A 57,036-nucleotide genomic window follows, 5' to 3' on the forward strand; every position below is an offset into this window, starting at 1 on the left:
GTCTGACGATGCCATCTTTGATCGGAACGTTGTATGCAGCCATTCGCATACCAGATTCAAGCCCGTCGACTGAGGAGGGATCCGGACGGTGCAGCAACGCCAAAGGAGGAAGAGTCTCCTGCGTCAATCTGTTGCCAAAGAGCAAGGTAACCCCTGCTTCAGCGCTGTTATCTGCATTAGCTGGTGCAACCTGAAGCGCGACCACTAACAGCATGGCGCTCTCTTTAAAGTGAATATTGAGCCAATTATCAATAACCCCGGGACCAGCCCCGCCGAGATATTCAATAGGGAATGGCATTTCGCTTTCTGCCCATGCTTTTTCCCATAATCGAAGCACCTCGCTGCGTGGAACAATTGATGAAATATCAAAAAAAACGGACAAAGATGTTTTGTCAGAACACAATGTCAAACGTAAAGACAGGTTTTCAATCAACTGCTCAAACAAACGCGTTATCAGAGATGAAGGTGTATCATTCGGATGAGCGGCTATCCTGCTCATCCTCATCCCGTCACTTCCCAACCAGTTTGATTGGGCGGTTATGAGACGAGTATTATTGAGAATTTCATTAGCCACATCACTCTGGCGTTCTGCCAGATGCCCGGTTGTAAACGCCACATCCAAAATCTGAAGTGCGCGCCTGGCTCGACGCGTTTCACTGAGGATCCAAGCTTCCCGACATTTATCGAATCCATTGGCTTTCATATCCTTCAGCATCCAGATTGTAAGCCGACCTCCGACGACAGCACTCCAGAGAGCAGCAGGCACGCCAAGCGCAATTAACCAGAAAGATTGGCTCTCGATATGTCGACCGAAGATCCTCATCAAGATAACACTTCCCGACACCATTATTGCTAAAGCAATAAACCAACGTAACGGACTTGGTGAGACAGGCCGCATGTAGCATTCAGGAATATTTTTAAGTGAGTACACAATCACATTCTCAATATTTACGCCCTCTGAATAGAGTGCTTGTGCTGATACTGTTTTTATAAGTGAATCTGCTCTTTAGCTTTACCATATGCCTTTCACTGTCCGCAGTCCATTTCTTATGCATGATCCCATAACCAAATCGTGATATATTTATCGACTCAACCCACTACTCCAAAAGTATTTTCTCCAATATAATGACAAGTTAGTAACCGCTTGATGTTTATCGTATGTTTTTTATAAAAGCCCTTACCTGAATGCATTGTGCCAAAAGTAAATCCAGAAACAGTTACACTATAATTTCCTGATCTCTTTCGGAATAGCCAACATGATGATTCGATGGTAATCTTTGTTTACAGCATCTTCTCCACCGAAACTACATGAATGGCGTGCTCAGGGCTTCATCGCCTTCAAACGCCAGTACGTCGAGTTCTGCATCACATCCCTTAACCGACAACTGGTGATGGTTGTGGCTGAATCTGATCGTAGGATTAGAGTTCATTGTATTCTTTCACATCGACAGAGAAGTTATGTCCAGAAAAAGCAGATATGTATTAAGTTAGTTACTGTTTGATCTTTATCGTATATTTCTTATAAAAGTCTTGGCCAGAAGACATTATACCAAGAGTAAACCCAGAAACAGTTACGCGATATTCACCTGACTTTTTCGGGATCCCAGATATGATAATGCGATGGTAATCTTTATTTACTCCACCCTCTCCACCAAAACTATATTTTGTTTCTTCTGGATTCCATCCTAACCCTGAGTCGTTCGGGGTTATACTCACCGATACGCTGGATTCATTAACAGCCCCACCTTTTATTTCAATGGCTTCTTGGTACTTGTAATTAACCGTTGCAACTTTAAGATCACTTTTTTCGGGTAGGATTGTTGGGTGAGTACTGGAGCAACCAGATACAATAAAAATCAGAACACAGATAAAATATCTCATTTAGCTCAGTGGTTTAAACACCACGCCTCCAAAAATGTGCTTACGGACATATTCCAAATCTTTATTTAACTTAACTTGGTTTTTTACCATGCCCCATGAGAATAATTTCAAGTTAACAATTTCATTAACTTGCCGCCATGCTTACGATATAACATCATTTCCATGATATAAATCACTGAAAGATCGTCATCCGTTTCACCTGTTTCATGTGCTTTAGTCTTATAGAGGTTGTTGAATGACAGAGAGCAAGACATGTCTTTCACTGTGACTATCCGTACGATACACAGTTAAATCATAAAAAAGGTCTAACACCGGAACATTTGACTCTATCTTTGTATAAATATTATATTTAGGCATTATTTACCTCCGATGTAAAATGCCAAAAAGCATCTCCCCTCCCCCTGATCGGAAGGAAAAAATTTCGCATACAGATCATTTGTTTTTCGCAGTGATTTTTATAATGTAATTTTTGTCAATTTTACTTCCTGGAACCATTGTCCCCATAGAGTATCCATTAATATGAACCGATATTTCACCTGTTTTTTTTGGTTTCCCACTGATTATTATATAATGATAATCCTCCTCCTCCCTTTCCTTTCCCCCTCTTTTTAAAGTGGTCACCTTAGGATTCCATCCTAACCCTGCATCCGGAGGTGATATCTCCACGCCTATATTCTCCTTGAATAAAATGACGTTGGTTATTTCGACTTCAAAAAAATAGTTCTGACCAACATATCCTGCAGGAAGCTCATTTCCTTCCGGATAAAACCTCGGTACAGAACTTCCACAGGCAGAAACAAAAAAAATGATGAATACAATGATTTTTTTCATGCTTATTTTATTGGTTTAAAAACCAATCCTCCGAAAACATGCTTAGCAAAGTAATTTAGATTACTATTACCTTTTGTTTGCCAATCCACTCTTCCCCAAGAGAAAAGCTTCAACTCAATTAACTCATCATTATCCTTGGTAGTGATGTCTCCGCCATTAACCTTACAAACAGGTTTATCCCAAACAATCCAGTGATTCTTCGAAGATGAATCGCCATTACCCCAGCCTTTTAACATCCCCGCAGAGACTAGAGTTACGACTCTGTATCCTTCTTTAACATATGAATTGAGTTTTATTATATCTGCTATATTGGCATGAGAGAGGCTAGTATTATCGAAGACTTTCTTATAGCCTGCTCTTTCAAACCACTTAGTGAGCCCTCCCCACATAGTAATGCCAGAAACCTGGTCGTCAACTTCATCATAGCTCATCAATGAATTTTCAGAATCTCTCAGGCTGGCTAATGTTATCCAATCCAAACCTGACACCATTTCTCTACCGTAGCCATCATAAAACGCCCCCTTCGGATGTCTACATCCATATCCAGGAGAGATCTCCAGCGTGCCAATCTTTGTTTTCCCGTTTAGCCAGAGTTCATTAGCAGCTTGTTTATAAATGTCTGGTCTGTCTATCTGTAGACAGTAAAAGAATGAAGCCGGCCCGCACAAACTGGTATCCCCTTGATTTGGATAGCTACTATGATTCATCCTTGAATTAAGCTGACTCTCTATTTTCTTTTTATCAAATGGGTCATTAGGGGCGCCAATAGGATACTCTTCTGCTATAAAAGCCCTTTCTTGACACGTAATTTGTACATTATGAATATTTTCATCGCCATTATCATTAACAGGTTTAGTCTGCCCTTTGGTTTCAAAATAACAAATATTCTCCCTTTTTCTCTTTGAAAAAGCATTTCCTGATACCATTTCACCTAATGTGTACATGCGTTTTGACGGTGCTGAGAGCACAGGAATCAACTTTCCGCCATGCTTACGATATAACATCATTTCCATGATATAAATCACTGAAAGATCGTCATCCGTCTCACCTGTTTCATGTGCTTTCGTCTTGTAATCTGGGTCCAGAGGCTGTTGAGTGACAGAGAGCAAGAGATGTCTTTCACTGTTGCTGTCCGTACGATACACCGTTAAATCATACAAAAGATCGAACACCGGAACGTTTGATTCTATTTTTGTATAAATATTATATTTAGGCATTGATTACCTCCGGTGATAAATTCAGAAAAATGTCCTTAGCCTGGGCAGAAGTAAACAATTTAGTATATCCTTCGTTGTCAGTAACGCCTTCCACTACCGAACCGTCAGCCAGAAACGCCTTGTACTGCGTGTTTAACATGGGCACACCATTATCATCTGCACACAAATAACGAACATTATGGCTACCATCATCAATAGCATGAGGCAGGGGTGACATTTCAGGTTTATTCTGTGTCCGTGTCTGCCTGTCATAATGACCGGCTCTTGTTCTAAAGTCCCCCGCGGTGCCAACTTCGACGGCATTGCCATCCAGAGTGATGTAACTTCCGCCACCGTTCAGCGTCAGCGTCTTCTTAGCAATAATTTTGATTTCATCTTCCGTGCTAACAATACTGAGCTCCTTACGGGCAATCAGAGCCATTAGGTCGTTCTGCGCCTGTACCTGCACCGGCCCCTGGTTCGCGATAAGCTTAATCCCCAGCTTACGAACAAACACGCTCAGGGCATTACCTACCCCGATGAACAGATTTTTCACCACGCTGACGTCTGCATTTTTACCCGCTGTGGCTATCAGGTTCTGGCCGGCGGACACCTGCAGATGTTGTCCGCTGGTCAACGCCATTCCCTCCGGTGCGCTGAGCAGCAGTACTGATTTTTTGAGATCTGTCAGCTGCTGTTCCAGCAGTTTGATTTGCGCCTGGAGATCGGCCGGGTTCGCGGTCGCCTTCTGCGCATCATCGGAGATGGACGTCATCTGCTCCCGGGCATCACCCAGATTGCTGACCGCCGGCTGCATCGCCAGCACCTGCCCCTGTGCCTTTGCCTGGCCGTCCGCGCTGATGAAAATACCTTTTTGCGCGCGTATCGCCCCCCAGCTGTCGGTTCTGAGCTCAAAACCCTCGCCGCGCTTCTGCTTTTCGCCGTCAACCAGATAGCCGAGGTTCAGCTGGCTCTTGCCGCCGTATTCCGTGGAGATCTTGATGTGCTCTTTTCCGCGCTCATCGTCGAGGCGGATTTTGTTGTTCGCCGGGGTGCGCAGCACGTTGCGCTTATAATTGCGGATGGTGACGTGGTCGCCGTGCGCCGAGTCATGCAGCACCCCGGCGATATATGGCCTGTCCGGGTTGCCGTCCTCAAAGCCAATCGCCACTTCGGTGCCCGCCAGCAGCGGCAGATGCAGGCCGTAGGTATCGCCGGCATAGGGGCGAGACTGCCGCACCCACAGGCTCTCGAATCCGGTTTCCCAGTTATCCCGGTCAAACAGCATGTTGACGCGATAGCGGCCGTCTTTATCGATATGGCCGTAGGTGTCATTTTCGGTGGTGCTGGTCACCCGCGCCGGCAGCGTGCCCGCCATCACCGGGCGGGCACCGGGTTCGGGGCGGAAGCTGAAATCATCGCTGTCAGGGATGCCGCTGACATACACTTCAAAATCCCGGTCACGGCGGGCCTGGCTGTGCATCGCCGTGATGACCACCCCATGAGCAAACACGTCCGCCACTTCATCACCGCCGGTGACTTTCAGCAGTTGGCCCGGATAAAGCGTCGGGCAGCTGGTGATGGCCTGCGTCTGCGTCTGGCCGTTCAGGTAGCGCTCATGGCGAATGCGGGCGTAAAACGCGCCTGACTCCGGGGCCGGGTTGCGCTCAAATGCGTTGCCCGGCACCCGATAGTTATCGGCATAGTGATAGGCCTCACCGTAGGTGGTAGCATCCCCGCAGGACACATCGACCAGCGCATCCATATCTTCCCTGGCCTGGCGGTAGTTATAGTCACGGGTGCTGACCTGCTGCTGCACCACACAGTGATGGCTCGCCATCCCCCAGACCGAATCCACGCCTTTTGAATGCTGGCCCGATAGCGGCACCGACGGTAGGATCAGGCCTTTCTCATAGCCCTGCCGGGCATCATAGAACTCCACCACGTCGATGTTCAGGCGCGTATCGGTAGTAAAACGGAACCAGATCCCCACCTCGCCCAACAGGCGGGAGATAAAGTGCAAATCGTTCTCGCCGTATTGCATCACCTGCTCACGGCGCGGATACTCTCGGGTCAGCGAGAACAGAAAGTCTTGGCCGCGCATGTGGTGACGTTCACGCAGAATTTTTTCCACGATTTGCGGGACTGACATGTCCTGGTAAATGGCGTTCTGACGGGAACGTTCAAGCAGCGCCAGACGCGGCTGCAGGGTCAGGGCATAGTGAGTTTCATCCTTCGAGGTGCCGAGGCGCTCGAAGCCACTCACCACCCCCTGAAGGGTGCGCACCGCCTGCTGCATCTTCACGCCGAAGCCCTGCTCAACCGGGGCCTGCAGCGTCAGGGAAGCCGCTTTCATCAGCATCCTCTCTTTGCTGATGGCAAGGTCAGCGCTGGTGAATTCAATACGGTAGCTGAACGGCTCGCTCAGGGCTTCATCGCCTGCAAAGGCCAGCACGTCGAGCGTTGGCTCACAGCCTTTTACCGCCAACAGATGGTGGTTGTGGCTGAATTTTATCGTAGGATTAGTGTTCATTGTATTCCTTCACATCGGCAGAGAAGTTATGTCCAGAAAAAGCAGATATGCATTTACTACTACTCCATTGGTTTAAAAACCAACCCTACAAAAACATGTTTACAGACATATTCCAAATTCTTATTTAGCTTAATCTGCTTTTTGATTGCACCATATGAAAATGGATTTATTTTAGCGCCAACCTATTTCAAAATATTAATTTCATATTTCCTTTCAAAATCTTGACCTGCACTAGCAACCACTCCCCCCCTAAGACTGATTGTTATAATACCTTGCGTTTTAGGATTACCTTGTATGGTAAAGTTATTATATATATATTTTGTATAATATTTTTTTCATCAAAGACTAACTTCAGACCAGAGTTTGATGGATGAATTTCATAACTCAAATCAACGATCGGCCCTGTGCCTCCAGAGATGGTAATTGGGGCATAATATCCCTGACCAATATACCCATCAGGTAATTCGTTAGGTTCAAATATAACATGGCTACTACAACCAGCCAAAAATAAAGAAAAAATAAAAAATGCGAGACATTTATCCATTCTATTCATGGTATTTTTGTAAATACCACCCACCAAAAAGTTAACATCGACATGAAATTACCCACAGAAAAATAAGACATATCTTAGCCCGCAGAGTTCAATCTTGAAATACGAACATCTTTATTCATCAATACAAATCTAATTAACGTCTATTTTATATTTCTTCATAAAAACCTGTGATTTTGAATACATCGAGGCATATGTTTTAAACACAATTTCAATATATATCACACCTTTTATTTTAGGCACCCTGTGATTACGGCCTCATTGTAATTATTGCATTTTTCTGAAGAGAGATTCACACACCCTCTAAAATTTGGCTCTATATTCAGACCAGAATTATCAGGGGTTGTTTTTGCTTTAAAATTATTTGAACTCAAAGCAACAATCTCTCCACTTTTCTGGAAAGTCAGAACCACATTTTGCTGATAAAATGCACCTACCTTAGCATTTTGTAACTCTCCATCCTCAGGGTAAAAGTTTATTTCACTCGAAGAACAGGATGTTAAAAATACAGATAAGATGATCAGGTTTTTTTTCATGGGCTACTTTAGTGCGCCTATTTTAGTTTTACCGTACAACCAGAGTTCATTAACTGCTTGTTTATAGATGTCAGGCCTATCCATCAATAGGCAATAAAAAATGATGGGAGTGTTTGTATTTTTGCTTGCCACTCACATCTTCCCCAAGAGAAAAACCAGATATGACAATTTAAATGGTAACCCAACGATTCCATAAACTATGACATATATATTCAGCCAAAACTACTTAACCTCCAGTGAATAAATTTTATTAAATCCACCGCTTTTGGTATACATAGAGCCATACGTAAAACCAGAAATTGAAATCTTTATCAATCCTAATTTTGTTGGCACACCAGAGATGGAAAGAAAATTGTATATAGGCAACCCATCCCTTCTTTTTTTATTAGAAACCACCTGCAACCCTATATCAGCAGGATAAATATCTACTTTAGTATTCTCTGCTGTTAGAAACTCTGGATCATCCTCCAAATTAGCTCCTATAATAATATCTTGATTATATACCTTCCCTATCATTGCATCAGGTAACATTTTTCCTGATGGAGAAAAATCAATCTGAGGCGAGGAACATGAAACAGTCAATAAAACAGATAAAAGAAGCATTAATCTACGGTGCATATATTACCCCATGGGTTTAAAAACCAACCCTCCAAATGTATGTTTTAGGAAAACATCCAGATTAACATTATTCTTTAACTGATTTCTAACATTCCCCCAGGAAAACAAGGTTAAATCAACCTTATCTAAAACGGAGGTGTTTGCAGATACTAATCCCCCAACGTTACATCTAACTTGACTATCCCAGACTATCCAATGATTCTTCGATGAGCTATCCCCAGGAAAATCAGATAACATACCAGCAGAGATTAAACTTACAACTTTGTGCCCGTTACTAACATAGTTATTTAGGCTTATAATATCGTTCACATTTGCATGCAAGAGGCTTATATTATCGAATACTTTCTCATAACCTGCCTTTTCGAACCATTCCGTCAACTTCCCCCACATTGTAATACCAGCAACCTGATCACCCACTTCATCGTAGCTCATGATAGCGTTTTCAGAATCCCTCAGGCTAGCCAATGTGATCCAATCCAGACCTGACACAGCTTCTCTACCGTAGTCATCATAAAAACTACCTTTGGGATGTCTACACCCATTTCCAGGTGAAATATCCAGTGTGCCTATTTTAGTTTTACCGTGCAACCAAAGCTCATTAACTGCTTGTTTATAAACATCAGGCCTGTCCATCAGAAGACAATAAAAAAATGCTGCGGGCCCACACAGACTTGTATCCCCTTGGTTAGGATAACTACTGTAGTTTATTCTTGATGCAAGTTGGCTTTCTATTTTTTTCTTATCGAAAGGATCGTCTATACTACCGACAGGATACTCTTTTGCTATAAAAGCTCTTTCGCGACAGGTTATCTGTACATTATGAATGTTGTCATCACCCTTATCATTAACCGGCTTTGTTTGCGCTTTCGTCTCAAAATAACAAACACTCTCTCGTTTATTTTTGGAGTATGCTTTTCCTGAGGCAATCTCACCCAGTGTATACATTTTCTTCGCAGATGATGAAAGCACTGAAATCAACCTACCACCGTGTTTTCGGTACAAATTAATTTCTATAATGTAGATCACTGACAAGTCATCATCAGTCTCATTTGTATCATGAGGCTGAGTATAATAATTAGGATCTATTGGTTGTTGCGTTACTGACAGCAGGACATGTTTTGTACCATTACCGTCTGTTTTATACACATTGAGGTCATAAAAAAGGTGAGATGTCGGAACATTCGATTCAATTTTTGTATAAATATTATACTTAGTCATTGATAACTCCCTGCATCATATTTTGATACCGAAGCCCTGCTCAACCGGGGCCTGCAGCGTCAGGGAAGCCGCTTTCATCAGCATCCTCTCTTTGCTGATGGCAGGGTCAGCGCTGGTGAATTCAATACGGTAGCTGAACGGCTCGCTCAGGGCTTCATGGCCTGCAAAGGCCAGCACGTCGAGCGTTGGCTCACAGCCCTTTACCGCCAGCAGATGGTGGTTGTGGCTGAATCTGATCGGGAGATTACTGCTCATACGTGCGCTCCTTGATACGGTCAAACACCAACCCGATCCCCTCGTCTTCACTCCAGCTAAGGCGCAACGACTGCGGTTTCTGTTTGGCGGCCATGTGGATCAGCAATTGCTGACTCAGCACCGGCAGGATTTGCTGATTAAGCAGACTGTCGACATTGCGAGCGCCGGTGTCCGGCAACAGGCAGGCAGCGGTGAGAGCGTCATATAGACTCTCGTCGATATGCGTAATGAGACCGTAGTGGCGGTTCAGACGCCGGCTGACCTGACCGAGTTTCATCCCGACGATTGTGCGCATTGCCGTCTCCGACAGTGGCCGGTAAATCACGGTCTGGAAGCGGGCCAGCAGCGCCGGCTGGAAGTGGTCACGCAATATCGGGCGCAGCAGTTCGTGCAGATCGCCTTCGGTGGCGTCCGGCTGTGTCTCCAGCCGTTGCATCAGATGGGCGCTGCCGAGGTTGGACGTCATCAGAATGACCGTATTTCTGAAGTCTATTTCGCGGCCTTCGCCGTCGCGCATAAAGCCCCGGTCGAACACCTGATAGAACAGGTTCATCACATCGCGGTGCGCTTTTTCCACTTCATCGAGCAGCACTACGCTGTACGGGCGCTTACGTACCGCTTCGGTGAGAATACCGCCCTGGCCGTAACCGACGTAGCCCGGCGGCGAGCCTTTCAACTGGGAAACGGTGTGCGGCTCCTGATACTCGGACAGGTTGATGGTAATCAGCGATTTTTCGCCGCCGTACAGCACATCCGCCAGCGCCAGCGCGGTTTCGGTTTTGCCGACCCCGCTCGGGCCGACCAGCAGAAACACCCCCTGCGGGCCGTTCTCTGACGTCAGCCCGGTTTTGGCTGCGCGCAGACGCTGGGCGATGGCCTCCAGAGAAACCTCCTGGCCGACGACACGGCGGCCGATTTCGTTTTCCAGCGTCAACAGTTCGGTCTGCTCGTCTTTCATCAGGGAAGACAGCGGCACGCCGGTCCAGTCGGCGATCACATTGGCGACCGTTCGGGTGTCCACATCCACCTGAACCAGCACGTCGCCCTGCTGCGCCTGCTCCAGCTGCTGTTGCAGGCCGGCAATTTCAGCCTGCCGGTTGATATCCTGTCGGCAGGCCATCAGCTGCTGCGCCAGCGCCTTTTCGTGGCTGTAACGGCCTTCCTGCTCCTGGATGCGCGCATTCAGCTCAGCCCGCTGCCGATCAATGACGCTCAGACGGTCACCATGGCGATGGCTGCCGGCGGCAACATCTTCCAGCAGCGCCTGCTCTTCCAGTTCGAGTGCGGTCAGTTGCGCTGTCAGGCGAACGATGGCCTCCGGCACGGTATCCAGACTCATGCGCACGCGGGCGCTCGCGGTATCCAGCAGGTCAACCGCCTTGTCCGGCAACTGGCGGCCGGTCAGATAGCGACGCGAGAGCGTGACGGCGGCACGGACCGCATCGTCGGTGATGTGCACGTTGTGGTGTTCGGCGTAGCGGGATTTCAGGCCCCGCAGCATCAGGCAGGCGGTATCATCGTCGGGTTCGTCCACTTTCACCATCTGGAAGCGACGCTCCAGCGCGGCATCGCGTTCGAAGTACTGTTTGTATTCAGACCAGGTTGTCGCGGCAATGGTGCGCAGCTCTCCACGCGCCAGCGCCGGTTTCAGCAGGTTAGCCGCATCGGCGCCGCCCGCCTGGTTACCGGCGCCAATCAGGGTGTGCGCTTCATCGATAAACAAGAGGATTGGCACTGGCGATTGCTGCACGGCGTCAATGACGTTTTTCAGCCGCTGTTCAAATTCCCCCTTCACACCCGCACCCGCCTGCAGCAGGCCGAGGTCAAGGATCCGCAGGCTGACCGGTTTGAGGGATTCAGGCACGTTGCCTTCGGCAATACGCAGCGCCAGCCCTTCGACCAGGGCGGTTTTACCGACGCCCGGTTCACCGACCAGGAGCGGGTTGTTCTTGCGGCGGCGGGAAAGGATGTCCACCATCTGGCGAATTTCGGTATCACGGCCAAAGACCGGGTCGATTTTACCTTCCCTCGCTTTGGCGGTGGCATCAAGGGTGAATTTATCCAGTGCATTTTGCAACGCCGGGTTCAGTTCGCCCCCTTCGACCTCTGCACCAGCCGGGCACCCGACAAACGCCACCTCGCCGCCGTGGCTCTGCGCCAACCCCGCTTCCTGCTGCACCTCCAGACGCTCGTCTGACTGTGCCTCCAGTAACGGACGCAGGCGCTCCAGCTGACTCATCCCGAGCGTGAGCAGTGGCCACAGGCCATCGCAGCGCACCAGATGGTGTTTCTCAACCAATGCCATCAGCAGGTGCTGGCTTCGGATCTGTTGTTCACCCGCCAGCGAGGCGATCAGCCATGCCTCCTGCATGAGTGCCTGAATATTGTCAGAAAGCTGCGGACGGCTGCGCACCGAGCGAGGCTGCTTGTCGAGCCAGCCCAGCAGATCCTGCCACAGCGCATCCATGTCCCATTCGTAACGACGTGCAAGTACCGTCAGGTCCCCTTCACCCTGCTCCAGCAGCTTCAGCAGCCAGTGCTCCGGCAGAATTTCCGCGTGAGCACGGGTCTGGCACAGGGAGGCGGCGCCTTCCATCGCACGGGCACAGTAAGGGTTCAGACGTCGCAGCAGGATAGCTGGATTTTCCATGAGTCTCTCTCTTTGTCGGTTCCTGGACACGCTACCGCCCCTCGCTGTTTCCCGTTAAGGGGACCAAAGCGCATACGGTCGGGCTGGCAGAGGGGGTTCTTTGCTGAGCGCCCGCAGCGGCAGGCGCTCAGCAAAAAAGAAAAGCGGACAGAGAAGCTCTGCCCGCTGGCGACTTAGGCAGTGGCGCGTTCATTCCAGGAGTCGGAATGAATGATGTTGCCGTCTTTGTAAGTCCAGGTGATTTTTTCGTAACGCAGCTCGATCTGCTCAAGGTGGTTATGCTTCTCGTAAGCAGGATCCTTGATGTCGTGCATCACAGGGTTCACTTTCACCACTTTCACGTTTTCCAGTTTGGTGTTGAAGTACTCCACCTCCTGGCCTGCGTCGTTGATTTTGTACCACTTGAACTCCGCAGACTTGAGGGTCTGACCGGTGGTCACCGCCTTGTACAAATACGGGCTGGAGGCATCGATTTCCTTGGTGAACAGGAATGGGGTGTGGATACGGGTGCCGGTCAGTTTGCCGGTATTGTTATCGGTCGGGATGTACAGGTTATGCTCCTGCGCCACTACTTCGATGCTGCCTTCACGGTCCTGAACGTCTACCGACCCTTTAATGCCCGCGCCGCCGTCGTCCTTCAGCCAAAGATAAACAGGAATTGCCATGGGGTTACTCTCCATTGTGTTGTGATGCGCCATCATCCTGAGAGGGCGCCGGGTGTTTGCCGGGTATCTGACAGGCATTGACCTGCGGTACCAGACTGATTTCGACACGGCGGTTAAGCGCACGGCCCTCCGGGGTGTCGTTGGTTGCGACAGGACGGCTTTCGCCATAGCCCTGCACCGCAAAACAGCTTTCCGGCACGTCGCCGGTGTCACGCATCCAGTCACGCACCGCTTCGGCACGTTTCAGTGACAGAGTCTGGTTCAGTGGCAGATTGCCGGTGTTGTCGGTATGGCCGGACACGACAATCAGCCAACCCGGTTTCGCTTTGATGCCGACCAGCGAATGCACCAGCATTTTGGTGGATCCTACTTTCAGCACGAATTTGCCGGAGTCGAACAGCGACATGCTGTCAAGCCGCACAATTCTCGGCGCCGGCTTGAGTTTTAGCTGCGGCTCAGGCGGCGCTGGCGGGGGCGTATACGAGCGGATAGCATCCAGCACCGGCATGCGCAGACGCTCGCCCTGGTATAAACCGAAACTCATTCGGAGCGGTACGCCATTGCGTGTATGCTCATCCAGCTGTGCCGCATCGCCACGCAAGACGGCAACGGCGTCGGCTTTTGGTCCGAAATCATGCATCGGGATACGGTCATAGCGGGCAATATCGAAGCTCACACGCTGCAGCAGCTGGCGATTGTTCCAGCCACTGCTGAGCAGCGCAGCAATGGCCGCCAGGGTGAAGATGCCGAGCGCGCAGCGCCAGGCACGCCCCCGAGAGGTCAATCCCTGCCCTTCAGGCAACAGCGGCAGAATGAAATCCGGAAGCGGTGAAATAACCGTACTGTCCGTACCCACTGGCTGCCAACCTGCCACCTGCTGCATGGCGGTAAGGCGAGAAAGCCACACCGTCCAGGCCGATGTCGCCAGGCTGCCGGCCAGGATCGGCCCCATTCCCCACAACACTGCGGCGGGTGCAATGGCCGGAACCTCGGGGTTCTCATCCGTAAAGACAGCGTTGACGTGCTGATGGAACCAGCTCATCAGGCAATTCATCAGTAGCTGTTGCTGCATCGCAGGCGTTCCGCCGGTGGTCACCCATGCAGCGATTGAGCCAGGCGCAGAAGACGCGCGCCAGACCCTCACCGCTTCTCCCGGAAGAGCGGCCTGCCACAACATGTCATTCGTCATCGCGCTGCCGATTTGACCATTCAGAACCAGCGGCACAGAATGTCCGGTTTCCTTACGCAGTTGGCTGATTTGCCAACGCAGGGCCAACAGACGGCTGGTAAGCCGCTCACTGTCAGCATGTTTCTGCGGACAGACGCTGACCATTACTGACAGCTGAGCCCCCCACTCAGGCCGCTGCCACAGCACCTGACGAGCCGCCTGCTCCAGGTCATGAGCATGCTCCACGCGGATCCAGCACCCCTGCGTGACGGTGAGCACCGGTGACGGGTGCGGCCAGGCCAGCGGCAGATCGCCACAGACCAACACCACGGGTTGACGGTAAGCGGCCTCCGGGAGGGCAGCCAGACACAGGTTGGCATCATGTTCCTCACGACGACTGGCGACGAACCAGAACGCCATGATGAGCCCCAACATCGCCAACAGGGCGAGAACAGAAACCAACCGGGATACCGGCAAAAGAGCCAGGCATACCGCGGCACTCAGCAGGGCGGCCCATAACGCCAGACCACGCCGTTGTGCAGGACTCATTTCACCACTCCCGGCAGCAGCGTCCGCAACGTCAGATCGAGCCAGTGGTCCAGCCCCCACCAGAGCGCGACAACCGCCATTACGCTCAGACCAATGCGCACAGGCCAGGCATCCAGCCAGCCGCCCAGGCGCCGGCCGGTACGGTTTTCTGCCAGTACAGGATGGGTCTGCGGATAGCCGAACGGAGCCACCTGTTCGCTCAGGGCAGCCACGAGTTTCTGGCGTTCCGGGGAGTTCAGGGAGTGGAAATTTCCCAGGAAGCCGAGCATCATCACCCGCTGAAAACAGGTCAGCACAGCCAAGTCCGGAGCCGGATCCCGCAGTACATCGCGCATCCGCTCGCACAGCGTATCGCCGGCATCCATAGTGCCGAGGAAGTGCCCTTGCAGCGGAATGTCATACCACTGCACGCAGGCGTCATCCTCCACACCGCGGCCTTTAACCGCCTCATCAATCAGGGCACACTGCGCAGTCATGATGTGCAGACAACTGGCCTCATCGAGTTCGCTCGCTTTCAGTTCACGCTGTACGCGCTCCACATCGGCGATACAGCGCTCCCACAGGATCCGCCCTTCACCCTCCTGGAACTGCGGGCCGTGGCGCAAGCTGATCGCCTGCAGCCAGGTGTCCTGCAGCAACGCATCGATATCAATAGACGCGGCGGCGCCGCGTTTACGCTCACTCATGTTCTCAATACCGCAAAGAGTTCAAGTTCAGGCTCGCCGAGCATCCCAGGAACGTAAAACATACAGGTGCCGCTCTGGAGCATGTCGGCCGCCAGCGGATGGGAGAGATCGAGGCTGAAATACTGATTTTCCAGACGCAGCGGAATGGCCGCCGGTACATGACGCAACGGCGTCAGCGGCACCCCGACCCGCGAAGAGTTGACAATGCCCCGGACATGGTCCGGACTGCCCACTTTGCACTGGCGCGGGAACTGCTCCTGCAGCTGCGCCACCGGCATAGGTGAACGCACGGAGAGGTAGTAATCGGCCCCCTCGCGCAAACGGGGGTCATGCAGGCGGGCCTGCCAGAAGTGCAGCCGTGAATCATAGTCCAGCTCCAGCGCCACCACCCGCGACGGCAGGCTGGCTTCGAGCAGGTCACCGAGCAAATCAAACAGCGGCGGAAGCACCGTATTGAGTTGCTCATGCTGCCAGGCGGGAATCGCACTCACCTGATGCTCCAGTGAGAACGTCAGCAGGCTGCCGGCCAGCCGGGCCAGCTCCGGATAAAGGCGCTCTGGCGGGCTTTGCGGGTGGCGCTGAAACTGCCCAAGCACGGGTTCGGCACTGTTCAGGGCATTGAGCAACCAGAACAAGGACACGTCGGCCACGGCGAAATCGGCCATGCGCTCGTTGCTTTCGCGGCGCATCGCCATCAGGCGCCCCAAACGGGCGCGCAACTGGATCATCAGTTGCTCAAGCTGGGTGACCAGCCAGCGGCTTCCTTGAATGCTCAGGAGAGGCGGGAGAAACGTCTCATCAAGCGCCCAGCCCCCCTGCGAATCCTGCTGCAGGCGGGCAACCGGACAGCTCAGGTAATCGCTGTTGTTTTGATGGGCAAACCGCAGCGTCAGCTCTGGTTGCATCACCGCAATCTGGCGGGTATCGTCCCCAAAAGCGTTGCGGATATCGCGCCAACGCTGGCGATAACGCACCGGCCGCTCCGCCTCCTCATCAGGTTTCAGGCAGTTGCCGCCATTCGCCCGCAGCAGCGGAAGTGCGAGAACGATCGCTACATCATGCGATTCGTTCTCAAGCGACAGCGCCGGCGGCAGCGCATCAACATTGTCGGTATCAATCAGCGTGCCGTCCTGAAACCGGACCTGCAGACTACGGGCCTGAAGGCGCCCAAGCTTCAACATATCAGGCTCGAAAGCGGCATCAATGACCCCCCAGGGATGAGAGAGCCCCATCTGGGCGATACATTCCGCAGACCAGGCCGCATACGCGACCTGTTGCTGGAAGTGCTGAGGCGAGACCATAATGCCCCTGCCCCATAACGGTTGTTCCGTTTTCATCGGCATCCTGCCCTGGGTTATGCTTTCGCCTTCGGCATCTGGGAAACCAACGACAGGTTGACGTCCATGCCTTCCACCTGGAAATGCGGCACCGCATACAGCTTCACGCGGAAGAAACCCGGGTTGTCTTCGATATCCTCTACCACCACTTTCGCGTCCCGCAGCGGGTGGGAGGCCTGCAACTCGTCGCCCGGATCGGTCATTTCTGTCACCAGACCGCTCACCCAGGTGTTAAGCTCCAGCTCCAGCAGACGGCGGTCTTTGGTGGTGCCGATGTTTTCACGCTGGATAAGCTTCAGATAGTGCGCGATGCGTGACAGCAGGAAGATATACGGCAGGCGAGCGTTGATACGGCTGTTAGCTGTCGCATCGGCGGTATCGTACAGGGCCGGCTTCTGCGCGGAGTTGGCGCTGAAAAAGCACGCATAGTCGCGGTTTTTGTAATAGCTAAGTGGAATGAATCCCAGGTTAGCGAACTCAAATTCGCGCGTCTCCGGGATCATCACTTCAGACGGGATCTTCACCTGGCTACCGGTACCGAGGTCATACAGATGGATAGGCAAGTCTTTGACTGCCCCACCCGCCTGCGGGCCACGGATTTGTACGCACCAGCCGTTGTTGATAAAGCTGCGCACCATGTTGGCGGCAAAGGAAAACGACGCATTGGTCCACAGGTATTTGCCGTGATCCGGACCCTTAACCTCTTCCACATAGTTGAAGCTGCGTACCGGTACGGTATCCGGGCCATAGGGCAAGCGCCCCAGGACACGTGGCATCACCAGGCCGATATAGCGGGCATCATCGGTCTCGCGGAAGGCTTTCCACTTGATGTACTCGGCGCGGTCAAAGTAATTGCCGATATCTTTAATCGCAGCGACGTCTTCCATCGAGTCCTTGAGGAAGAATGCCGGCCCTGCCGAGCCGATAAACGGCATATGGGCGGCGGCAGACACTTTCGATATATTGCGCAACAACGCCACATCCTGCGCAGATGCATCAAACTCGTATGCGGAAATCAGCGCGGCAATCGGCTCTCCTCCCGGAGAATCGTATTCTGCGGTATAGGTGTGTTGGTATAATCCGCTCTGAATGATCTCCGGTGCGTCTTCAAAGTCCTGACGCAAGTCCTCTTTTGACAGGTCAAGCAGTTCGATTTTGACGTTCTGACGAAAATCGGTTTTATCAACCAAAGACTTCAGGCCACGCCAGAGACTTTCCACCGCCTGAAAGTCCTCATGGTGCATCACCGCATCCAGCTGGCGACTAATCTGGTGATCCAGCTCCGCGATATGATGGTCAATCAGGTTTTTGTCGAGTTTCTCAACTTTTGAGCCTGCTTTGGTCAGACATTCCAAAAATACCTGCATACCGGCCGTCAAACGCTCATCCGCCGTCGCATCCGACATCGCTTGCGCATCCTGCCAGATATCCAGCGCACTCAGCTCAGACACTGGGCTCAGGTTGATTTTTTCAAACAGGGAGGTATACACGCCTCCGGCTTGCGACCGTTCCAACACGATGCTTTCGCCACCCACGGCATTCTCATTTTTTACAGACATCAGCATTTCCTTCATTAATCCGTTAAATATCGCGACCGTTATGGCTGCTTCGGCGCCAGCGCAGACAGCTCATTGCGCAGTTCAGCGCTGAGCATCGGGTCGAGCAGGATTTTTTCCAGCTCTTTGCGGAAGGCCTGGTTGTCCAGCAGGTTGGCTTTGAGGTCACGCAGGAGATTGCGCATAGCCAGCATGGCTTTAAGCTGCGGAATTTGCCGGGCAACCTGCTCCGGCGTGAAGTCACTCATTTCACGGAAGGCCAGGCTGACGCTTTCTTCACTGCCGTCACCGGCCAGGGTGTTTTCAACCGTGAGATTCACGTTGGGAGAAAATTCGGCCAATACGCTGTCAAAATTGTTTTTATTAATATTGATCTTTTCACGCTCAGACACGGTACGCTGCTCATTACCGTTGCCGTAATCCCCCACGACCAGCAGCTTAAGGGGGAGTTCGACCTTTTTCTGAGCACCGCCGGTGTGCAGATCGAGTTTAATGTTGACGCGAGCCTTGGGGATCTCGGACTGATAAGAATTAGACATGGCTGTCCCTGCGCTATAAATTAATAGATACAGTCAATGCCAGTGAGAAATAAATAAGAAAGGCTAATACTGCCAGAACAATACCCCGAATCACGTCATCCGACGCGAATTAAAATCTCAGGGTGAAAAAGCAAGCGCATTCCATTCACTAGCGGGCTGACACGGTATTTTTGGGCGCTTATCTGAAATAAAAAACTCGGGTAAACACCTACAAATGGGGAGTGTAAAAACATTAGCTAAGCGAGTAAAAACAAAAATATGTAACAAAATTTTACATTAAGTGGATTTAACAAAAAAAGATCATAATTATGATTTATAAGAACTTTCCTGCATCACCCTCTTCAAGCCTTATGGGGCAAGGCCGTGCGAAAATTGATCGGCTCAACGTAAGGTTTGAGGGCGCGAAAAATAACGTCAGTTGTGTGAGATGTCTGATTTTTTATTTTTATCAAAAATGAGATCTCGGTTGTTACTAAGGTCTATAAAAAGTTGTCGCCATACCTGAATTTTCACTTTTTTATTATTCATTTAAATTATACTTTCTTATCGTCGTAAATATTACTGATATATCTGACGCATTTAATTCTGAAAATTTCCGCTGGATTTCATTGATTGTTTTGTATTTCCACGATGTCGCCCTTTCCTTCGCCAGCGCCGCACGCGCGCAAACTTTCATCTATCACAGCCATCGCTTAAAAAAACCAACGCCTTCAACTACGATTAGTTTGTGACCAGAGCAAGGCTCTGCGATCCGGCAGATAACCCTATGAGGATTATCACCATTATCCATGCTGTTTAAGCCGCTCTCCTTCACGCGGCTAAGAAAGGTTGATTATGGCTCGCACCACCCCTATCGAACGTTACCGCAATATCGGCATCTCCGCGCACATCGATGCCGGCAAGACCACCACCACCGAGCGGATTCTGTTTTACACCGGGGTCAGCCACAAGCTGGGTGAAGTGCATGACGGCGCGGCGACCATGGACTGGATGGCGCAGGAACAGGAACGCGGCATCACCATCACCTCGGCGGCCACGACCTGCTTCTGGAACGGCATGCAGCATAATTATCCGCAGCACCGCATCAATATCATCGACACCCCCGGGCACGTCGATTTCACCATTGAAGTGGAGCGCTCGATGCGCGTGCTGGACGGCGCCGTGATGGTTTACGACTCGGTGGGCGGCGTGCAGCCGCAGTCGGAAACCGTCTGGCGCCAGGCCAACAAATACAAAGTGCCGCGGCTGGCGTTCGTTAACAAGATGGACCGCATCGGCGCGGACTTTTTCCGCGTGCGCAAAATGATGATCGAGCGCCTGAAAGCCAACCCGGTGCCGATCGTTATCCCGATTGGCGCCGAAGATCACTTCAGCGGCGTGGTGGATTTGGTGCGGATGAAGGCCATTCTGTGGGACGAGGCCTCGCAGGGCATGAACTTCAGCTTCGAAGAGATCCCGGCCGACCTGCGCGACTCGGCGCAGGAATGGCGTGAAAACATGATTGAGGCCGCCGCCGAAGCTTCGGAAGAATTGATGGAGAAATACCTCAATCAGGTGCCGCTGAGTGAAGAGGAGATCGTTCACGGGCTGCGGGTGCGCACCGTCGCCGGTGAAATCCAGCCGATGCTGTGCGGCTCGGCGTTCCGCAACAAAGGGGTCCAGCGCATGCTGGACGCGGTGATCGAACTGATGCCCTCGCCGCTCGACGTGCCGCCGATGGAAGGCCACGGCGAACACGATGAAATCATCACCCGCAAAGCCGACGACAACGAGAAATTCTCGGCGTTGGCGTTCAAACTGATGACCGATCCGTTCGTCGGCCAGCTGACCTTCGTGCGCGTCTACTCTGGGGTGCTGGCCAAAGGCAGCAGCGTTTACAACCCGATCAAGGGCAAAAAGGAGCGTATCGGTCGCATCGTGCAGATGCACGCCAACGATCGTAAGGACATCGACGAACTGCACGCCGGCGACATCGCCGCCTGCGTCGGCCTGAAGGACGTCACCACCGGCGATACGCTGTGCGATCCCGGCGCCATCATCACGCTGGAGCGCATGACCTTCCCTGAACCGGTGATCGCCCAGGCGATCGAGCCGAAGACCAAGGGCGACCAGGAGAAAATGGGCATCGCGCTGCAACGCCTCTCTTCAGAGGATCCGTCGTTCCGTGTGCGCACCGATGAAGAGTCCGGCCAGACCATCATCTACGGCATGGGCGAGCTGCACCTGGAGATTATCGTCGATCGCATGCGCCGCGAATTCGGGGTGGAGACCACCACCGGCAAGCCGCAGGTGTCGTACCGCGAAACCATCCGCAAACGGGTGGCCGACGTGGAAGGCAAGTTCGTGCGCCAGTCCGGCGGCAAGGGGCAATACGGCCACGTGGTGCTGACCGTCGAGCCGAACGAACCCGGCAAGGGCTTCGAGTTCTTCGATGAGATCAAGGGCGGCGTCATTCCGGGCGAGTTTATCCCGGCGGTGAAAAAAGGCGTGCTCGAGGCGCTGAACAACGGCGTGCTGGCCGGTTACCAGGTAGTGGACGTCAAGGTGCACCTGACCTTCGGTTCTTACCATGACGTCGACTCGTCGGAACAGGCGTTTCGCATGGCGGCGATCTTCGGTTTCAAGGAAGCCTGCCGCCTGGCAGATCCGGTGATCCTGGAACCCATCATGTCGGTGGAGGTGGAAACGCCGGAGGATTACGCCGGCAACGTGATGGGCGACCTCTCCTCACGCCGTGGGCTGGTGCAGGGCATGGAAGAGATCCCGGGCGGCGGCGGCAAGGAGATCCGCGCCAAGGTGCCGCTTTCCGAGATGTTCGGTTACTCGACCACCCTGCGTTCGATGTCGCAGGGCCGTGCCACCTACACCATGGAATTCAGCCACTACGCCGAAGCGCCGCGCAACGTGGCCGAAGAGATCATTCACCACAGCAAGCGTTAATCCTCACGCCCGCCTTCATGACGGGCGTCACCCCTGCTTTTCCTCCAGCGCCACCACCATCGGCTGCGGTTTGATGCGCATGGCGTACACCACTCCGGCGATCAGGCAGACAATGCCGGCCAGCGTCAGCAGCGGCGGCCAGGTCTGGCGCAGCAGAAAGGTATAGGCCAACCCCGCCAAAATTTCGAACACGATGAGCGGCCCCACCAACACCGTCGGCAGCCGCTGGCTGGCTTCGTTCCAGCACAGCGCCCCCAGCCAGGAGCAGAACACGCCGATGATCAGCATCAGCGGAATAAACACCTCGGGGCGCGGGCCGAACGGCAAGGCGAACGCCGGTTCGCTCAGCGCCAGCTGGCCGCAGACCGCCAGATAGCCCAGCAGCGCCAGCGGCAACGTCGCCAGCCCCTGCGCCGTGGCCCAGGTGGCCGGCCGCTGCGTCGGATTCTCCCGCAGCCAGCGTGAATTCCGCAGCGGGAACCAGGTCCAGCACGCTACCGCCAGCAACGCCAGCCCGAGGCCGCTGAGATAACGCCAGCCGTCGATCGTTTGCGCGTTGCTGCTCAGCTCGGCGACGTTCACGCACGCCAACCCGCAGACGATCAACAGCAGCGCCGGCGCCAGTTTGCCCCAGGCCAGCCGCCCGTCATGCCGGCCGTAAAACAGGTTGGCGCAGATGGCGATCACCACCGGCAAAGTGCCGATGATCATGGTCGAGACCGGTGCGCCGGTGCGCTGAATGGCGCTGGCTAAACACAGGTAGTACAGCAGATTGCCGATGGCCGTCAGCTTGAGCGCCTCCAGCCAATCCTGGCGCCGCAGCTTGCGCAGGCGACGGCGATCGAACCAGGCCAGCGGCAAGGTGATCAGCCCAAAGGCCAGATAGCGCCCGGTAGACTGCAACGCGGCGGGATAATCCGGCACCAGCAGCGGGCCGACGAAAATCAGGCCCCACATCAGCCCGGCGGCCAGAGCAAATACAACGCCAATGAACATAATGACTCCGACAAACGGCCGGTGCGGCCAACCCGCCCGACAAGACAGCGGCAGAGTAGCGAGAACGCGGGGAGGAATGATTGTAGCAGGTTGCTGTTTTAGCCCAATTTCACCTGTTTCTGGAAGCGCACCGGCGTGACGCCGTAACGGTTGGCGAACGCGCGCGTCAGATGTGCCTGATCGGTCAACCCCGCCGCCGCCGCCACCTGAGCGGCGGGCATGCCGCGCTCCAGCATGCGTTTGGCCTGCGACAGCCGGATCGCCATCAGCATCTGCTGCGGCGAGACGTGATATTCGGCCTTGAACTTGCGCTGGAAATGGTAGGGGCTGAGCGAGACCAGATCGGCCAGTTGGTGGAGGGTTACGGCCTCGGCGTAATTATCGTGCAGGTAGCTTTTCACCACGTCGAACCGGTGCGCCGCCTCGGCTTTGTGTCGTTGCCCGGTGCGGATATGCGGTTGCAGCAACTCGACCGCCTCCAGCAGCAGGCCGTCGAGCGTAAGCGGATCCTCGGTTTGCCACAGCGCGGCGAGAATGACCGACAGACGCTGCGCCGCCCGCGGATCGTGGCGCACCGCATCGGTAAACCACTGGCTCCGATCGCCGGACAGCTGCTCCAGCGCCTCGGGCGCCAGATAGAGCATGCGGTAACACCAACCGCCCGGCGTTTCGGCTTCGCCGGTGTGCAGCTCGTCCGGGTTCATCAGCACCAACGCCCCAGGCGCCGCCAAATGCTGCGCGCCGCGATAGCGGAAACGCTCGGCTCCGGTATCCACGGTGCCGATGGCGAAGGCGTCATGGGTATGCGGCTCGAAGGCATAGCGCTCAATGTGCGCCTGATAGAGTTCGACGCCGGGCAGATGCGACAAATGCCGAAACTGCGCGCAATCCTTCTCGAACGGAAACTGTTGTGGAACCCCTTGCACCCGACCTCCTCGTCCGTGTTGACAATCTGCTCAGCATAGCCAAAACATCGCCGATTGAGTAGCTGCCCTGGTCCTTTCGTGCCCCTTGCCTGGACGATCGCCGCCATTCGGCGTAGGGTTAAAGGTCCCTGTCCCATTCAGGCGTGCCGCATCGCGAAGCTCATCGGCCCCTGACACTCCGCAAACAAGAGGCAACAATGTATCCGGATACTCAACTGTATATCGACGGACAATGGCGCAACGCGCTGGCCGGGAAAACCTTGCCGGTCACCAACCCCGCCACCGACGAGGTCATCGGTCAAGTGGCGCACGCCGCCACAGCGGATCTCGATCTGGCGCTGGCCGCCACCGAGCGCGGATTTAACCTCTGGCGCGACACCGCCGCGCACCAGCGCGCCAACCTGATGCGCAAAGCCGCTGCGCTGCTGCGCGAACGCGCCAACGCCATCGCCGCCATCATGACGCAGGAACAGGGCAAACCGGTGGCGCAGGCCAAAATTGAAATTCTCAACGCCGCCGATGTCATCGACTGGTTCGCCGGCGAAGCCACCCGCACCTACGGGCAGATCATTCCGTCCCGCGCCCGCGACGTGCAGCAGCAAACCCTCAAGCTGCCGGTCGGCCCGGTGGCCGCCTTCACGCCGTGGAACTTCCCGATCAACCAGATCGTGCGCAAGCTGTCCGCCGCGCTGGCGGCGGGTTGTTCCATCATCGTCAAAGGCCCGGAAGAAACCCCGGCCTCCCCGGCTGAGCTGATTAAAGCCTTCGCCGACGCCGGTATTCCTGCCGGGGTGATCGCGCTGGTGTACGGCACCCCGGCGGAAATCTCGGAATACCTGATCCCGCATCCGACCATTCGCAAGATCTCCTTCACCGGCTCCACCCGCGTGGGCAAACATCTGGCGGCGTTGGCCGGCCAGCATATGAAAAAGGCCACCATGGAACTGGGCGGTCATGCGCCGGTGCTGGTCTTCGACGACGCCGATCTCGACGCGGCGGCCAAAGAGCTGGCGCAGTCGAAGTTCCGCAACGCCGGCCAGGTCTGTATCGCCCCGACCCGTTTCCTGATCCAGCAAGGCGTTTATGAGGCCTTCGTGGAGAAATTCACCGCCGCGGTGCGTGAACTCAAACTCGGCAACGGGCTGGAAGACGGCGTGACGATGGGGCCGATGGTGCTGGGCCGCAGCGTCGACAATATCGAAGCGCTGGTGCAGGACGCCATCGCCCACGGAGCGAAAGCTTGCACCGGCGGCAAGCGCGTGGCGGGCAAAGGCAACTTCTTCGAGCCGACGGTGCTGCGCGACGTGCCGCTGAGCGCACGCGCCATGTCGGAAGAGCCGTTTGGCCCGGTCGCCCTGCTGCGTCCGTTCGCCACCTATGACGAGGCGATCGCCGAAGCCAACCGCCTGCCGTACGGGCTGGCCGCCTACGCTTACAGCCGCAACATCGCCACCGTCAATGCGCTGGGGCGCGACGTGGAGAGCGGCATGCTGAGCATCAACCACATCGGTTTCGGCCTGCCGGAAACGCCGTTTGGCGGCGTGAAAGACTCCGGCCACGGCACTGAAGGCGGCAGCGAAGCGATCGAGTCCTACCTGGAAACCCGCTTCGTCACCGTCGCCGGCCGTTAATCTCGTGTCTGATGAATAAGTGCGAGTAATGCTGGTTAGTTAGCGTTTTTCTGAACGTATTTGTGCAGTTTTCGGTCGATAAAGGTGAGATGCGCCATGAGGCTCATACGCCTCGACCGAGCCAGGGGCCGAAGGCGCGGCCCCTGGCAACCCGCGCCTTTGCCCTATCAGACGGTTGGCTTTGCCAACGTTACTCAGCCCATCCCTGGGCCTCGCCCCTTCGGGGCCGCTGCAAGCAGCGTTCAAATATGCTCCAGGCAGATTTGTCCTCTCTCCGCCATACCGCATTGAGGCCGGTTGCGACAGGCGTCCCTGCCTGTCTCACCTGAAACCGCCGTCCATGGCGGTTTCTCCTAATGCGCTATGCCTGCGTTCGGCGTCTTCAAGGGTGCCCAACACCCTGCTTATCTCACTATTTTTATTGCTTTTCATAACGCAACATCAAACGAATGGGATAAGAATGGTTCATCGCATCTTAGCGTGAACTTTTTACTCGCAAGCCAGCTCGAACAGCCGTCGTGCCGCCGGGGTCAGCCCCAGCATGTGAATGCAGGCATGCACCAGGCCCGGCAATCGTTCGCAGCGTACCGGCACGCCTGCCTCGCGCAGCCGCTGCGCATACTGCTCGGCCTCATCGCGTAGCGGATCATATTCGCAGCTCAGGATGGTGGCCGGCGGCAACCCGCGCAGCGTGGCGGCATGCAGCGGTTCGCCGTAGGGTTCGCGTCGCTGGGCCAGATACTGCTGCCAACAAAATACCATCGCGTCGCGCGTCAGAAAGTGCCCTTCGGCGAACTCACGATAGCTGGTCGTCGCCATCTCGCGGCTGAGCGCCGGATACAGCAGCAGCTGACGTTCAATGTGCGGGCCGCCACGATCCCGCGCCAGCTGCGCAACCGCCGCCGCCAGATTGCCCCCGGCGCTGTCGCCGCCCACCGCCAGGCGCTCAGCGTCAATCCCTAACTGCGGCGCCTGTTGCGCAGCCCAACAGAGCGCCTGATAGACATCTTCCAGCGGCTGCGGAAAAGGAAACTCCGGCGCCAGCCGATAATCGACCGACAGGATCACCCGGCCGGTGGCGTTAGCCAGCGCCTGACAGGGCCGATCGTACAGCGCCAGCGAACCGAGGCACCAGCCGCCGCCGTGGGCGAACAGCATCGCCGGCTGCGCAGCGGCGTGCCTTTCCCCGGCTGGAAAATAAGCGCGCAGCGCAATCCGATGTCCGTCGGTGGCAACCAGCGTAAAATCCCTGACCCCGCCACTCGGTTCCGCCTCGCCCTGTAGCTGACGCAAACCGGTTTCCGTGGCCGCCCGCATTTCCGCCAGCGAAGCGGGTGGCGGTGCGTCGGCCGATGCCGTCAAAAAAGCGGCGATGCGTTCATCAAGCGGCATGCTGCTCTCCCGCCAGGAACGGCGTAATCAGTGCGATAAACGCCTCATGACACTCCTCGGTGATGAAATGGCCGCAGCCGGCGACCGTTTCACCCCGCAGATCGCACGCATTGCCCTGCAACGTCGTCAACGGCGCGTCACCGGTGGCGTGCTCCGCCCCCACGGTCAGCACCGGCATCGCCAAGGGCGTGACGGCGCGCAGTCGGTTCTGGCGAACGGTCTCCGGGATCGCGCGATAATAATCGAATCCGGCACGCAATCCGCCCGGCGCCGAATAGGCGGCGATATACACCTCCGCCGCCACCCGATCGCGCCGGTAGGACCAGCGGTTGAAGATATAACCGAGATACTCCCGTTCACGCCCCTGGGTCAGGGTCTCCGGCAAATCCGCCAGCTGGTTGAACATGAAATGCCACAGGAAGATGTTCTCCTCCGGCGCAACGAAAATCGGCGGCGGCGGCGCCAGGCCAGGGATTACCGCCTCCGTCAGCACCAGGCGCTCCACCGCCTGCGGGAAATCGCTCGCCATGGCATAACCGACCCACATGCCGATGTCGTGGCCGACCAGTTGGTAGCGTTCATGGCCCAGTTGCGCCATCATCGCGTGCAACGCCGCGCCGACGCTGCCGGTGTCATAGCCGCCGACGGGCCTGTCCGAATCGCCGATGCCCGGCGGATCGACGGCGATCGCCTGAAAACCGGCCGCTGCCAGGGCACGCATCACATGGCGCCAGGTGTACCAGGTTTGCGGCCAGCCGGGGATCAGCAGCACCGGCCGCCCTTCACCGGCTATCACGCAGTGGATACGTTGGCCATTGACCTGGGTATAGACGTGTTCCGCCCCGAGATCCTGCAACAGGATCTCGTTTTCTTGTTGTTTCATGGGGTGACTCCCTGAAGAGTTAGGCTCAGCGAATGCCGAGCAAGGCATTGATCTGCTGTGGGTTGACCGGCGCACCGGCGAAGTCATCGAACACTTTGTCGGTGACATGGATGATGCGATCGCGAATGAAGGCCGCGCCTTCGCGCGCGCCGTCCTGCGGGTTTTTCAGGCAGCACTCCCACTCCAGTGTCGCCCACCCCTGATAGCCGTACTGCGTCAGCCGGGAAAATATGCCGTTGAAATCGACCTGGCCGTCGCCCAGCGAGCGGAAGCGGCCGGCGCGATCGGTCCAGGATTGATAGCCGCCGTAAATGCCCTGCCGACCGGTCGGATTGAACTCGGCGTCCTTGACGTGGAACATGCCGATAACGTCCTTATAAATATCGATAAACTCCAGATAGTTCAGCTGTTGCAACACCATGTGGCTCGGATCGAACAGCACCCGGCAACGTGGGTGGTGGCCGACGCGTTCCAGAAACATCTCGTAGGTCACGCCGTCATGCAGATCTTCACTCGGGTGAATTTCGTAGCACAGGTTGATGCCCTGCTCGTCGCAGGCGTTGAGCACCGGCAGCCAGCGTTTGGCCAGCTCGCCGAACGCGGTGTCGATCAGCCCGGCCGGGCGCTGCGGGAACGGGAACAGATAGGGCCAGGCCAGCGAACCGGAAAAAGTGCCCAGTTCAGTGAGCCCGAGCCGCGCCGAGGCTTTTACCGCCAACAGCATTTGCTGCCGCGCCCACTCGCTGCGCGCGTTGGCATCGCCGTGCAACGTCGGCGGCGCGAAGCTGTCGCACAGCGCATCGTAAGCCGGGTGCACCGCCATCAGTTGACCGAAAATATGGCTGGTCAGTTCGCTGACCACCAACCCATGCTCCGCCAACATGCCGGTCAGATCGTCGCAGTAGGTCTGGCTTTGCGCAGCGGTGGCCACGTCGAATAAACGCCGATCCCAGGCCGGGATCTGCAACGCGCTAAAACCGGTCTGCGCCGCCCACTCGGCAATGGCGGGCAGGCTGTTGAACGGCGCCGCGTCATCGCTGAATTGCGCGAGATGCAGGCTTGGACCTTTGAGGGTTTTCATCGTAAACTCCTATTGGTTGTCGATTGGCAAACAATAGGAGCAAAGCGTGGCGACCGCAAGCGAAATTTATAAAGGCATTGGTATTCCCGCCGATTTAAGCGATCCTATGTCGCTGAATGGCAGGTAAATTGGAGCAGCGAATGGCAGGCAGACCGCGCGAGTTCGATCGCGAACAGGCACTCTTGAAGGCGCGAAACTTATTCTGGCGGCAGGGTTACGAAGGCACCTCGATGTCGGATCTGGTGGCGGAGCTGGGCATTGCTTCCGCCCGCATCTACAAAGCGTTTGGTTCCAAAGAGCAGCTGTTCCGCGAGGCGATCGCCAGTTACGAAACCGCAGAAGGCGGCTTTGCCGATCGCGCCTTCGCGCAGGAAAGCGGCATTCGGCCGGCGATCAAACGCCTGCTGGAAGATGCCGTGCGGCTCTATAGCCGGCCGGATCTGCCGCAGGGCTGCATGGTGGTCTCCGCCGCCGCCAGCGTCAGCGCAGAAAACGACGGGCTAAAAGTCTGGCTGGCAGAGCACCGGCTGCAGCGCACGCAGCAAATCGTCGAACGGCTGCGCCAGGCGGTGCAAACCGGCGAGCTGCCGGCCGACACCGACGCCGACAGCCTGGGGGACTATTTCGCCGTCTTCCTTCACGGCTTGTCGATTCAAGCCCGTGACGGCGTCACGCAAGCGCGGTTGTTGGCCGCGGTCACGGTGGCGCTTACGGCTTTGGATAGCCGTGTTTGATCGATCCTCAGGCGCGCCTTCTATGTGGGCACGAATGGCGGTGAAGGAACCGCGTTTGTGACAAAATCTGCGACGTGAGGATTAGTATTTTCCGGCTTATGAATCAAAGCAACCTGATACGGGATCTGTTCTCCACTAAGCCGACAAAAAGAAACGTTTGCCCAGCCGCTTTTTTGCATGAATTCAGGGACCAGACTGACTCCTAATCCCGAAGCAACAAGGCCGACTATCGTTTCCATCTGCACGGCTCGCTGAACAACCTCAGGAGCAAATCCTGCCTTTTCGCAGGCCTCAATGATAGCGCGATAGAGACCTGGCCCTTCTTGCTCAGGAAACAATACCCACGGCTCCGTGGCCAAGGCAGAAAGCGACAGAGTGCCGCGGGTTCCGGCAGGATGTTTACTCGACAAAACGGCAATCAGCGGGCAGCTAAAAAATGGATGGCAGGACAGTTTCGGTATGGCGTATTCAGGAACAGGTAAAACCGCAATGCCAATATCAAGCGTGTCCTCCAAAAGGCTCGCAACCTGTCGCGCCGTCGTCATTTCTTTCAATTCAAGAACAACCTGCGGACAGGAAAAGTGAAAACGGGCGACTATTTCGGGAAGCAGATGTCTGACGGCGGAGGCTACAAAACCGATGCGCAAAGCCCCCGTCATTCCCTGACCGGCGCGTCGCGTCAGCAACATCGACCTTTCCATCTGCATCAGCGTCGCAACCGCTTCTTTCTGTAACACTTTGCCTGCCGGCGTCAGCGCCGTTATACGATTGGTTCGTTCAAAAAGCCGGGTGCCCAACGCCTCTTCCATATGACGGATCGCAGCGGTAAGGGGCGGCTGAGCCATATGCAGGCGCTCTGCCGCTTTCCTGATATTCATGGTCTCCGCAACAGCAAGAAACTGGCGAAGCTGACGCAGGGTGAGCATATCGCGATACCTTAAACGTATTAAGAAAGCCTCACGATAGTATTAGACACACTAGCAAGGCCGCCTGAAGATGCTTTCTGTATATATTCGCGGAGCAGAAATAACAATGAGCATACTCAGATCGTTGTCACTGACCTACCGAAGCCTAAATATGTTGCTGGCCCTCCTTGTGATGTCGGCATCACCCACACTGGCTGTATCGAAAGAAAATGAAATCTCCGCGCCGATAAAGCGAACAGACAGGTACATTGTGCTTGCGGACGGAGGGCAACTCCATGTCAGGGAAGTCCGCCTGAAATCTGAAGGCAAGATACCGCAACCGCCTGTGCTGCTGATTCATGGCGCGCGGGTTCCCGGCCTCGCCTCTTTTGATTTGCCTGTCAAAGGCGGCTCTCTGGCAGCAGATCTGGCATTAGCAGGCTTTCGTGTGTACATCCTCGATCTGCGGGGGTATGGACTATCCAGCCGCCCGGCCGCGATGAATAGCCCTCCAGACCAATCGGCGCCGTTAATCCGCACTGCGGATGCCGTGACCGATATCGCTCACGCCGTGCAGGCTATTCAGGCGTGGAGCGGCGCCCCTCGCGTTAACCTCCTGGGATGGGCGACGGGAGGACACTGGGCGGGCGCTTATGCGGCCCAATACCCACAGAATGTGGAACGACTGGTGCTCTATAACACGCTTTATGGCGGAGCCACCCACCATCCGCTGCTGGGCCAGGGATCGCCGCTGGATGATCCTCAAAATCCGGGACATTTCAACGCAGCCAAATTTGGTGGCTGGAACCTGAGCACGCGGGACAGTCTGTTTGTCGCCTGGGATAGCAGCATACCCGTGGCGGATAAAACACAGTGGCGTGATGAAACAGTGAAACGCGCTTACGGCGATGCCGCACTGGCATCGGATAACACCTCGCAGCGCAGAACGCCACACAGTTTCAGGGCGCCGACAGGCGCCATGGCAGACAGCTTTGAGCTGGCGATGGGCAAAAAACAGTGGTCGGCAACCGCCTTAACCACCGTTCCCGTGTTGGTTATTCGCTCAGAACGTGATTTTTGGAGCCGGCCTGAAGATATGGACGCCATCATGAAAGATGCCCCTTTAGCCGAAAAGCTGGTCATTCCTGAGGCGACACATTTTGTCCATCTCGATAGAGATAACGCCGGCAGACAACGTTTTCTTCAGGGCGTCGTCAGATTTCTGGCGCAACCCCAGTCCAAACACGGCGCTTAATCCTCCGGCAGGTCGACAATCACCAGCGTGCCTGCGCTGCCCGGCAACACGCGGTGCGGCACGCCGGCCGCGGCCTGATACAGCTGGCCGGCCCGCACCACCACCTCTTCCCCCGCCACCTGCAGCCGCAGGTGGCCGCTGATCACCAGCAATCCTTCGCTGTAATCATGCACTTCATCCTCAATGCTGCGCGCGTCCATACGCAGCACTTTGATATTGGCCGCACCGACGCGGCCCAACACGCTTGAGCGCCAGGCCTCGGGCAGTTCGGCGGCCCGCAGATTTAAATCGAACAGCATCGGAATCCTCCGGGTGCATGAAAAAACGCACTCTAGCCCGATCCTGCCCCGCAGTGAAAGACGCTTTGGTTGCAGGTTATGACCGTTGGTTCTGAGGCGAAACGCGCCAGACGGACGCTTACGGCAGCAGCGTCGCCGCTTCACGATCGGCGATAATCAGCAGGTCCGGATGCAACATCAAAACGCTGGCAGGCACCTCGGCCTCCACCGGCCCGCAGATAATGCGCCGCAAGATGCCCGCTTTGTGTGAACCGTTGACGAGCAGCACCAGCTTTTTCGCGGCCATCACGCTCGCCGGCCCCAGGGTCACGTAATGATCGGGCAACCATTCAGCGCGGCCGCCGACTTCTTTCAGCAAGATTTCGGCCAGGTCCGGCCTGGCGGAAACCGGCACCCGGCAGGCGCCGTCTTCAAAGGCGGTGGTGCCCGGCAAATTGCCGCAGTAGTGGCCGTCTGCGCCGACGCCCATCACGATCGCGTCCAGCCCGCCATCCTCGGCGATACGTCGATCGTGCTGGAGGTAGTTGTCCGAATTCAAGACGTGCAGTTGCCGCTCGGGGATCGCCGCCGGGCCGAAGAACAGGCGATGGAGATTCTCCATGGTGACGCCGTAGCCCGACCGACCGGCGTAAGGAATTTCATCGAAATTATAGTAATGCGCATTGGCGAACTCCGCGTGACCCTTGACGCACGGGGCCAACAGCTCATACATCCGTTTGGGCGTCGAACCGGCGGTGATAGCCAGATTGACGCGCTGCGGACGCATCATATAACTCAACAGCAGGCCGGCGGCAAGCTCACTCATTTCCTGATAATCATTAGCGACGACAAGTTTCATTCCCTGCTCCTTTTTCCAAAAAAAAAACCTAACCGCCCTCCCGTTCTATTCGATGCCGGGGAGCCGTTAGGTTTTGCCTGATCGGGTCAGTAACAATCCGTTTGTTGTCAGGTTATGGCGGCCAGAAATGAAATGCAATCCGCGTTGTGTGATGCACGCCGCAATTGCAGCGATGCCTTTTCGCGCCCTATACCGGCACCCGGCGGCTGATCTCCACCACCTGATCGCTGGGCAGGTAGTAATAGTCCGTGACGTGCATGCCGTTGCGCACCATCAGCGCGAACAGATTGCGCTGCCAGGACGGTAGCCGGTCGGCCGCCTCGCGGCGCACCACGGTTTCATGGCCGAGATAGTAGGTCGCTTCGTCGAAGTTCAGGCCGCATTTCTGCGCCTCGACGTGCTGCAAGAGTTGCGGAATGTTCGGCCGCTCCATAAAGCCATAGCTGGCCACGCCGCACCAAAAGCCCGGTGCCAGCTCACGCATCACCAGGCGTTCGGCATTCGCTACCCGCGGCTCGTTGACGATGGCGATGGTCAGCGCCAGCACGTTGGCGTGCAGCGAACCGTTGCGCTTGACCTGCCATTTCATTACCGGCGGCGTGCCCTGCAGGCTGCGGGTCAGGAATACCGCTGTACCCGGCACGCGCGGTACGGATTCACGGCGGATTTTCGCCAGGAAATCCTCTATCGGTACCATCGTTTCGCCCAGAGTGCGCGCAGCCGCCAACACCCCGCGATGCCAGATCAGCATCACGGTATAGACCGCGGCCGCCAACAGCAGTGGGATATAACCGCCCTGCAGCACCTTGGTCAGGTTGGCCGTCAGGAAACTCAGATCGACCACGAAGAAACACCCCGCGACCAACAGACTGGAGAGCAGCCCCCAGCGCCACACCTCGCGCATGGCGACGAACAGCAAGCCGGTGGTCATGATCATGGTCAGCGAGACGGCGATGCCGTAGGCGGCGGCCAGATTGTCCGACGATTTGAAGAACACCGTCAGGAACAGCGTCACCACCATCAGCAGCCAGTTGATGGCGCCGATGTAGATTTGCCCGTAGCTCTCCTCGGTAGTTTGCTTAACCCGCAGCCGCGGCAACCAACCCAGTTGGATCGCCTGTCGGGTCATGGAAAATGCGCCGCTGATGATCGCCTGGCTGGCGATGATCGTCGCCAGGGTGGCCAGGATCACCAGCGGGATCAGCAGCGCCGGCGGGCATAAACGGAAGAAGATGTTTTGCGTGACGTCGGCGCCGCTCAGGATCAGCGCGGCCTGCCCGGCGTAGTTGAGCAACAGACTGGGAAAAACGATGCCGAACCAGGCCAGCCAAATCGGCCGTTTGCCGAAATGCCCCATGTCGGCGTACAACGCCTCGGCGCCGGTGACGCACAGAAACACGCCGCCCAGCACCAGGAAACTGGTCAGCCCGTTGGAGAACAAAAAATGAATGCCGTACAGCGGATTCAGCGCCAACAGTACCGCCGGGTGTTGAACAATGCCCCACACGCCCAGCGCCGCGATCGACAGGAACCACAGCGCCATGATCGGCCCGAACACGCGGCCGATGCGCGCGGTGCCCAGCGGCTGAATGGCGAACAGGCTGAGTAAAATCACCACCGCCGCCGGCAGAATATAGGGCTGCGACGCCGGCAGCACGATGTTCAGCCCCTCGAGGGCGGAGAGCACCGAGATGGCCGGCGTGATGGCGCCGTCGCCGTAAATCAGCGCCGCGCCGAACAGGCCGGCGAACAACACCAGCGGCCGGGACTTCTGCTTGCTGACCAGCAGCGACATCAGCGCCATGATGCCGCCCTCACCGCGGTTGCCAATGCGCATGGCGAACATGGCGTATTTGAGCGAGGTGACGATCACCAGCGTCCAGAAAATCAGCGACAGCAGGCCGAGGATCACCGGCGCAGAAGGCGCATCGCCGGAGAGAAACAGCACGGTTTTCAGGGTGTACAGCGGGCTGGTGCCGATATCGCCGAACACCACGCCCAATGCGCCCAACGCCAGCGGCGCCAGACCGCTTTTGTTCGCCCCTTCCGTATCATTGCCGACAGACATCTGCTCGCTCCTTAGCGTTGCGCCGAGAGTTAAAATTATTGTCACTTTATTACCGGCGTGCCACTCGTCCGGCAGGATAAGCATAACCTAACCGTCATCTTCACGGGTTACAGTATCGCGCGTTTGCGGCGCAGAAACCGCCGCCGGTGAGCAACGGTTGAGAAACGCCGCCGCAGGATGGTCTATAGTGCTTATGCGATTGTCACTTTCTTGTTTGCGCGCGCCGTGGGAGAAGTGAAATGAACGTCCGGCTCAACACTCATGTTTCCGCCCGGCGCCTGCTGCCCAACGGCTGGGACGTCATCGCCTTTCCGCTGATCATCGGCCTGATCGCCATGATGGCTATCGGCCTGCACCAAACCCTGCAACCGCTCGCGACGCTGAAAACGCAGGCGGTATCGCTCGATCCCGCCAACCTGCCGGAATACGCCCTGCGCACCACGCTGCGCATGCTGGTGGCGATGGTGGCTGCGTTGGCGTTCTCGCTGGTCTACGGCACCCTGGCGGCCAAGAGCCGGCGCGCCGAGAAAGTGCTGGTGCCGATCCTCGATATTCTGCAGTCGGTGCCGGTGCTCGGTTACATCTCCTTCACCGTGACCTTCTTCATCGCCTTGTTCCCTGGCCGGGTGCTGGGGGTCGAGCTGGCGGCAATGTTCGCCATCTTCACCAGCCAGGCGTGGAACATGACCTTCAGCTTCTATCAGTCTCTGCGGACCGTGCCGCGCGATTTGCAAGAAGTGGCGCGCGGTTTCCATCTCAGCCCTTGGCAACGCTTCTGGAAGCTGGACGCGCCGTTCGCCATGCCGGGCCTTATCTGGAACATGATGATGTCGATGTCCGGCGGTTGGTTCTTTATCGTGGCGTCGGAAGCGATCACCGTCGGCAACAACACCTTTACCTTGCCGGGTATCGGCGCCTATCTCGCGCAGGCGATCCTCAGCAAGGATCTGCACGCCATCGGCTGGGTGTTGCTCACCATGACGGGGGTGATCCTGGCCTACGACCAGCTGCTGTTCCGGCCATTGGTGGCGTGGGCGGATAAATTCCGCATGGAAACGACCCGCTCGGCGAACGCCCCAACCTCCTGGCTGTTGAATCTGATGCGCCGCACGCGTCTGATCCACCTGCTGCTGACGCCCTTGGGCGCGTTGCTGGCTAAAACCGCGCGCCTGAAACTGAGCCCGCCCGCCCGCTCGCCGCACCGTACCGACCCCGTCAAACGCCAACGGCGCTCGCGCGTTATCGACCGCTGCTGGAGCGCCGTCGTGATCCTGGCGACGCTTGCTGTGGCCTGGCGCGTCATTCTGTATGTGCAGACCGGCGTGACGCTCAATGACGTGGGCCAGGTGATGGTGCTGGGGTTGATCACGCTGCTGCGCGTGACCGTGCTGATCGCCCTGTCATCGCTGATCTGGGTGCCGCTCGGCGTGCTGATCGGCCTGCGCCCGGCGTTGGCCGGGAAAATCCAGCCGATAGCCCAGTTTCTGGCTGCGTTTCCGGCCAACCTGCTGTTCCCGGTATTCGTCATCACCATCGTACATTTCCAACTGAATCCCGATATCTGGCTGTCGCCGCTGATCGTGCTCGGCACCCAGTGGTACATCCTGTTCAACGTGGTGGCGGGCGCCAGCGCACTGCCCAACGACTATCGCGAAGCCGCCACCAACTTCCATATTCGCGGTTGGCAATGGTGGCGCCAGGTGATGCTGCCAGGTATTTTCCCCTATTACGTCACCGGCGCCATCACCGCCTCAGGCGGCGCCTGGAACGCCAGCATCGTGGCCGAGCTCGTTCAATGGGGCAGCACCCAGGTGAAAGCACACGGGCTGGGCGCTTACATCGCCGAAACCACCACCGCCGGCGATTTCCCCAAGATTATTTTAGGCATCGCCGTGATGTCGTTGTTCGTCACGCTGTTCAACCGCTTGCTGTGGCGCCCGCTTTACGCCTATGCAGAATCCCGCTTCCGCATCGATTAAGGAGCCGTTCAGATGTCAGAACTCCACCCAACGCAGACGGCCCGCACGCCCGGCGAGGAAATTTTAGCGGTCAACGCGGTCAGCCATGGTTATGACAAGGCGCACGGCGAGCTGCTGATCCTCGACGGCGTCAATTTGTCGCTGCGGGCGGGCGAGATCGTCGGGCTGCTGGGCCGATCAGGTTCAGGCAAATCGACGCTGCTGCGCATCATCGCCGGCCTGGTTACCCCCACCGCCGGTGCGGTGAACTATTTGGGGCGGCCGTTGAACGGCCCCGCCCAAGGCGTCGCCATGGTATTTCAAACCTTTGCGCTGTTCCCCTGGCTTACGGTGCTGCAAAACGTCGAGGCCGGGCTGGAGGCGCTGGGCGTCGCCCCTGCCGAACGGCGCGAGCGGGCGCTGGCGGCCATCGACCTGATCGGCCTGGACGGCTTCGAAAACGCCTACCCGCGCGAACTCTCCGGCGGCATGCGGCAACGCGTGGGCTTTGCGCGCGCGTTGGTGGTGGACCCGACGCTGCTGCTGATGGATGAGCCGTTCTCGGCGCTGGACGTATTGACCGCCGAAACGCTGCGTACCGACCTGCTGGACCTGTGGACCGAGGGACGGATGCCGATCAAATCGGTGCTGATCGTCACGCACAACATCGAGGAGGCGGTTTTCATGTGCGATCGCATCCTGTTGCTCTCGTCCAACCCTGGCCGGGTGATCGCCGAAATCAAGGTGCCGTTCAGTCACCCGCGCAACCGGTTGGATCCGCAATTCCGCCGTCTGGTGGACGATGTGTACGCCAAGATGACCGCCCGCCCACATGACGGCAATGTCAAAAAAGGGTTGAAGCTCGGTACATGGCTGCCGCACGTCTCCACCAACCTGATCGCCGGCCTGATCGAAACGCTGGCCGCCGCGCCCTATTTCGGCCGCGCCGACATGCCGGAGATCGCCCTTTCGCTGCATCTGGAGGTGGATGAACTGTTCCCCATCGCCGAAGTGCTGCAGTCGCTGGGCTTCGCCGACGTGCGTGAGGGCGATATCTTCCTGACGCCGCCGGCGCGCGCTTTCGCTGATGGCGACGTCCAGGCGCGCAAAGTGCTGTTCGCGGAGCATCTGCTGCGCTATGTACCGCTGGCCGCGCTGATCAAAAACGTGTTGGACGAACGGCCGGGTCATCGCGCGCCGCGCGTGCGCTTCGAGCAGGAACTGGAGGACTCGCTGTCGGACAGCGCCGCCAAAGAGACGCTGGATACGGTCATCAACTGGGGCCGCTACGGCGAGATCTTCTCCTACAACGATCAAACGGCGTTCTTCAGCCTGGAGGACGTCGAGTTTTAAGCGAGCCGGCTCTCATTGGCTTCGCGTCGCAGCCACTGCCGCAGGTTTTCGCCTTCCTGCGACAGTTCGCTATCCAGGCGAGCACATAGGTAATAATCACGGCCGTCGTCGATCGGCAGATCGAACATTTTGATCAACTCGCCGCTGTCAAGATACTGGGCAATTAACGGCTCGCGCATCAATGCACACCCCAATCCCGCCTGCACCGCCGCCAGCGTCAGCAATCCGTCTTCGAACATCGGCCCTATGCTGCGCAGCGGGCGTTTAACGCCGGACTGCTGAAACCATTGCATCCAGGTATTGCGTTCCTCGTCGTGCAGCAGCGGCAGCGTCGCCAGCTGATCCGGCGTATCGAGCAAACCGTGCAGTTTACTGAATGCCCGGCTGCACACCGGCACCATTTGGCCGGACATCAGCTTTTCGCTGCGATAGCCGGTCCACTGCCCAACCCCGAAGCGGATCGACAGATCGGCGGCGTCGCTCAGGTAATTGCGGTGGTTGGCGTAAACCACATTGATGTCGATATCCGGATTTTCCCGCAGAAAGCCGCGCAGCCGCGGAATGAACCAGCCCATGCCGAACAGTGGGATCAGGCTGATGGTGACCTGCCGCGATGCGGACTGCTCGCGCACGTGTTCGGTCGCCTGGCGCAGCACGTTAAACGCCGAGCGGATCGAGCGGTAATATTCCCGCCCCTCGCCGCGCAGCACCAGATGGCGCCCCTGCCTTTCGGTCAACGGCATCTGCAAGAATGCCTCCAGCGTTTTCAGCTGATGGCTGACCGCCGAGGGCGAAATCATCAGTTCCTTCGCCGCCGCGCTGATGCTGCCCAGGCGCGCGATGGCCTCGAACGCCCGCACGGCGCGCAGCGGCGGATCGTTCGGCAGCATCGGCAACGGCTCATCGTACTGTTCTGTTTTTTTCATATATCGATTGTTTTATGGAAAATTCGGAAGAAGGGTTTATTTAATATACATAAAAATCAACGCATTAAAATCACTCGTTTTTTGTATAAGAAAGTATTTTTCCGTATTTTACAATTTTTTTAAATTCTCTACTGTGAGCCTCCTGACTCATTATCTCCGGACTCTCCCTATGGATACGCTGGTACAGCAGACCGTCAACGGTTTGATGCTCGGCAGCATCTATGCGCTGATCGCACTCGGCTACACCATGGTGTACGGCATCCTGCGCATCATCAACTTCGCGCACGGCGACGTGCTGATGATCGGCGCGCTCAGCGCGCTGTCGGCGATCGGCGTGCTGCAGCATCATTTCCCCGCGTTACCGCCCTACGCCACGCTGCTGCTGGCGGCCCTGTTCGCCATGTCCGTCTGCGCCATTACCTCGATGGCGATCGAACGTCTGGCCTATCGCCGGTTGCGCACTGCACCGCGCCTGGCCCCGCTGATCAGCGGCATCGGCGTCTCGCTGCTGCTGCAAACCCTGGCGATGCTGATCTGGTCACGCAATCCCCTGATGTTTCCGCAGCTGTTGCCGATGACGCCCATCGCCCTGACCGCAGGCAGCGCCGAACATGCGCCGGCGGTGATCACCGGCACCGCGATCGTCACGCTGGCGGTGGCCGTGGCGGTCATGGCCGGCCTCTGGCTGCTGGTCGAACACAGCCGTTTCGGCCGCGCCATGCGCGCCACGGCGGAAAACCCGCAGGTCGCCGGCCTGATGGGCATCAGTCCTGACCGCATCATCGTTCTGACCTTTGCGCTCGGCGGCGCGCTGGCGGCGGTAGCCGGCATCATGATGGCCAGCAACTACGGCAACGCCGGTTTCTCGATGGGCTTTTTGCCCGGCATCAAAGCCTTTACCGCCGCCGTGCTCGGCGGCATCGGCAACCTGCGCGGCGCGATGCTCGGCGGTTTGCTGCTGGGGCTGTTCGAATCGCTGGGCACCGGCTATCTCGGCGAGCTGACCGGCGGCGTGTTCGGCAGCAACTACCAGGACGTGTTTGCGTTTCTGGTGCTGATCGCCGTGCTGGTCTTCCGCCCCTCCGGGCTGTTGGGCGAACGCATCGCCACGCGCGCATAAGGACATCACGATGACCGTTTTAACTTCCACGCTTCCCCTGGCCACGCCTCGGCGCGCCAGGCTGGGGCTGACGCTGTTCATTCTCGCCCTGCTGCTGGCACCCTGGGTAGCGGGCGCCGCCGGCGGCAACTACTGGGTGCGCGTCATCGACTTCGCACTGCTGTACCTGATGCTGGCGCTCGGGCTGAACATCGTGGTGGGCATGACCGGCTTGCTGGACATGGGCTTTATCGCTTTTTACGCCGTTGGCGCCTATCTGGCCGCGCTGCTGTCGTCACCGCATCTGACGCAGCAGTTCCCGCTGCTGCTGCAGTGGTTCCCCGACGGGCTGCACCTGTCGATGCTGTGGCTGATCCCGCTGGCGGCGCTGCTGGCGGCGGCGTGCGGCATTCTGCTCGGCGCGCCGACGCTGCGGCTACGCGGCGACTACCTGGCGATCGTCACGCTCGGTTTCGGCGAGATCGTGCGCATTTTGATGCGCAATCTCGACCGACCGGTCAACCTCACCAACGGCCCCAAAGGCATTTCCGGCATCGACCCGGTCAGCCTGTTCGCCCTGAAGTTTTCCGGCATGCATGAGTGGTTCGGCGTGCGTTTCTCCGGCCTGTACCTCTATTACTACCTGTTCGCCGCGCTGCTGCTGGCGATCCTGTTTATCAGCCTGCGGCTGCAGAATTCGCGCATCGGCCGCGCATGGACGGCGATCCGCGAAGACGAGGACGCCGCGCGGGCGATGGGCATCAACACCCGCAACTTCAAGCTGTTGGCCTTTGCCATCGGCGCCACCTTCGGCGGCGTGGCCGGCGCGCTGTTCGCCGCGTTTCAGGGCTTCGTGTCGCCGGAATCGTTCACCCTGCAGGAATCGATCGCCGTACTGGCGATGGTGGTGCTCGGCGGCATGGGGCACATCCCCGGCGTGATCCTGGGCGCGCTGCTGCTGGCCGCCCTACCGGAGCTGCTGCGCAGCAGCATGGGGCCGCTGCAGCAGGCGCTGTTCGGTCAGGTGCTGATCGATCCGGAAATTATCCGCCAACTGTTTTACGGCCTGGCGCTGATCCTGGTGATGCTGTATCGCCCGGCGGGCCTGTGGCCGGCCCGCCACCTAAGAGGAAACGCCGCATGACGCCTTTGCTCGCTTTACACCACGTCAGCAAACGCTTCGGCGGCCTGACGGCGGTGGATGACGTCAGCATGAGCATCCGCCAAGGAGAGATCTACGGCCTGATCGGGCCGAACGGCGCCGGTAAAACCACCTGCTTCAATCTTATCACCGGCCTGTACCGTGCCGACGAGGGCGAATTTCGCCTGTCGGGCCAGCGCTACAGGCCCCAGGCGATCGATAAAGTGGCGCAGGCCGGCATCGCCCGCACCTTCCAGAACCTGCGGCTGTTCAACGAAATGAGCGTGCTGGAAAACGTAATGGTCGGCTGCCACGTACGCACCCGCAACGGCCTGTGGGCGGCAATCGCCCGCCACCGCCGCGCCAGGGAGGAAGAACAGGCGGTGCGCGACAAGTCCCATGCGCTGCTGGAGTATGTCGGCATCGGCCAATTCGCCCATTACCGCGCCGGGGATCTCGCCTACGGCCACCAGCGCCGTCTGGAGATCGCCCGCGCGCTGGCGACCGAACCCCGTCTGCTGGCGCTGGACGAACCGGCGGCCGGCATGAACGCCGGAGAAAAAGTGGCGCTGCGCGAGCTGCTGCTGCGCATTCGCGACAGCGGCAAAACGCTGCTGTTGATCGAACACGACGTCAAGCTGGTAATGGGTTTGTGCGATCGCCTGACGGTGCTGGACTACGGCAAAGCGATCGCCGAAGGCGAGCCGGCGCAGGTAAGGCGCGAACCGGCGGTCATTCAGGCCTATCTGGGAGGCGGCGCGCATGTCTGAAGCCCTGCTGAGCGTTAAACGACTCAAAGTGTCTTACGGCGGCATTCATGCGGTCAAAGGCATCGATTTTACGGTCAACGCCGGCGAACAGGTCACGCTGATCGGCGCCAATGGCGCGGGCAAGACCTCCAGCCTGCGGGCACTGACCGGGCTGCAACCGTTCGAGGGCGACATCCTGTTCGATGGGCGCTCGATTCGCGGCGTGCCGCCGCACCGCTTGCTGCAACAGGGGCTGGTGATGGTGCCGGAAGGTCGCGGCATTTTCACCCGCCTGACGGTGCGAGAAAACCTGCAGCTGGGCGCCTATGCGCGCCGTGACAAACCGGCGGTGCGGCACGATTTCGAACGGGTATGCGCCACCTTCCCGCGCCTGAACGAGCGCCTGCATCAACCGGCCGGGCTGCTTTCGGGCGGCGAGCAGCAGATGGTGGCGATGGGCCGCGCGCTGCTCAGCCGCCCGCGCCTGTTGATATTGGACGAACCGTCGATGGGGCTGGCGCCGATTGTGGTGGAGGCCATTTTTTCGGTCATCAAACGGTTGGCCCGTGACGGCGTCACGCTATTGCTGGTCGAGCAAAATGCCCGCCTGGCGCTGGAGTCTACCGATCGCGCCTATGTGTTGGACAGCGGCAGCCTGAGCCACAGCGGCCGCTCCGCCGCGATGCTGGACGATGAAAAAATCAAACGGATCTATTTGGGTGAATAACCGTTGTTACCTTTAACCGCACCAGGAGTATGACATGCAGCAGAACTTTCGCATCAAGCCGTTGGCGCTGGCCGCCGTGACGATGATCCTGAGCCTCCCGGCGCTGGCGGACGACACCGTGCTGATCGGCCTGGCCGGGCCGCTGACCGGCCCTTCCGCCCGCATCGGCAAAGATCTCGAAAACGGGGCGCGGCTGGCGATTGCCGACGCCAACGCGCAAAAACCGACGCTGAACGGCAAATCGGTCACCTTCAAATTGCTGTCCGAGGACGATCAGTCCGATCCGCGCACCGCCGTGGCCGTGGCGCAGCGTTTGGTCGACGAGGGCGTGGCCGGCGTGGTCGGCCACTGGAACACCGGCACCAGCATCCCGGCGGCGCGCATCTACCACGACGCCGGCATCGCCCAGGTGGCACCGGTCGCCACCGGCCACGGCTACACGCAGCAAGGCTTTGACACCAGCTTTCGCGTGATGGGCCACGACGACGACGGCGGCAACTATGCCGGGCAGTATGCGGTGAAAACGCTAAAAGCCCAGCGCATCGCGGTGATCGACGATCGCACCGCTTTTGGCCAAGGCCTGGCGGACGAGTTCATCAAATCGCTGCAGGCCCAGGGCGTGCAGCCGGTCACCCGCGAGTACGTCGACGACAAGACCGTCGATTTCAGCGCCGTGCTGACCACCGTGCGCAGCAAAAACGCCGATCTGATCTTCTTCGGCGGCGTGGACTCTCAGGCGGCGCCGCTGGCGCGCAAACTGAAACAGCTGGGCATGAACGCGCAACTGATGGGCGCCGGCGGCTTTGTCAGCCAGACCTTCCTGACGCTAGCGCAGCGGGAAGGCGAAGGCGTGGTGGCGCTGGAGCCGGGGCTGCCGCTGGAACAGATGCCGGGCGGCAAGGCGTTTGAACAAGCCTACCGCGATCGTTACCACACCCACATCGAACTGCATGCGCCCTTCGCCTACGACGCCACCCGGGTGCTGATCGCCGCCATCGAACAGGCCGGCTCGGCCAATCCGGCCGATTACCTGCCGAAACTGCGCGCCATACATTACCAGGGCGTGACCGGCGCCATTGCCTTCGATGCGCAGGGCAACCTGCAACAGCCGAGCTTCACCCTGTACCGGGTAGTGGACGGCAAATGGCAGCCGCAAACCGTGTTGGGCGGCGCCAAACCACAATAAATCAAGAGGAGCAAGGCGATGAGCTGTGCAAACAACGAATTGGGCATTTTGGCCCGCAGAAAAATCGAAGCGGAGATCATCAAACCGATCTACCAGATCCTGGTGCGTGAAATCGGCAAGGCGCGCGCTCAGGCGGTGATCGGCGAAGCCATCGAGAATGCCGCCATCGCGGCGGGCAAGCAGTTCGCCGCTCAGGAGCCGAACGGCGCGGATCTGCGCAGCTTCGCCGCCTTGCAGTACCTGTGGGAAAAAGACGATGCGCTGCGCGTCGATGTGATCAACCAGGACGAACAGCACTTCGACTATAACGTCACCCGCTGCCGCTACGCCGAGATGTATCACGAGATGGGGCTGGGGGAAATCGGCCACCTGCTCTCCTGCGCGCGCGACAGCCAGTTTATCGTCGGCTATGCCCCGGAAGTCGAGCTGCAGCGCAGCCAAACCATCATGTCCGGTGCCCCCTGCTGCGATTTCCGCTACACCGCCAAAACGCCGGGAGAAGAACAATGACGTATCGGGTCAACGGCGAGCGCCTGTGGCAAAGCCTGCACGCGATGGCACAGTTCGGCGCCATCGCCGACAACGGCGTCACCCGTCTGGCGCTCAGCGAAGAGGACCGACGGGCGCGCGACCAGCTGCGTCTCTGGGCGCTGGAGGCCGGTTGCAGCGTGCGCGTCGATCGGATGGGCAACATGTTCCTGCGCCGCGAAGGCTCGCGGCCCGAGCTGGCACCGGTGGTCACCGGTTCTCACGGCGACTCGCAGCCCCGCGGTGGTCGTTTCGACGGCATCTACGGCGTGCTGGCCGGGTTGGAGGTTATTCGCAGCCTTAACGATCGGCAGATCGTCACCGAACGCGCAATTGAAGTGATCAACTGGACCAACGAAGAAGGCGCGCGCTTCGCGCCGGCGATGATCGCCTCCGGGGTGTTCGCCGGGGTATTCGATCTCGAGTTCGGCCTGTCGCGCCGCGACGAGCATGGCGTCAGCCTCGGCGAGGCGCTGGAACGCATCGGCTACGCCGGTGAGCATCCGGTGGGCGGCATACCGATCCACGCCGCCTTCGAGCTGCACATCGAACAGGGGCCGATTCTGGAAGCCGAGCACCTCGACATCGGCGTGGTGACCGCCGCACAAGGGCAGCGCTGGTACGAGCTGGAAGTCGTCGGCTTCAGCGCCCATGCCGGCACCACGCCGATGGATCGCCGCCGCGACGCCCTGCTGGGCTTCACCGAGCTGGTGACGGCGGTCAACGGTATCGGCTGGGATTTCGCGCCCGACGCGCGCGCCACGGTGGGCATGGCGCAAATCACCCCCAATTCACGCAACGTGGTGCCGGGCCGGGTCTTTTTCAGCGTCGAATTCCGTCATCCAGAGGAAGCAACCCTGGAGCAGATGGAGCAGCGCCTGCTGGCAGCGGTAAACCACGTCAACGGCGGCGGCCTGACCGCTCGCGCCGAACGCATCTTTCAGTATCCTCCGATCGCTTTCGATCGGGGCTGCATCGACAGCGTACGCCACGCCGCGCAAGCGTTGGGCTATCGCCATCGCGACATGATTTCCGGCGCCGGCCACGACGCCTGTTACCTTAACCGCGTCGCCCCGACCGCCATGATTTTCATCCCCTGCGTGGACGGCATCAGCCACAACGAGCGGGAAGATATCACCCCCGCCTGGGCCGCCGCCGGCGCCGACGTGTTGCTCAACGCCCTGCTGGCGCACGCCGACGCCTGATCCTCGCCCCGGTTTGGTGCCGGGGCAAAAAATATTCAACAAAACGGTTGAATATTAGCCTTCCTGATCTATATTCAACCATATGGTTGAATTATCTTCCTCTCAGCTGGACGCCATTTTTCATGCGCTGGCCGATCCGACCCGCCGCTCGATGTTGCGCGCGCTGGCCGGCGGCGAGCGCAGCATCGGCGAACTGGCCGCGCCGTTGCAGATGTCGTTCGCCGGCGCCTCCAAGCACGTGAAAGCACTGGAACATGCGGGCCTGGTGCAACGCACCGTGCAGGGAAGAAACCATATCTGCCGGCTCGAACCCGAGCCTATGGCGCAGGCCATGCAATGGCTGCAAACCTATGAACATTTCTGGACTGAACGGCTGGATGCGCTCGAACAAGCGCTGCAGCAGCCCGAACAGCTTCCTCCCAAGGAGTGAACCATGAATGATTACGGCATGATTATCGAACCCGGCACGCTGCGCATCCAGCGGCTGCTGCCCGGCCCCATCGAACGGGTGTGGGCCTACCTGACCGAATCCGACAAGCGCGCCACCTGGCTGGCGGCCGGTGCCATGAAGTTGGAAAACGGCGCGCCGCTGGAGCTGGAGTTTCGCAACTCCGATCTGGCGGGCGAGCACGAACAACCGCCGGCCAAGTACAAACAGCACGGCGGCTGCGTCAGCAACCGCGGCCACATCACCTGCCTGTTCCCGCCGCGCCTGTTAAGCTTTACCTGGGCGGAACAGGATCAAGGGCGTCCTTCCGAAGTGACCTTTGAACTGACGGAGCAAGGAAACGCAGTGCTGCTGACGGTGACCCACCGGCGGTTGGCTAACCGCGACGAAATGCTCAGCGTCGCCGGCGGCTGGCATACCCATCTGGATATCCTGCTGGATCGCCTGCACGATCGCGCGCCGCAACCATTCTGGAGCACCCATGCCCGGCTGGAAGAAGAGTACCGCGCCCGCCTGTAATTAGCTCTCGTCCCTGCGCCTGAACGCCAGATAGCCGGCGATCAGCGTGAAACTGCCGACCAGCAACACCAGCAGGATAAACCCGTGGTGATTGCTGGCCAGCGGGATCCCCCCGACGTTCATGCCGAAGAAACCGGCGACAATATTGATCGGCAGCGCCAGCACGGTGATCACCGTCAGGGTATAGAGCGTGCGGTTATTCTGCTCCATCAGCTTGGCGCCCAGCTCTTCCTGCAGCAGCCGGATGCGTTCGGTCAAACTGGCGAGATCGTTCAACACCACGGTGAACTCTTCGGTGAACTGCCGCAGATCCTGCACCACCTCACGGCTCAGCCAAGTCGGTGGCCGGTTCAAGAGGCGAAACAACGCAGCCGGCTCCGGCGCCAACAGGCGCTGAAAGCGCAACAGCATGCGGCGCATGCGCCCCAGCTCGGTGCGGTTGCGCTTGACGCGGTGAGTCAGCAAACGATCCTCGATGGTATCGACATACTGGTTGGCCTGCCGCACCACCTGCTCCAACACCTCCTCCTGCTCTTCCAGCAGATGCGCCAGCAGTTCGGTTGACGACGCCAGCTGCAGCGTCGTCAGGCGGCCAAGCAGCCTTTCGATCAGCCGCACCGGTTTGTGACGCACGGTCACCACCAGCCCGCGGCAGCAATACAGCCACAGCGTCGCCGTTTCCGGGTTGCTGTCCTCGGGGTGAAAGATCACGTCGTTGAGCACGGCGAACAGATCGTCCCCCTGGCGTTCAATGCGTGTGGTGTGGGATCCGTGGCGAATTTCGTGAAAGAAAAAATCGGAAATGGCGAAATGGTTTTTCAGCCACTTCTCCGCCGCCGCGTGATTGAGATTCAGGTGCAGCCAAACAAAACCGTCGCCGGGCGGCAATGTCTGATAGGCCTGACAAACCTGCTGCGAGTTAAGACGCGCCGGCGGTTTGCCGGAGCGAAATAGGTGGCCGTAGATCAACCCGGTCACTTCATCATCGAAATCCAGCTTGTGCATCTTTTCCGTTAACCTTTGCGCCATCACGCCCTTTCCTGCCTATTGCCGTTAACCCAAAACGTCACCCGCTGTTATAGCAATCTTTATCTGCCAACGTTAATGATTTTCAGTGTTCCTGATGATTAATATTTTCGTCATAAAAACGTCATTTACATTCAAAATAGTTTCCACTTCTGGCCCGTTCAGCGCCGGCACAATGGCGAAATGAATATAGCGACTGATACCCTCCATCATGCAAGACACATTCATTTAAGGAACACGAACAATAAGGAGATAGCGACAATGAACAAGTTTATTATCGGAGGATGGAGCCAGTCTCTGACTGGCCAGCCCCGCAAAGCGTTCGATGTCATGATGTATGGCATGGTGACCAACCTTGATGGATTGACCACAGGCACAGCCGCTCATCCAGGCTGGAGCCCGGAAAAGCAAAATAAACCCGATACTCTTCCCGGTTTCAAAGGAAAGACGCTCTGGGTTTATGGCGGCGGCGGATGCTCCCCGCAGCAAAAGCCGGCAAATGAGGATGACGTGTTGCGGATCGTCGCGGCCACGGTAGACCGGGGCTGGGATGGCGTCGATTTTGATGACGAATGCAATATGAACACCGAGCGGGTCATCGAAGCCATGAAACGGCTAAAAGAGGCTCGAAAAGAGGCCAGCTTCGGTTTTATTGCCGGTTATTCTTACAACCACCCCAATACGGAAAGCGGCAAAAAGCTCAACGAGAAAGTCAAAAAAATCATTCGGTCAGACCAATGCGATCGCTTTATCCATTACTGTTATGCCGCGGCGATGTGGAGCAATGACGATATTCTCGCGAATGTAGTCCCGGCATTAAGGCAATCGTTGGCAAACGGCGCCGAGAATAAAAAGTGCATTCTGGCCCTGACGACCAGAGGATTGACCGACTGGAATTTAAATTATTTCATCGATCAGATACTGGACTTTAACCTTGGCGGATTATTTATTTGGAATTACGCTAACCTGACGGATGAACATTATAAAATCATCACGGACAGATTGGGTCATTAGCAAACCCGACCCGTCATCGCCTGAAAAGCGGCCGCATTCGCGGTCGCTTTTCAGATAAAGCATGCGCTATTCAATAAACCCCAGCTTGAACTGCGCCTTACCCGCCAGCGAGGTCAATTCAGGCGCCTCCGGGTAGCGAGTCAGAAGCGGGAAAAATACGGCGCCGCCGATAATGCTGCGGCTTTTTGAATCCGCCGGGCGCAAGCCCCAGATATTCTGGTATGTCATCGGCACAAGCTGGCCGTCAACCAGCGCATTGCCAATATACAGCATGATATGGCCAGGGATGTACACCAGCGTGATGAACGGCTTACCGTGCTCTTTGAGATAGCGCAACCGGTCACGGGTGTTCGCTTGAGCAAGATCAACCACCCGGTTTGCCGCCTGTATCTGCGCGGCGGAATTTCTGGGAAGAAATATCCCAAAAGGCATCAACAGGCTGCGCAGTTCGGCGGAGCAGTCATTATTGAAGTTAGAGTTCCCCCAACCATAGGGCCTGCCGTTCATCGACTGCATCAGGGTGGCAAGATGCTCAGGCGTCATTTCCCACGGCATGGCGGCAAACTCCCCTGCCGGCAAAACGACCCGGCGCATCTGTGCGTGGCCATCCGCTCGGCGAACCGGCACGGCGACGACAAAATGTCCCTGACGATGCCGGTAAAATGGCAACATCGTGCCGTGGCGCGCCGTAAAATAAAATTGGCCGCCGGCTTGCACCGAGACCGGCTGTTTAATGAATGCCCCCAGATTTTTCTCCGCCAGCGCCAGCCATTCGGTGACAAACTGCCGATCCACCGCCGCGATGTCTTCGCTATGCACCCATCCGATCACCGTAGGCGACGCGACGTAGTTCCAGCGTTTATCGCGGCTTTGCGTAATAACGTATACCGGCGTACCGGGACGGATAGATGAATCCTGCAAATTATCAAACGGATAACCCTGTCCAGCCAGGCGAGGATCGTCATAAGCCGGATCGGCCGTCGGCAGGATCCTGACCAGCGTTTCCCGGACTGCAATGCCCCTGCCCGCAGGATGAAACTCCTTATCCATGTCGGCCGACACGTTATCTCTGACTTGCTGTTTCCAGCGGTCAGTGTGAGTCCTGAAGTTTTCCCCCCAGGAGACACTTTCACTTCCCAGGTATTTATCCATTGCGGCATCACGGCGGCTTTGCGCTTCACGGTTCAGGACGGAAGCGATGTAATGCGGATTCCAGGGGGATTGATCATTCGGCCCCATGCCAAAATAGTGGGATTTGAGGGCGGAGAAATGGCGCTGCTGCGCGGCGGCATCCATCACGGGCACCTGCCGTTGCGGGCCATAGGGGATCCATTTATCGACAGATTGCGAGTAGTTACCCAGCGGGAATAGCGATTTGGTCGCATCGATAGGGGTTGTCGCTACGGCGTCTTGAGGTGGCTCTCTGACCGGCGCACTATGGCAGGCCGACAGCAACAGAAGCATCATCAATACAAAGGGTTTTATTCCATTAGGCATTTTTTATCATCTCCGTGACAGGTGAAAATTTCTTCTTCATCCTGACCAGAAGTGATTGCAAATGATACTCAATAACACTATCGATTGACGCCCGGTTGAGGAACAAAACGCAAAAGCAAGCCCGCCCGCTTGCTCCTGCGCCCTCACATTCTCACCACGCCAACAGACGTTCCAGCGCCGCCGCCGGCCCTTTACGGCCGATAAGCGCCGCCCGATGCCAGATAGAGCCGCTGTCGCTCACCCACTGCTCGCTTACCCACTGGCGCCGGGCCAGGCTGCGCAGCGCCTGGATGCTGTCGACGGTGTTATACACCAGCCAGGCGCCGAACAATACGCCGGCCAAGGCGATCCACAGATTAACCGTTGCCGCCAGCTGCGCGATCAACAACAGCAACAGCGCCATCTGCAGTAAGGTTTTAGCGGTGAAAGCGCACAGAAAGAAGGTCCGCATCCGGTTTTCCAGCGCAAAACAGGGGTTGGTTAACACCTGGCGGGTTTCCTGTACCGGAATGCCTTGCACATAGACCATCCATTGCGAAGCCCGCCGGGGATTCATCGCCACGCCCTTTTCCGCCAGCTGGTGTAACCGCATCGAAACGGCCACCGGCCAGACGAGCGCGAGCAGCAGGCAATAGAAGAACGCCGCACTGACGCCGCACACGCCCAATCCGATCGCGGCCAGCACCGCCAGCAGAGCCTTGCCGGAGTAAAACCAAAACGGCACCACTTGGTAATTCATAAAGTTCCCTTTTAAGTCCATTAACCAGTCCGATAGATTACTCCCTTATCAAGGCGTTAAACGCGAGGGAACAAAAAATTTTTGCTGTTGCGCAGAACGCGATCGGCCCCTCTATCCTGCGCCGCCAAACCTGCTACCCTGCGCCTTTTGATTTTTGACAGGAGTCTTCCATGCGCCAACGCATCATTGTCTGCCCGCTGATTGAAAACGATAACGCCTTCCTGCTGTGTAAAATGGCCGCCCACAAAGGCGTATTTCCCGGCCAATGGGCGCTGTCCGGCGGCGGCGTCGAACCAGGTGAGCAGATAGAACAGGCGCTGCGGCGCGAAGTGAGCGAAGAGCTGGGCACCGCGCTGATCCTCGAGCGCATCACGCCCTGGACCTTCCGCGACGACGTGCGCATCAAAACCTACGCCGACGGCAGCCAGGAACAGATCTATATGATTTACCTGATCTTCGACTGCCAGGCCGCCAACCGCGAAGTGACGATTAACGATGAGTTCGACGACTACGCCTGGGTGCCGCGCGAACGCCTGGGGGAGTACGATCTGAATGAGGCCACCCGTTTTACCCTGCAGCAACGCGGGCTGTTATAGTTTTCGTTGACGGTTTGTATAAGTACCGCCCTATTTTCTTCACATTTGCCGGTCAGACTCTTGTGATATTTTTTAATCACTTAGGGTCATTATTGCCGCCGTTATGCTCTTATTTAACCTTTCTCTCCGCTTTCCCGCCCGGCGCTTCGGCGCCGCTGTCCTGTTCAGCCTGCTGTCCGTTCTGACCACCGCGCACGCCGCCGCGCCGCTGGCGCTGCATGCCAAATCGGTGCTGGTCGTCAATCAGCGCACCGGGAAAACGCTGTATCAGAAACAGCCTAACCGCGTCCTCCCCATTGCTTCGCTCACTAAACTGATGACCGCGATGGTCACCCTGGACAGCAAACGCCCGCTGGGCAACAGGATGAGAGTCACCCCTGCCGATCGCGATCTGCTGAAAAAAACCCATTCGCGGTTGACCATCGGCTCGGTGCTCAGCCGCCGCGACATGCTGCACATCGCCCTGATGTCTTCGGAAAACCGCGCCGCTGCGGCGCTGAGCCGCAACTATCCCGGCGGTCGCAGAGCCTTTGTGGCGAAAATGAACCAGAAAGCGCGCGCCATCGGCATGAAGCGCGCCCGCTTCTACGACCCGACCGGGCTGACGCCGCGTAATGTCGCGACCGCCCGCGATCTGCTGCAGATGGTCAACCACGCCTATCGCTATCAGACCATCCGCCGTTTCAGCACCGACAGGCAGCGCGTCGTCTTTCCTGGCCGCGGCCAGCTGGTCTATCGCAGTTCCAACGGTCTGATCAACAACGCCGCCTGGAAGATTCAGCTGCAGAAAACCGGGTTTACCAACGAGGCGGGCCACTGTCTGGTGATGCGCACCACCATCAAGGGGCAGCCGATTGTGATGATCCTGCTCGGCGCACGCTCGCCTTACGGCCATTACAGCGACGCCATTCGCCTGAAGGCCTGGCTGGAGAGATAACACCATGGCGCTTTACCGCTTTGCGCATATACAAATTCGTTTTGGATCAATGGAATATCCTATCGCCAATCAGTATTAAGCCCCGCGTCGTCCGCATGGTATTTGTCAGGCATATCTGATGAGGAAAGGAGCGGGAAAATGGCTTATGCCTTGAGCATATTGGAAAAGAGTCCGATCGCCGACGGGGAAAGCGCCGCGCAGGCGCTGGCGCGCACGCTGCATCTGGCGCAGCAGGCGGAACGCTGGGGATATCGCCGCTTCTGGCTGGCGGAGCACCACAACACGCCGCAGCTCGCCTGCCCGTCGCCGGAAGTGCTGATCGGCTACCTGCTCGGCCAGACGTCGCGCATCCGCATCGGTTCCGGCGGCGTGATGCTGCAGCACTACAGCGCTTACAAGGTGGCCGAAAATTTCAATCTGCTGGCGGCGCTGGCGCCGGGGCGCGTCGATCTCGGGGTGGGCAAAGCGCCCGGCGGGCTGCCGCTCGCCACTCAGGCGCTGCAGGCCGCCCATGACCGGCAAAACAAACCGGCCTTCCCGCAGCAGCTGTCGCAGTTGACCGCCTATCTGAACGACGACGCGGAGCCGGGGCTGAGCGCCACGCCGTTGCCGCCGCATGCCGCCCAGCGCTTTCTGCTCGGCGCCAGCAAAGAGAGCGCAACGCTGGCGGCTGAAGCCGGCTGGGCTTTCGTGTTCGCCGCGCATCTAAACGGCAATCCGCAGGACATCCGCGAAGCGCTGGCACATTACACCGCCCTGAGCGGCGGCCGCAAGGCGTTGCTCGCCGTGGCGGCGATCGCGGCGCACAGCGCGGAACAGGCCGCGGCGCTGGCGGCGGATATTCAGCAATACCGCGTCCACGTTGCCGGTGAGCAGAGCGTGACCGTCGGCAGCCTGGCGCAGGCGGAGAGCTTCGTGCAGCAGGCCGGCGCCGCCGACTACCGCATCGAGCCGCGAGAAAGCCATATCCTGCTCGGCACGGCGCAGCAGGTCCATCAGCAACTGGCCCAGCTGCAGCAGCGCTACGGCGTGGAGGAGTTCATCATCGACACGCCGATCGGCGAGCCGGCCGCTCGATTAGCCTCCCTGCAGCTGTTGGCGGAAGAGAGCCTGACGCCGGCCTAGTTGATCGCCGCCCCCGCCCGCATGGCTTCGGACAGATCCTGCGCCAGCGGCGCCAGCTGCGCCGGCGTGACATTGGCCAGACTGACGCGGAGCGCAGGATCGCTCTTCAGGCGGAAAGGTTCCCCACCCTGCACCAGCCACCCCCGCTGCGCCATCAGCTGCGCGGCGGCGGTTTCCGACCGCACCGGCAACCACAGATGCAGCCCTTCGCCCACCGCCAGCGCCGTGTGATTTAACGCGTTGAGCCGCCGGACCAGTTCATCCCGCCTGGCCTGATATGCCTGCTGCGCCCGCCGCAATTGCCCTTCCTGCAGCGCCTGTCCCCACAGTCTGGCGGCAATCTGCTGCAAGATATGGCTAACCCAGCGTTCGCTGATGTACTGATCGGCGCGCATTGCCTGCAGCAACGTCGGGTTGCCGCAGGCCAACGCCATGCGCAGATCCGGGCTGAGAAACTTGCTGAGCGACAGCACGTACAGACCGCGATCGTCGTCGAACGGCAGATGCAGCGGCTGGTGCGACAGCGGCCCCCAGAAATCGTCGACGATCGCCAAACACTGCGGGTTGTCGCTCAGAAAACGCCGCCACTGCTGGGCGCGCTGCGCCGAGAGCGAAGCGCCGGTCGGATTGTGGGCGCGCGGCGTCAGGATCACCGCGCCCGCGGTGCCGCTTTCCGGCAGCCGACAGCCCTGATCGTCCACCGCCAACGGCAGCGGCCGCAGGCGCAGGTGACGCAGCAGCGTCAATAGCGGCGGCCAGCAGGGATCTTCTACCCACACCGCCGCTCCCGGTTGGACATGACAGCGCAGCGCCTTTTCCATCGCGTCCAGCGCGCCGGAAAACACCGCCGGCTCCCCCAGCTCGACGCCCTGACGGCTCAGCCATTCGCGCCCCAGACCGGTCAATACCGGCAGATCGCCGCTGATGTCATAGCCGTTTTGCTGCGGGAACACCTCCGCCACGCCCAGCGCCAGCGCCGGCAACAGCGCGGCGTCCAGGTTGCCGCTGGCCAGATCGCACATGCCCGCAGGCACCTGACGTGGCGCATAGGCCGAACTCACCGCAGCCAGCGGCGGCTCCAGCACCAGCGTCCCCGCCCGGCCGCGCGTCGCCACCAGACCGGCGTCGCGCAATCTGGCGTAGGCGCTGGCGACGGTATTCGGATTGACCTCCAGCTCCGCCGCCAGCTGGCGAACCGGCGGCAACAGATCGCCCGGCCGCAAGACGCCGTCTTTGATGCGTGCGGCGATCTGCTCGGCAATCTGGACAGCGCCGCCGCCTTTTGCATACAATGAAGTCATACATAAATCCTTTTGTACTAGGTCAAACAAGATTAGCAGCTTCTGCGGACAAAAGTAAGGGGTTCCATGGATAAACATTACGTGCTCGACATTCAGTATGCAGGAAAAGCCTTCGCCCGCCTGCAGATGTTCACCCCCTGGGCAGCCGATCAGCTGGAGCAGGCCTGCGCGCTGTTCCCGGCCGCACAGGGTTATCAGGTGCGGCTCAGCCAGGTCAGCGAGCGCCGCATCGTCTACCAGAGCGGCGCGCAGGGCATCACTGTGCTGGGCGAGTCGCTGGCGCTGACCCCGTTCACTCAGGCTAGCGAGGTTAAACAATGAAAAAAGCCGTTGCCATTCGGCACGTCAATTTTGAAAACCTGGGCAGCCTCGGCTCTCTGCTGTCGCTGCGCGGCTATCAGATCGACTATTACGATGCCGGCCGCGATGATATTCGTGGTATCAATAATGAAGAAACCGATCTGTTGGTGGTGCTGGGCGGGCCGATCAGCGCCGCCCAGCACTTTTCCGGCGCCCTGCGCTATGACTTTCTCGATCATGAGTTAACGCTGGTCAAACAGCGTCTGGCGCAGCGGCGACCGACCCTCGGAGTGTGTCTCGGCGCACAGGTGATCGCCCAGGCGCTGGGCGCTGAGGTGATCTCGCTCGGCGTGAAAGAGATCGGCTTCGCCCCGCTGACCGCGGCGACGGAGGATTCAGTACTGGCGCCGCTGGCCGATACGCCGGTGCTGCACTGGCACGGCGATATGTTCATGATCCCGGACGGCGCCCGCTGCCTGGCCGGCACGGCGCTTTGCCCGCATCAGGCCTTCGACTATCAGGGCTTCGCGCTCGGTCTGCAGTTTCACCTGGAAGCCGATCATCGCGATCTCGAACGCTGGCTGATTGGCCATGCCTGCGAGCTGGAACTGGCCGGCATCGCGCCCCAGAGCCTGCGTGAACAGGCGGCGCGCCACGGCGCACAGCTGGAACAGCGCGCACGGCAGGTGTTCGCGCGCTGGCTGGATAATAACGAACTCAGGATGTAACCCATGCAACAGATTTCACCCTTGCGGTCACCGTCCATCGACGCGATCAGCATACAATCTCAGGTGGTTTACGGCAGCGTCGGCAACGGTATCGCCTACCGCGCTCTGCTGAAAAAGGGGCTGGAGGCGCTGCAGGTGCCCAGCGTGTTGTTCGGCTGCCCGCCCTATTACGGCAAACCGCACGGCGGCGTCATCTCCGGTGAATGGTTTGGCGGCTTCCTCGACGATCTGATTGTCCGCGGCGTGATGCAGCGCTGCCGGGCGGTGATCGTCGGCTACCTGGGCGACGTCATGCAGTGCCATATTCTGGCCAACTGGCTGCAGCGGGTGCGCGCCCTCAATCCGCAGATAAAAATCTATATCGATCCGGTGATGGGCGACTACGGTGAAGGGATCTACGTGGATGAACGCATCGTCAACAGCTATCGCTCGCCGTTTCTGCGGCTGGCCGACGGCCTGACGCCGAACGGTTTCGAACTGGAGCAACTGTGCGGCCGGCGACTGAACAGCCGGGAGCAGACGCAACACGCCGCGCAGGCATTGTTGAACGACACCACCGAATGGGTGCTGGTCACCAGTGCACCAGGCGTAGCGCAGCACGAAGACGAAGTGGGATTGATGCTGGTCACCCGGAATGAAACGCAGTGCTTTACCCATCCGAAGGTCAAATCGGCGGTCAAAGGGACTGGCGATCTGTTTACCGCGTTGCTGGTCAGCCATCTGCTGCACGGCGCCGAACTCGGCGCGGCAGTGGTCGCCGCCGCCGGCGAAGTGTGCGACGTGCTGGCCGAAGCGGCGCAGTTCGGTTGGGAAGAGATCGGCAGCCTGCGGGTGTTAACCTAGCGCGTGAACAGGGGCAGCCTGCTGCCCCGCCTCTCCCGTCTTGACTTTTCACCATGACGATAATTCCGCTGCGCACTTTATTTATTGCCCGTCAATGATGCGCACAGTAATGATAAATTAGTGCACTATATATAAAAGATTAAACAGCTAATGATTAGAATAATTAAAATCCATAACCACACTCAACGTATTGATTTATTGAAATTAAAAAAAACATAAAATAAAATCGCGAAAAACATTCTGTTTTTTTGATTTTTTAAACTATTTACCCCTTTTTACAACGCCGTGATTTTATTGATTATCTGTCACATAAAAATAAATACTTAATTTATTTTTATGTATGTGTTGATTTTTCAAGCGCCATTGCTATTGTTG

Annotated in this window: 52 protein-coding genes and 2 pseudogenes (1 of these 54 only partly in view); 22 read left to right on the forward strand and 32 right to left on the reverse strand. The window is 57.7% G+C overall.

From position 1 onward, the window contains the following. From AC6BYQ_RS01030 to tssB, 18 genes and pseudogenes are all read right to left on the reverse strand, one after another. On the reverse strand, window positions 1–931 hold the 5' portion of the coding sequence (locus AC6BYQ_RS01030; protein WP_498056133.1) for a KPHS_23130 family T6SS system protein. 281 nt of this gene lie to the left of the window's left edge; only the first 931 of its 1,212 coding nucleotides appear in the window; its start codon is at window positions 929–931; the stop codon falls past the left edge of the window. Between the two features lie 379 nt (window positions 932–1,310). Further along, a pseudogene (locus AC6BYQ_RS01035) lies at window positions 1,311–1,430 on the reverse strand (type VI secretion system tip protein VgrG); the annotation flags it as partial. Window positions 1,431–1,491: 61 nt separating this feature from the next. Further along, window positions 1,492–1,881, reverse strand: coding sequence for a hypothetical protein (locus AC6BYQ_RS01040; RefSeq protein WP_498056134.1), 390 nt, complete (start codon window positions 1,879–1,881; stop codon window positions 1,492–1,494). A gap of 432 nt (window positions 1,882–2,313) precedes the next feature. Then, complete coding sequence (locus AC6BYQ_RS01045; RefSeq protein WP_498056135.1) at window positions 2,314–2,712, reverse strand: hypothetical protein; 399 nt, start codon at window positions 2,710–2,712, stop codon at window positions 2,314–2,316. Window positions 2,713–2,714: 2 nt separating this feature from the next. Then, window positions 2,715–3,929, reverse strand: a complete 1,215-nt coding sequence (locus tag AC6BYQ_RS01050) for a hypothetical protein (RefSeq protein ID WP_498056136.1) — start codon at window positions 3,927–3,929, stop codon at window positions 2,715–2,717. Beyond that, window positions 3,922–6,441 carry a type VI secretion system Vgr family protein gene (locus AC6BYQ_RS01055; protein ID WP_498056137.1) on the reverse strand — a complete coding sequence of 840 codons (2,520 nt, stop codon included), beginning with the start codon at window positions 6,439–6,441 and terminating at the stop codon, window positions 3,922–3,924. The genes AC6BYQ_RS01050 and AC6BYQ_RS01055 overlap by 8 nt, the downstream gene beginning before the upstream one ends. A gap of 262 nt (window positions 6,442–6,703) precedes the next feature. Continuing rightward, on the reverse strand, window positions 6,704–6,985 hold the full coding sequence (locus AC6BYQ_RS01060; RefSeq protein ID WP_498056138.1) for a hypothetical protein: 282 nt from the start codon (window positions 6,983–6,985) through the stop codon (window positions 6,704–6,706). 236 nt (window positions 6,986–7,221) lie between these two features. Next, entirely contained in the window at window positions 7,222–7,527 is a 306-nt protein-coding gene (locus AC6BYQ_RS01065; protein ID WP_498056139.1) for a hypothetical protein, read from the reverse strand. Window positions 7,528–7,749: 222 nt separating this feature from the next. Next, window positions 7,750–8,145: a hypothetical protein gene (locus AC6BYQ_RS01070; RefSeq protein WP_498056140.1), complete on the reverse strand. Its 396-nt coding sequence runs from the start codon at window positions 8,143–8,145 to the stop codon at window positions 7,750–7,752. Window positions 8,146–8,148: 3 nt separating this feature from the next. Further along, window positions 8,149–9,363 (reverse strand): hypothetical protein, encoded by a 1,215-nt coding sequence (locus AC6BYQ_RS01075; RefSeq protein WP_498056141.1) that lies wholly within the window; start codon window positions 9,361–9,363, stop codon window positions 8,149–8,151. A gap of 18 nt (window positions 9,364–9,381) precedes the next feature. Continuing rightward, a pseudogene (locus tag AC6BYQ_RS01080) lies at window positions 9,382–9,618 on the reverse strand (type VI secretion system tip protein VgrG); the annotation flags it as partial. Beyond that, entirely contained in the window at window positions 9,608–12,268 is a 2,661-nt protein-coding gene (gene tssH, locus AC6BYQ_RS01085) for a type VI secretion system ATPase TssH (RefSeq protein WP_498056142.1), read from the reverse strand. The gene tssH and the pseudogene AC6BYQ_RS01080, both read right to left, overlap by 11 nt. A gap of 173 nt (window positions 12,269–12,441) precedes the next feature. Beyond that, window positions 12,442–12,933, reverse strand: coding sequence for a type VI secretion system effector Hcp (gene hcp / locus AC6BYQ_RS01090; protein WP_498056143.1), 492 nt, complete (start codon window positions 12,931–12,933; stop codon window positions 12,442–12,444). 4 nt (window positions 12,934–12,937) lie between these two features. Beyond that, window positions 12,938–14,650, reverse strand: a complete 1,713-nt coding sequence (locus tag AC6BYQ_RS01095) for an OmpA family protein (protein WP_498056144.1) — start codon at window positions 14,648–14,650, stop codon at window positions 12,938–12,940. Continuing rightward, entirely contained in the window at window positions 14,647–15,336 is a 690-nt protein-coding gene (gene tssL, locus AC6BYQ_RS01100) for a type VI secretion system protein TssL, short form (RefSeq protein WP_498056145.1), read from the reverse strand. The genes AC6BYQ_RS01095 and tssL overlap by 4 nt, the downstream gene beginning before the upstream one ends. After that, window positions 15,333–16,673 (reverse strand): type VI secretion system baseplate subunit TssK, encoded by a 1,341-nt coding sequence (gene tssK, locus AC6BYQ_RS01105; RefSeq protein WP_498056146.1) that lies wholly within the window; start codon window positions 16,671–16,673, stop codon window positions 15,333–15,335. Before tssK ends, tssL begins: the two co-directional genes overlap by 4 nt. A gap of 17 nt (window positions 16,674–16,690) precedes the next feature. Further along, window positions 16,691–18,238: a type VI secretion system contractile sheath large subunit gene (gene tssC / locus AC6BYQ_RS01110; protein ID WP_498056317.1), complete on the reverse strand. Its 1,548-nt coding sequence runs from the start codon at window positions 18,236–18,238 to the stop codon at window positions 16,691–16,693. 32 nt (window positions 18,239–18,270) lie between these two features. After that, window positions 18,271–18,768, reverse strand: coding sequence for a type VI secretion system contractile sheath small subunit (gene tssB, locus AC6BYQ_RS01115; RefSeq protein ID WP_198635975.1), 498 nt, complete (start codon window positions 18,766–18,768; stop codon window positions 18,271–18,273). 834 nt (window positions 18,769–19,602) lie between these two features. Here tssB and fusA point away from each other — a divergent pair. After that, window positions 19,603–21,708, forward strand: coding sequence for an elongation factor G (gene fusA, locus AC6BYQ_RS01120; RefSeq protein WP_019455434.1), 2,106 nt, complete (start codon window positions 19,603–19,605; stop codon window positions 21,706–21,708). A 27-nt stretch (window positions 21,709–21,735) separates the two neighbouring features. Here fusA and AC6BYQ_RS01125 read toward each other — a convergent pair whose 3' ends face one another. Beyond that, the gene (locus tag AC6BYQ_RS01125; RefSeq protein WP_019455435.1) at window positions 21,736–22,704 is read right to left on the reverse strand and encodes a DMT family transporter; all 969 of its coding nucleotides are present in this window, start codon (window positions 22,702–22,704) and stop codon (window positions 21,736–21,738) included. A 98-nt stretch (window positions 22,705–22,802) separates the two neighbouring features. After that, a complete protein-coding gene (locus tag AC6BYQ_RS01130; RefSeq protein ID WP_019455436.1) occupies window positions 22,803–23,630 on the reverse strand; it encodes an AraC family transcriptional regulator in 828 nt (275 codons plus the stop codon). Between the two features lie 197 nt (window positions 23,631–23,827). On the opposite strand from AC6BYQ_RS01130, the gene AC6BYQ_RS01135 reads away from it, so the two are divergent. Then, complete coding sequence (locus AC6BYQ_RS01135; protein WP_198635977.1) at window positions 23,828–25,261, forward strand: NAD-dependent succinate-semialdehyde dehydrogenase; 1,434 nt, start codon at window positions 23,828–23,830, stop codon at window positions 25,259–25,261. Between the two features lie 489 nt (window positions 25,262–25,750). On the opposite strand, the gene AC6BYQ_RS01140 is transcribed toward AC6BYQ_RS01135, so the two are convergent. Genes AC6BYQ_RS01140 through AC6BYQ_RS01150 form a run of 3 tightly spaced genes read right to left on the reverse strand, consistent with a single transcriptional unit; the run spans window position 25,751 to window position 28,617 of the window. Further along, window positions 25,751–26,653, reverse strand: coding sequence for an alpha/beta hydrolase (locus AC6BYQ_RS01140; RefSeq protein ID WP_435980984.1), 903 nt, complete (start codon window positions 26,651–26,653; stop codon window positions 25,751–25,753). Continuing rightward, on the reverse strand, window positions 26,643–27,536 hold the full coding sequence (locus AC6BYQ_RS01145; RefSeq protein WP_498056147.1) for an alpha/beta fold hydrolase: 894 nt from the start codon (window positions 27,534–27,536) through the stop codon (window positions 26,643–26,645). Before AC6BYQ_RS01145 ends, AC6BYQ_RS01140 begins: the two co-directional genes overlap by 11 nt. Before the next feature lie 25 nt (window positions 27,537–27,561). Continuing rightward, entirely contained in the window at window positions 27,562–28,617 is a 1,056-nt protein-coding gene (locus AC6BYQ_RS01150) for a sugar phosphate isomerase/epimerase family protein (protein WP_498056148.1), read from the reverse strand. A gap of 140 nt (window positions 28,618–28,757) precedes the next feature. Between AC6BYQ_RS01150 and AC6BYQ_RS01155 the strand changes: the two genes are divergently transcribed. Further along, window positions 28,758–29,351, forward strand: coding sequence for a TetR/AcrR family transcriptional regulator (locus tag AC6BYQ_RS01155; RefSeq protein WP_498056149.1), 594 nt, complete (start codon window positions 28,758–28,760; stop codon window positions 29,349–29,351). 20 nt (window positions 29,352–29,371) lie between these two features. On the opposite strand, the gene AC6BYQ_RS01160 is transcribed toward AC6BYQ_RS01155, so the two are convergent. Beyond that, window positions 29,372–30,277 carry a LysR family transcriptional regulator gene (locus tag AC6BYQ_RS01160; protein WP_498056150.1) on the reverse strand — a complete coding sequence of 302 codons (906 nt, stop codon included), beginning with the start codon at window positions 30,275–30,277 and terminating at the stop codon, window positions 29,372–29,374. Window positions 30,278–30,428: 151 nt separating this feature from the next. On the opposite strand from AC6BYQ_RS01160, the gene AC6BYQ_RS01165 reads away from it, so the two are divergent. Next, the gene (locus tag AC6BYQ_RS01165; RefSeq protein WP_498056151.1) at window positions 30,429–31,511 is read left to right on the forward strand and encodes an alpha/beta fold hydrolase; all 1,083 of its coding nucleotides are present in this window, start codon (window positions 30,429–30,431) and stop codon (window positions 31,509–31,511) included. On the opposite strand, the gene AC6BYQ_RS01170 is transcribed toward AC6BYQ_RS01165, so the two are convergent. The 3 genes from AC6BYQ_RS01170 to AC6BYQ_RS01180 form a co-directional block, all read right to left on the reverse strand. After that, window positions 31,508–31,810 carry a cupin domain-containing protein gene (locus tag AC6BYQ_RS01170; protein ID WP_498056152.1) on the reverse strand — a complete coding sequence of 101 codons (303 nt, stop codon included), beginning with the start codon at window positions 31,808–31,810 and terminating at the stop codon, window positions 31,508–31,510. The two genes, AC6BYQ_RS01165 and AC6BYQ_RS01170, sit on opposite strands and share 4 nt — an antisense overlap. 118 nt (window positions 31,811–31,928) lie before the next feature. Beyond that, complete coding sequence (locus tag AC6BYQ_RS01175; RefSeq protein ID WP_498056153.1) at window positions 31,929–32,648, reverse strand: glucosamine-6-phosphate deaminase; 720 nt, start codon at window positions 32,646–32,648, stop codon at window positions 31,929–31,931. Between the two features lie 187 nt (window positions 32,649–32,835). Beyond that, entirely contained in the window at window positions 32,836–34,716 is a 1,881-nt protein-coding gene (locus AC6BYQ_RS01180; protein WP_498056154.1) for a potassium transporter Kup, read from the reverse strand. Window positions 34,717–34,955: 239 nt separating this feature from the next. Here AC6BYQ_RS01180 and AC6BYQ_RS01185 point away from each other — a divergent pair, with 239 nt between their 5' ends. Together AC6BYQ_RS01185 and AC6BYQ_RS01190 are read left to right on the forward strand one after the other, a co-directional pair. Then, window positions 34,956–36,695: an ABC transporter permease gene (locus tag AC6BYQ_RS01185; RefSeq protein WP_498056155.1), complete on the forward strand. Its 1,740-nt coding sequence runs from the start codon at window positions 34,956–34,958 to the stop codon at window positions 36,693–36,695. 12 nt (window positions 36,696–36,707) lie between these two features. Then, on the forward strand, window positions 36,708–38,027 hold the full coding sequence (locus AC6BYQ_RS01190) for an ABC transporter ATP-binding protein (protein ID WP_019455446.1): 1,320 nt from the start codon (window positions 36,708–36,710) through the stop codon (window positions 38,025–38,027). Here the strand turns inward: AC6BYQ_RS01190 and AC6BYQ_RS01195 are convergent. Beyond that, complete coding sequence (locus AC6BYQ_RS01195) at window positions 38,024–38,953, reverse strand: LysR substrate-binding domain-containing protein (protein ID WP_498056156.1); 930 nt, start codon at window positions 38,951–38,953, stop codon at window positions 38,024–38,026. The two genes, AC6BYQ_RS01190 and AC6BYQ_RS01195, sit on opposite strands and share 4 nt — an antisense overlap. Before the next feature lie 169 nt (window positions 38,954–39,122). On the opposite strand from AC6BYQ_RS01195, the gene AC6BYQ_RS01200 reads away from it, so the two are divergent. The 9 genes from AC6BYQ_RS01200 (at window position 39,123) to AC6BYQ_RS01240 (ending at window position 46,555) form a co-directional block, all read left to right on the forward strand. Next, window positions 39,123–40,073 carry a branched-chain amino acid ABC transporter permease gene (locus AC6BYQ_RS01200; RefSeq protein ID WP_154746246.1) on the forward strand — a complete coding sequence of 317 codons (951 nt, stop codon included), beginning with the start codon at window positions 39,123–39,125 and terminating at the stop codon, window positions 40,071–40,073. Between the two features lie 10 nt (window positions 40,074–40,083). Further along, a complete protein-coding gene (locus tag AC6BYQ_RS01205; protein WP_498056157.1) occupies window positions 40,084–41,196 on the forward strand; it encodes an ABC transporter permease subunit in 1,113 nt (370 codons plus the stop codon). Continuing rightward, on the forward strand, window positions 41,193–41,963 hold the full coding sequence (locus AC6BYQ_RS01210; RefSeq protein WP_154746248.1) for an ABC transporter ATP-binding protein: 771 nt from the start codon (window positions 41,193–41,195) through the stop codon (window positions 41,961–41,963). The genes AC6BYQ_RS01205 and AC6BYQ_RS01210 overlap by 4 nt, the downstream gene beginning before the upstream one ends. After that, on the forward strand, window positions 41,956–42,669 hold the full coding sequence (locus AC6BYQ_RS01215; protein ID WP_498056158.1) for an ABC transporter ATP-binding protein: 714 nt from the start codon (window positions 41,956–41,958) through the stop codon (window positions 42,667–42,669). Before AC6BYQ_RS01210 ends, AC6BYQ_RS01215 begins: the two co-directional genes overlap by 8 nt. A gap of 82 nt (window positions 42,670–42,751) precedes the next feature. After that, on the forward strand, window positions 42,752–43,855 hold the full coding sequence (locus tag AC6BYQ_RS01220; RefSeq protein WP_370520170.1) for a branched-chain amino acid ABC transporter substrate-binding protein: 1,104 nt from the start codon (window positions 42,752–42,754) through the stop codon (window positions 43,853–43,855). A gap of 18 nt (window positions 43,856–43,873) precedes the next feature. Beyond that, window positions 43,874–44,365 carry an L-2-amino-thiazoline-4-carboxylic acid hydrolase gene (locus AC6BYQ_RS01225; protein WP_154746251.1) on the forward strand — a complete coding sequence of 164 codons (492 nt, stop codon included), beginning with the start codon at window positions 43,874–43,876 and terminating at the stop codon, window positions 44,363–44,365. Further along, window positions 44,362–45,588 carry a Zn-dependent hydrolase gene (locus tag AC6BYQ_RS01230; RefSeq protein WP_498056159.1) on the forward strand — a complete coding sequence of 409 codons (1,227 nt, stop codon included), beginning with the start codon at window positions 44,362–44,364 and terminating at the stop codon, window positions 45,586–45,588. Before AC6BYQ_RS01225 ends, AC6BYQ_RS01230 begins: the two co-directional genes overlap by 4 nt. Window positions 45,589–45,670: 82 nt before the next feature. Beyond that, on the forward strand, window positions 45,671–46,018 hold the full coding sequence (locus tag AC6BYQ_RS01235) for an ArsR/SmtB family transcription factor (protein ID WP_019455447.1): 348 nt from the start codon (window positions 45,671–45,673) through the stop codon (window positions 46,016–46,018). A 3-nt stretch (window positions 46,019–46,021) separates the two neighbouring features. Next, window positions 46,022–46,555 carry an SRPBCC family protein gene (locus AC6BYQ_RS01240; RefSeq protein WP_016927616.1) on the forward strand — a complete coding sequence of 178 codons (534 nt, stop codon included), beginning with the start codon at window positions 46,022–46,024 and terminating at the stop codon, window positions 46,553–46,555. Here AC6BYQ_RS01240 and AC6BYQ_RS01245 read toward each other — a convergent pair whose 3' ends face one another. Further along, window positions 46,556–47,584: a transporter gene (locus AC6BYQ_RS01245; RefSeq protein WP_025159767.1), complete on the reverse strand. Its 1,029-nt coding sequence runs from the start codon at window positions 47,582–47,584 to the stop codon at window positions 46,556–46,558. A 258-nt stretch (window positions 47,585–47,842) separates the two neighbouring features. Between AC6BYQ_RS01245 and AC6BYQ_RS01250 the strand changes: the two genes are divergently transcribed. After that, on the forward strand, window positions 47,843–48,595 hold the full coding sequence (locus AC6BYQ_RS01250) for a hypothetical protein (RefSeq protein ID WP_498056160.1): 753 nt from the start codon (window positions 47,843–47,845) through the stop codon (window positions 48,593–48,595). 66 nt (window positions 48,596–48,661) lie between these two features. On the opposite strand, the gene AC6BYQ_RS01255 is transcribed toward AC6BYQ_RS01250, so the two are convergent. Next, window positions 48,662–50,092 (reverse strand): SH3 domain-containing C40 family peptidase, encoded by a 1,431-nt coding sequence (locus tag AC6BYQ_RS01255; protein ID WP_498056161.1) that lies wholly within the window; start codon window positions 50,090–50,092, stop codon window positions 48,662–48,664. 151 nt (window positions 50,093–50,243) lie between these two features. Then, complete coding sequence (locus tag AC6BYQ_RS01260; RefSeq protein ID WP_046898269.1) at window positions 50,244–50,831, reverse strand: hypothetical protein; 588 nt, start codon at window positions 50,829–50,831, stop codon at window positions 50,244–50,246. Between the two features lie 170 nt (window positions 50,832–51,001). Here AC6BYQ_RS01260 and nudI point away from each other — a divergent pair, with 170 nt between their 5' ends. The 3 genes from nudI to AC6BYQ_RS01275 all read left to right on the forward strand — a co-directional run bounded on the left by nudI (window position 51,002) and on the right by AC6BYQ_RS01275 (window position 53,489). Next, window positions 51,002–51,427, forward strand: a complete 426-nt coding sequence (gene nudI, locus AC6BYQ_RS01265) for a nucleoside triphosphatase NudI (protein WP_074054144.1) — start codon at window positions 51,002–51,004, stop codon at window positions 51,425–51,427. A 103-nt stretch (window positions 51,428–51,530) separates the two neighbouring features. Beyond that, the gene (gene pbpG / locus AC6BYQ_RS01270; protein WP_498056162.1) at window positions 51,531–52,364 is read left to right on the forward strand and encodes a serine hydrolase family protein; all 834 of its coding nucleotides are present in this window, start codon (window positions 51,531–51,533) and stop codon (window positions 52,362–52,364) included. A gap of 138 nt (window positions 52,365–52,502) precedes the next feature. Beyond that, window positions 52,503–53,489 (forward strand): MsnO8 family LLM class oxidoreductase, encoded by a 987-nt coding sequence (locus AC6BYQ_RS01275; protein ID WP_019455455.1) that lies wholly within the window; start codon window positions 52,503–52,505, stop codon window positions 53,487–53,489. Here AC6BYQ_RS01275 and AC6BYQ_RS01280 read toward each other — a convergent pair. Beyond that, the gene (locus AC6BYQ_RS01280; RefSeq protein ID WP_498056163.1) at window positions 53,486–54,790 is read right to left on the reverse strand and encodes an aminotransferase class I/II-fold pyridoxal phosphate-dependent enzyme; all 1,305 of its coding nucleotides are present in this window, start codon (window positions 54,788–54,790) and stop codon (window positions 53,486–53,488) included. The two genes, AC6BYQ_RS01275 and AC6BYQ_RS01280, sit on opposite strands and share 4 nt — an antisense overlap. 66 nt (window positions 54,791–54,856) lie before the next feature. On the opposite strand from AC6BYQ_RS01280, the gene AC6BYQ_RS01285 reads away from it, so the two are divergent. From AC6BYQ_RS01285 to pdxY, 3 genes are read left to right on the forward strand one after another with little or no spacing between them, the layout of a single operon-like run. After that, window positions 54,857–55,111 carry a hypothetical protein gene (locus AC6BYQ_RS01285; protein WP_063919530.1) on the forward strand — a complete coding sequence of 85 codons (255 nt, stop codon included), beginning with the start codon at window positions 54,857–54,859 and terminating at the stop codon, window positions 55,109–55,111. Next, window positions 55,108–55,818, forward strand: coding sequence for a glutamine amidotransferase (locus tag AC6BYQ_RS01290; RefSeq protein ID WP_498056164.1), 711 nt, complete (start codon window positions 55,108–55,110; stop codon window positions 55,816–55,818). The genes AC6BYQ_RS01285 and AC6BYQ_RS01290 overlap by 4 nt, the downstream gene beginning before the upstream one ends. Window positions 55,819–55,821: 3 nt before the next feature. After that, window positions 55,822–56,661 carry a pyridoxal kinase gene (gene pdxY / locus AC6BYQ_RS01295; protein ID WP_498056165.1) on the forward strand — a complete coding sequence of 280 codons (840 nt, stop codon included), beginning with the start codon at window positions 55,822–55,824 and terminating at the stop codon, window positions 56,659–56,661. Window positions 56,662–57,036 lie beyond the last annotated feature (375 nt).

Source organism: Serratia sp. LTN-2, from assembly GCF_059740205.1.

Bases quoted from the DNA above. Each gene is read 5' to 3' on its own strand.
- nudI (WP_074054144.1), top strand. From the start codon at position 51,002: ATGCGCCAACGCATCATTGTCTGCCCGCTGATTGAAAACGATAACGCC.
- AC6BYQ_RS01095 (WP_498056144.1), bottom strand. From the start codon at position 14,650: ATGAGTCCTGCACAACGGCGTGGTCTGGCGTTATGGGCCGCCCTGCTG.
- AC6BYQ_RS01275 (WP_019455455.1), top strand. From the start codon at position 52,503: ATGGCTTATGCCTTGAGCATATTGGAAAAGAGTCCGATCGCCGACGGG.
- tssK (WP_498056146.1), bottom strand. From the start codon at position 16,673: ATGAAAACGGAACAACCGTTATGGGGCAGGGGCATTATGGTCTCGCCT.
- tssL (WP_498056145.1), bottom strand. From the start codon at position 15,336: ATGAGTGAGCGTAAACGCGGCGCCGCCGCGTCTATTGATATCGATGCG.
- AC6BYQ_RS01165 (WP_498056151.1), top strand. From the start codon at position 30,429: ATGTTGCTGGCCCTCCTTGTGATGTCGGCATCACCCACACTGGCTGTA.
- AC6BYQ_RS01235 (WP_019455447.1), top strand. From the start codon at position 45,671: ATGGTTGAATTATCTTCCTCTCAGCTGGACGCCATTTTTCATGCGCTG.
- fusA (WP_019455434.1), top strand. From the start codon at position 19,603: ATGGCTCGCACCACCCCTATCGAACGTTACCGCAATATCGGCATCTCC.
- AC6BYQ_RS01280 (WP_498056163.1), bottom strand. From the start codon at position 54,790: ATGACTTCATTGTATGCAAAAGGCGGCGGCGCTGTCCAGATTGCCGAG.
- AC6BYQ_RS01210 (WP_154746248.1), top strand. From the start codon at position 41,193: ATGACGCCTTTGCTCGCTTTACACCACGTCAGCAAACGCTTCGGCGGC.
- pbpG (WP_498056162.1), top strand. From the start codon at position 51,531: ATGCTCTTATTTAACCTTTCTCTCCGCTTTCCCGCCCGGCGCTTCGGC.
- AC6BYQ_RS01145 (WP_498056147.1), bottom strand. From the start codon at position 27,536: ATGAAACAACAAGAAAACGAGATCCTGTTGCAGGATCTCGGGGCGGAA.
- AC6BYQ_RS01170 (WP_498056152.1), bottom strand. From the start codon at position 31,810: ATGCTGTTCGATTTAAATCTGCGGGCCGCCGAACTGCCCGAGGCCTGG.
- AC6BYQ_RS01065 (WP_498056139.1), bottom strand. From the start codon at position 7,527: ATGAAAAAAAACCTGATCATCTTATCTGTATTTTTAACATCCTGTTCT.
- AC6BYQ_RS01255 (WP_498056161.1), bottom strand. From the start codon at position 50,092: ATGCCTAATGGAATAAAACCCTTTGTATTGATGATGCTTCTGTTGCTG.
- AC6BYQ_RS01240 (WP_016927616.1), top strand. From the start codon at position 46,022: ATGAATGATTACGGCATGATTATCGAACCCGGCACGCTGCGCATCCAG.
- AC6BYQ_RS01185 (WP_498056155.1), top strand. From the start codon at position 34,956: ATGAACGTCCGGCTCAACACTCATGTTTCCGCCCGGCGCCTGCTGCCC.
- AC6BYQ_RS01195 (WP_498056156.1), bottom strand. From the start codon at position 38,953: ATGAAAAAAACAGAACAGTACGATGAGCCGTTGCCGATGCTGCCGAAC.
- AC6BYQ_RS01220 (WP_370520170.1), top strand. From the start codon at position 42,752: ATGATCCTGAGCCTCCCGGCGCTGGCGGACGACACCGTGCTGATCGGC.
- AC6BYQ_RS01135 (WP_198635977.1), top strand. From the start codon at position 23,828: ATGTATCCGGATACTCAACTGTATATCGACGGACAATGGCGCAACGCG.
- AC6BYQ_RS01215 (WP_498056158.1), top strand. From the start codon at position 41,956: ATGTCTGAAGCCCTGCTGAGCGTTAAACGACTCAAAGTGTCTTACGGC.
- AC6BYQ_RS01155 (WP_498056149.1), top strand. From the start codon at position 28,758: ATGGCAGGCAGACCGCGCGAGTTCGATCGCGAACAGGCACTCTTGAAG.
- tssC (WP_498056317.1), bottom strand. From the start codon at position 18,238: ATGCTGATGTCTGTAAAAAATGAGAATGCCGTGGGTGGCGAAAGCATC.
- AC6BYQ_RS01205 (WP_498056157.1), top strand. From the start codon at position 40,084: ATGACCGTTTTAACTTCCACGCTTCCCCTGGCCACGCCTCGGCGCGCC.
- AC6BYQ_RS01285 (WP_063919530.1), top strand. From the start codon at position 54,857: ATGGATAAACATTACGTGCTCGACATTCAGTATGCAGGAAAAGCCTTC.
- AC6BYQ_RS01055 (WP_498056137.1), bottom strand. From the start codon at position 6,441: ATGAACACTAATCCTACGATAAAATTCAGCCACAACCACCATCTGTTG.
- tssB (WP_198635975.1), bottom strand. From the start codon at position 18,768: ATGTCTAATTCTTATCAGTCCGAGATCCCCAAGGCTCGCGTCAACATT.
- hcp (WP_498056143.1), bottom strand. From the start codon at position 12,933: ATGGCAATTCCTGTTTATCTTTGGCTGAAGGACGACGGCGGCGCGGGC.
- AC6BYQ_RS01190 (WP_019455446.1), top strand. From the start codon at position 36,708: ATGTCAGAACTCCACCCAACGCAGACGGCCCGCACGCCCGGCGAGGAA.
- AC6BYQ_RS01150 (WP_498056148.1), bottom strand. From the start codon at position 28,617: ATGAAAACCCTCAAAGGTCCAAGCCTGCATCTCGCGCAATTCAGCGAT.
- pdxY (WP_498056165.1), top strand. From the start codon at position 55,822: ATGCAACAGATTTCACCCTTGCGGTCACCGTCCATCGACGCGATCAGC.
- AC6BYQ_RS01070 (WP_498056140.1), bottom strand. From the start codon at position 8,145: ATGCACCGTAGATTAATGCTTCTTTTATCTGTTTTATTGACTGTTTCA.
- AC6BYQ_RS01180 (WP_498056154.1), bottom strand. From the start codon at position 34,716: ATGTCTGTCGGCAATGATACGGAAGGGGCGAACAAAAGCGGTCTGGCG.
- AC6BYQ_RS01045 (WP_498056135.1), bottom strand. From the start codon at position 2,712: ATGAAAAAAATCATTGTATTCATCATTTTTTTTGTTTCTGCCTGTGGA.
- tssH (WP_498056142.1), bottom strand. From the start codon at position 12,268: ATGGAAAATCCAGCTATCCTGCTGCGACGTCTGAACCCTTACTGTGCC.
- AC6BYQ_RS01060 (WP_498056138.1), bottom strand. From the start codon at position 6,985: ATGGATAAATGTCTCGCATTTTTTATTTTTTCTTTATTTTTGGCTGGT.
- AC6BYQ_RS01245 (WP_025159767.1), bottom strand. From the start codon at position 47,584: ATGGCGCAAAGGTTAACGGAAAAGATGCACAAGCTGGATTTCGATGAT.
- AC6BYQ_RS01225 (WP_154746251.1), top strand. From the start codon at position 43,874: ATGAGCTGTGCAAACAACGAATTGGGCATTTTGGCCCGCAGAAAAATC.
- AC6BYQ_RS01140 (WP_435980984.1), bottom strand. From the start codon at position 26,653: ATGCCGCTTGATGAACGCATCGCCGCTTTTTTGACGGCATCGGCCGAC.
- AC6BYQ_RS01230 (WP_498056159.1), top strand. From the start codon at position 44,362: ATGACGTATCGGGTCAACGGCGAGCGCCTGTGGCAAAGCCTGCACGCG.
- AC6BYQ_RS01125 (WP_019455435.1), bottom strand. From the start codon at position 22,704: ATGTTCATTGGCGTTGTATTTGCTCTGGCCGCCGGGCTGATGTGGGGC.
- AC6BYQ_RS01250 (WP_498056160.1), top strand. From the start codon at position 47,843: ATGAACAAGTTTATTATCGGAGGATGGAGCCAGTCTCTGACTGGCCAG.
- AC6BYQ_RS01175 (WP_498056153.1), bottom strand. From the start codon at position 32,648: ATGAAACTTGTCGTCGCTAATGATTATCAGGAAATGAGTGAGCTTGCC.
- AC6BYQ_RS01050 (WP_498056136.1), bottom strand. From the start codon at position 3,929: ATGCCTAAATATAATATTTATACAAAAATAGAATCAAACGTTCCGGTG.
- AC6BYQ_RS01200 (WP_154746246.1), top strand. From the start codon at position 39,123: ATGGATACGCTGGTACAGCAGACCGTCAACGGTTTGATGCTCGGCAGC.
- AC6BYQ_RS01290 (WP_498056164.1), top strand. From the start codon at position 55,108: ATGAAAAAAGCCGTTGCCATTCGGCACGTCAATTTTGAAAACCTGGGC.
- AC6BYQ_RS01040 (WP_498056134.1), bottom strand. From the start codon at position 1,881: ATGAGATATTTTATCTGTGTTCTGATTTTTATTGTATCTGGTTGCTCC.
- AC6BYQ_RS01075 (WP_498056141.1), bottom strand. From the start codon at position 9,363: ATGACTAAGTATAATATTTATACAAAAATTGAATCGAATGTTCCGACA.
- AC6BYQ_RS01160 (WP_498056150.1), bottom strand. From the start codon at position 30,277: ATGCTCACCCTGCGTCAGCTTCGCCAGTTTCTTGCTGTTGCGGAGACC.
- AC6BYQ_RS01260 (WP_046898269.1), bottom strand. From the start codon at position 50,831: ATGAATTACCAAGTGGTGCCGTTTTGGTTTTACTCCGGCAAGGCTCTG.